The sequence below is a fragment of the Actinomycetes bacterium genome, from assembly GCA_036510875.1.
Lineage (GTDB): Bacteria > Actinomycetota > Actinomycetes > Prado026 > Prado026 > DATCDE01.
Genome location: DATCDE010000007.1, coordinates 1 through 57,011, shown reverse-complemented (window position 1 = coordinate 57,011; position 57,011 = coordinate 1). Strand labels below are relative to the sequence as shown.

The following is a 57,011-nucleotide window of genomic DNA, read 5'->3' as shown; positions in this document are numbered from 1 at the left end:
GGCCCGGCTGCGGCCGCAGTCGATGGCGACGTTCTGGCGGGCCGTCCCGCCGGTGAGCGAGCGGCTGAAGCGGACCCCCGGTCTGCTGCTGGCCACCGGCATCGGCGAGGCCCCGGTCGGCCTGCAAGGCACCTTCAGCCTGTGGGACTCGCCCGACGCTCTCACCGCCTTCGCGCACCGCACGCCCGAGCACCAGGCCGTGGTCGCCCGCACGCCAGAGGTCGGCTGGTACGCCGAGGAGCTGTTCGCCCGGCTCGCCGTCGTGGAGGCCGGCGGGACGTTCGGTGGGGTCTCGATACGCGTGCCCCGCTGATCGTCGCCTAGGCTGCCCCCTCGTGACCGGATGGCAACCAGGCCGGGCAGGTGACCGGTGAGCGTCCGGTCATACTCGGGCCCGCACGCAGACCACCGCCACCACGGCCGCTCGGGGCTGGTGCGGTGGCTGCCGTGGCTGCTCGCCCTCAGCGTGGTGGGGCTAGAGATCGCGTTCCCGCTGGTGCACGGTGACGCCCGCCGCGACGTCACCGTGGCGACCGTCGTCACGTTCTTCCTGGCCTCCGCGTTCCACGCGCTGATCTGGCGGGGCCCCTGGTGGTCCGCCTGGTACCTGCTGGTCACCGTGGGGGGCGGGCTGGCGGTCGAGGCCGTGGGGGTGCGCACCGGGCTGCCGTTCGGCCACTACGAGTACGGCACCGCGCTGGGGGCGACCGTGCTCGGGGTGCCCTGGCTGATCCCGCTGGCCTGGGCGATGATGGCCTACCCCGCGCTGATCGCGGCCCGGAGGCTGTCCCGCTCCGCCGTGGTCACCCCGCTGCTCGGCGCCCTGGCGCTGTCCTCCTGGGACCTCTTCCTCGACCCGATGATGACCGGCGAGCGCTACTGGACCTTCACCAACCCCGGGCTGGTGCTGCGGAACGTGCCGGGGGTGCCGGCCAGCAACTTCCTGGGCTGGTTCGTCACCGCGCTGGTCATGATGCTGCTGCTCGACCGGCTGCCTCGGCGCAGCGCGCCGGACGGCCAGCCGGCCTTCCTGTTCCTGTGGACCTACGTGTCCTCGGTGGTGGCCAACGCGTTCTTCTTCGACCGCCCGGCGGTGGCCCTCTACGGCGGCATCGCCATGGGCGTCGTCGCCGTCCCCTACGCCTGGGTGCTGTGGTCCGGCCGGGACTGACCTGCGCGGCGGTCACCACCGGATCGGCGGCCGCCCTGGCCGGAACCCTGCACACGGCGGTGAACCTGCGGCGGCTGCGGGTGCCACCCGTCGACCCCGCCCCGGTGACCGAGCGGGTGTCCGTGCTGCTGCCGCTGCGCGACGAGGCCCGCCGGGTGGCTCCGTGCCTGCGGTCGCTGCTCGCCCAGGTGCGGGTCCCGGACCTGCAGATCCTGGTGCTGGACGACGGCTCCGCTGACGGCACCGCCGACGTCGTCCGGTCGGTCGTGGCCGGCGACCCCCGGGTGACCCTGCTGGACGGCGGCCAGGACACGCCGCCCGACGGCTGGCTGGGCAAGCCGTGGGCCTGCCACCGGCTGGCGCAGCGGGCCACCGGGGACGTGCTCGTCCTCGTGGACGCCGACGTGGTGCTGGCCCCCACCGCGGTGGCCGCCACCGTGACGTTGCTGCGCTCGGCCGGGCTGGACCTGGTCTCGCCGTACCCGCGGCAGCTGACCGGGTCGGTGGCCGAGCGGCTCGTGCAGCCGCTGCTGCAGTGGTCCTGGCTGACCACGCTGCCGATGGGTGCCGCCGAGCGGTCGCCGCGGGAGTCGCTCGCCGCCGCGAACGGGCAGCTGATCGCGGTCGACGCGGGCGCCTACCGGGCCGCCGGCGGGCACGCCGCCGTCCGCGGCGAGGTGCTCGACGACGTGGCGCTGATGCGCGCGGTGAAGCGCTCGGGCGGGCGCGGGACGGTGGCCGACGGCACCGCGATCGCCACCTGCCGGATGTACGAGGGGTGGGCCGACCTCGAGGCCGGCTACGCCAAGTCGCTGTGGTCGGCGTTCGGCTCCCCGGCCGGCGCCGCCGCCGTGATGGCCGGTCTCGGGGTGGCCTACGTGCTGCCGGCCGCGGCCGCGCTGCGCGGGTCACCGGTCGGGCTGGCCGGGTACGCCGCGGGCGTCGCCGGGCGGGCCCTGGTGGCCCGGCGCGTGGGCGGGCGGGTCTGGCCGGACGCGCTGGCCCACCCGGTCTCGGTCACCCTGTTCGGGTACCTCGCCGCGCAGTCCTGGCGGCGCAAGCGCCGCGGCGAGCTGCAGTGGAAGGGCCGCCCGGTCTGAGCCTCCCGCGGATGGGAGGATCCCTGGCGTGGCCAGGGTGGTGGTGATCGGCGCCGGCATGGGCGGCCTCGCCGCGGCGGCCCGGCTCGCCGCGGCGAAGCACCAGGTGACCGTGGTGGAGCGGTCCACCGCGCCCGGGGGCAAGCTGGCCAGCTACCAGCGCGACGGCTTCGTCTTCGACACCGGCCCGTCGCTGCTCACGCTGCCCGCCGTCTACCGGGACCTGTTCCTCAAGACCGCCGTCCGCCGGGCCGGAGCGGCGCTGGAGGACAACGTCGAGCTGGTGCCGGTCGACCCGGCGTTCGGCTACCGGTTCGCCGACGGCACCTCGGTTGAGCTGCCCAACGCCTCCCGGGACGGCGCGGCCGACGCCCTGGACGCCGCACTCGGCGCCGGAACCGGACAGCAGTGGACGGGGCTCGTCGACCGCGGAGCGGCCATCTGGCAGGTGACCCGTCGTCCGTTCCTCACCAGCCCGCTGACCGGGCCCTGGCAGCTGGTCCGGCAGTCGATCCGGCTGCGCGACCTGCGCACGGTGGCCCCATTCACCTCGCTGCGCGGGCTCGGTCGGCAGTACCTGCACGACCCGCGGCTGCGGCAGCTGCTCGAGCGGTACGCGACCTACGCCGGCTCCGACCCGCGCCGGGCCCCCGCAGCGCTGGCCACCATCCCCTACGTGGAGCAGACCTTCGGCGCCTGGCACGTGGGCGGCGGCCTGGCCCGGCTGGCGACGGCCACCTACGACCGCTGCCTGGACCGGGGGGTCGGCTTCCGGTTCGGCGCGGATGCCGTCGAGGTGACCCTGGACGGTGGCCGCGCGTCCGGCGTCCGGCTGGCCGACGACGAGACGTTGCCCGCGGACGTGGTGGTGGCCAACGCCGATGCGAGCCACCTGTACCGGGACCTGCTCCCCCGCCCGGTCGCGGCCCCCGTGCTGGACCGGCTGGCCAGGACCACCCCTTCGCTGTCCGGTTTCGTGCTGCTGCTGGCCGTCCGGGGCCGCACGCCGGGACTGCGGCACCACACGGTGGTGTTCAGCGCCGACTACGACGCGGAGTTCGACGCGATCTTCGGGCCGCAGCCGCACCCGGTCGAGCACCCCACCGTGTACGTGTGCGCGCCGGACGACCCGGCGATGCGCCCGGACGCCGAGCACGAGTCCTGGTTCGTGCTCGTCAACGCGCCCCGACACGACCCTGAGCACGGTGTCGACTGGGACGCCCCCGGTCTGGCCCAGGCGTACGCCGACCGGGTGCTCGCCGTGCTGGCGGCGCGCGGGCTGGACGTCCGGGACCGGCTGCTGTGGCACGAGGTCCGTACCCCCGCGGACCTCGAGCGGGCCACCAGGGCGCCGGGCGGCTCGATCTACGGCACGTCGTCCAACGGGCCGAGGGCGGCGTTCTTGCGCCCGGCCAACGCCAGCCCGGTGCCGAGGCTGTTCCTCGTGGGCGGCTCGGCCCACCCCGGCGGCGGGCTGCCGCTCGTGGGCCTGTCCGCCGAGATCGTCGCCGAGCTCATCGGCCCGGCCTGACCACCCCTCCGCGCCACCGCCCTGATCACCGTGAGCGGGCGGCTCAGCCGGAGTCGCCCTCCTCGCCCAGCCAGCGGGCCAGCGAACCACGGCGGCTGACCGCCCGCAGCCGCCGCTCCGCCGCCGACCGGCTGGTCGAGGTGGCCACCACCACCAACCGGTCACCGACCCGCAGCCGCGTCGTCGGGTCGGGCACCCGGCTGTCCCCGTCCCTGACCACCAGCGTCACGGCGGCGCCGCGGGGCAGCCGCAGGTCGTCCACGTACGCCCCGGCCAGCCGGGAGCCCTCGACCACCCGGACGTCGAGCAGCGAGGCGTCCAGCTCGTCCAGCGGGGCGGTCTCCACCTCGAGCTCGCCGGTCTCCTCGGGGGCCACCACCTTCAGCCGCCGGGCCACCCAGGGCAGCGTCGGCGCCTGGACGACGGTGAAGACGAGCACCAGCACGAACACCGTGTCGAACATCTCGACTGCGTACGGCGTGCCCTCGGACAGCGGGATCGTGGCCAGCACGATGGGCACCGCGCCCCGCAGCCCGGCCCAGGCGACGAACGCCTGCGCCCGCCATGGCACCCGGAACGGCGCCGCGCTCACCAGCACCGACAGTGGCCGGGCCAGGACCAGCAGGGTCAGGCCGGTCACCAGGGCGGGACCCACGGCGTGCGGAAGCCGGCTGGGCACGGACAGCAGGCCGAGCAGCACGAACAGCCCGATCTGGGCCAGCCAGGCGAGACCCTCGGCGAAGCCCAGCACCGCGCGCCGGTGCGGCAGCCCCGGCATCCCGAGCAGCAGCGCGCACACGTACACGGCCAGGAAGCCGCTGGCGTGCAGCACCACCGTGCCGGAGTAGGCAGCCGCGGTGATGGCCATCGCCGCGAGCGGGTACAGGCCGGACGCCGGCAGCGCGATCCGGGCCAGCAGCAGGCGCCCGGCCGAGCCGACCAGCAGGCCGGCCGCGGCACCGGCCGCGAGCTCGTAGACCATGAGCGGGGCCAGCTGCCAGGCCGGCCCGGTGCCCCAGCTCGGTGCCGAGACCGCCGCGACGAGCACGACGACGGGCGCGTCGTTGAACCCCGACTCCGCCTCCAGCAGGCCGCGCAGCCGGGCCGGCAGCCGGACCTGGCGCAGCACCGAGAACACCGCGGCCGCGTCGGTCGAGGACACCACGGCGCCGAGCAGCACCGCCGTCCGCCAGTCCATGGAGAGCAGGTAGCGGCCGGCGACCGCGACGACGAGGACCGAGACGGCCACCCCCACCGTGGCGAGGACCGCCGCGCGGCCGAGCACCGGCCGCACCTGGGCCAGCCGGGTGGTGAGACCGCCCTCCGCCAGGATGACCGCGAGCGCGATCAGCCCGAGGTCGCGGGTCAGGACGGCGTCGTCGAACCGGATGCCGAGGCCGGACTGCCCCAGCGCCATGCCCAGCCCCAGGTACAGCAGCAGGCCGGGCAGGCCCAGCCGGTAGGCCAGCCGCACGGCCAGCACGCCGACCAGCACGATGACCGCGCCGGCCAGCAGCGCCAGGGCCAGCTGGGTGTCCACGCCCCCATCCTGCCGAAGTCAGCGCAGCCGACGTCCCAGCACGACCAGCAGCTGGACCAGGCCGACGACCCCGAGGACCAGCCACACCACCGCGCCCCCTTGCGCCCAGGGTCCGGCACCCCCGTCAGCTGCCGCCGCCGCCGCGAGCGCCAGGGCCAGCGCGGTGACGATCACCCGGGTCGGCCGCTCGGCCACCGTGATCATGCCCACGTCGGGCAGCCCACCGGCGGCGGCCCGGGCCCGGGCGTACTCGTGCAGCAGGGTGACCACCCCAGCGGCCACGCAGACCCATGCGGGAGCGCCGGCGAGGTACAAAGCCAACAGGTACAGAAGGTCAGAGCAACGGTCCACCAGCGAGTCGAGCACGAAGCCGAAGGCGGTGGTCCGGTCGGTCAGCACGGCCACCGCGCCGTCCACGCCGTCTAGGACACCGGACAGCACGACCACCAGCGCGGCCAGCAGCAGCCAGCCGGCGCCGGCCCAGGCGAGCGCGGCCACCGCCCCGGCGGCGACCAGCCCGAGCAGCGTGACGGCGTCCGGAGGAACCCCGGCCACCGCGAACGGACGGGCCACGGCGTACATCAGGCGCAGCCAGCCGCCCACCCAGACCGATGCGCCCGGGTCGTACCCGCCGTGCAGCCCCGACCACCGGGCCAGGTACTCGTCGCGGCCCAGCGGCGCGGGACGGCTCAGGCCAGCCCCCAGCGGACCACGACCGACGCCTCGACCGAGGACAGCCCGGCCTCCACGGGCAGCGCCTCCGCCGAGGCCATCAGCGCCAGCCGGGGGCTGATCGGCCCCGGGCCGCCACGGACCGGCGCCTCGCTGATCTCCAGCACCGGGCCCAGCCCGCGACCGGCCAGCCCGGCGTACTGCTCGGCCCGCCCCCTCGCGTCGGCGAACGCCGCGTCCCGCGCCGCCCGGTGCAGCGCGGCCAGGTCGTCGTGCTCGAGCCGGGTGCCCTGGACCCGGGCGGCGTCCCCACCGGCCGCCACCAGCGACGGCAGCAGCTCGGATGCGGCCGCCAGCTCCCGCACCCGCACGGTCAGCGACAGCACGGCGCGGTAGCCCAGCGGCCGGCCCTTCGGATCGGTCTGCGGCCACAGCTGGGTGCCGGCCGACCTCAGGTCGGCCCGCTCGACCCCGGCCACGAGCGCCGCGTCGCGCATCCGGGTCAGCGCCGCGCCGGCCTCGCCCAGCGCGGTGGCCGCATGCTGGGCGCCGGCCTCGGCGGCCAGGTCGAGCACCACGACGTCGGGCGGCGCGGCGGCCGTCCCGGTGCCCACGACGGTCACGCTGGGCCCTGGGAACACGCTGGCGGGCTCGCTCATGCGCCCAATTGTGTCAGCGGCGGGCCGCGCGGTGGTGCAGTCCAAGCGCCTGGTAGATCTCCCGGGTCGCCGTGGACCGGTTGAGCGTGTAGAAGTGCAGCCCCGGCGCACCGCCGTCGAGCAGCTGCTCGCACAGCTCGACCGCGGCCTCCACGCCGATCGCGCGCACCGCCTCCGGGTCGTCCTGGACGGCGGTCAGCCGCTCGGCCAGCTCGCCCGGCAACGCCGCCCCGGACAACTGCGCGAAGCGCTGGATCTGCCGCACGTTGGTCACCGGCATGATCCCCGGGATGATCGGCACCCGGGCGCCGTGGCGCTCGGCGCGCTCCACCAGCCGGAAGTAGTCCTCGACCCGGAAGAAGAACTGGGTGACGGCAAAGTCCGCCCCGGCGGCCACCTTGGCCGCCAGGTGCCGGGCGTCGGTGTCCAGGTCCGGGGACTCCGGGTGCCCCTCGGGGAAAGCCGCCACCCCGACGCTGAAGTCGCCCAGCCCGCGCACCAGCCGGACCAAGTCGTCGGCGTGCTGCAGCCCGTCGGGGTGCGGCACCCACGGCGTCCCCGGGCCGCCCTGCGGGTCGCCACGCAGCGCGAGCACCGTGCGCACGCCGGCCTCGGCGTAGCCGCCGACCACCCGGCGCAGCTCGGCGACGGAGGAGCCGACGCAGGTGAGGTGGCCCATGGGGGTGAGCGTCGTCTCGCTGCCGATCCGCCCGGTCAGCCGGGTGGTGCGATCGCGCGTCGAGCCCCCGGCGCCGTAGGTGACCGAGACGAACGTCGGCGCCAACGGCTCCAGCTCACGCAGCGCCCGCCACAGCTGGCGCTCCCCGTCGTCGGTCTGCGGCGGGAAGAACTCGAACGAGAACGACCGGTGGCCGTCGGCGAGCAGCTCGGCGACCGTGGCGGAGCCGCCGGGCATCGTGGAGGCGGTCCCGCGGGTCATGCCGCCCAAGGGTACGGAACGGCGGCGGACCTGTCGGAACGAGGCCGCGCACCTAGGCTGCTGGCATGGGCGGGACTGCGACGGAGGCCGAGGACCTCAGAGCCCGGGTGCAGAAGGCCCTGGACGAGTTCCTCGCCGTCCAGGGCCCCCGGCTGCAGGGCATCAGCGAGGACCTGGCCCCGCTGCTGGACTCAGCCGTGACCCTGCTGTCCGGCGGCAAGCGGCTGCGCCCGGCGTTCGCCTACTGGGCGTGGCGCGGCGCCGGCGGTGCGGACAGCGAGCAGATCGTCCGGGCGGCCGCCTCGCTGGAGCTGCTGCAGGCCTGCGCGCTGATCCACGACGATGTGATGGACCGCTCGGACACCCGGCGCGGCCAGCCCGCGGCGCACCGCGGGTTCGCCGCCCTGCACCGGGGGCACGGCTGGCTGGGATCGCCGGAGGACTTCGGCGTCGGCTCGGCGATCCTGCTGGGCGACCTGTGCCTGGCCTGGGCGGACGAGCTGCTGTTCGACTCCGGGCTGCCCGCGGGCGCCCTGCTGCACGCCAAGCCGGTGTTCGACGTCATGCGCAGCGAGCTGATGGCCGGGCAGTACCTGGACCTGCTGGAGCAGGCCCTCGGCGGCGGGTCGGTCGAGCGGGCCATGCGGGTGGTCCGGTACAAGAGCGCCAAGTACACCGTCGAGCGGCCGCTGCACCTCGGAGCGGCCCTCGCCGGTGCGAGCCAGGAGCTGCTCGAGGCCTACTCCGCCTACGGGCTGCCGCTCGGTGAGGCGTTCCAACTGAGGGACGACGTCTTGGGGGTGTTCGGCGACCCGGAGGAGACCGGCAAGCCAGCCGGGGACGACCTGCGCGAGGGCAAGCGCACCGTGCTCGTGACGACCGCGCTGGCCCGGGCCGCCCCGGCCGATGCGGCCCGGCTGCGCTCCGACCTGGGCGACCCGGACCTGGACCAGGACCGGGTCGTCGAGCTGCGCCGGATCATCCAGGACACCGGCGCCCTCGAGCACGTGGAGCGCCTGGTCGCCGAGCTGACCGCCCGCTCGATGGCCGCCCTGCAAGCCAGCCCGGTCAGCGCACCGGCGCGCGACGTCCTCGGTCAGCTCGCGGTGGCGGCGACGACGCGTCGGGGCTGACCGGCCGGTCCCACCCGCTCACGCCCAGCACCAGCTCGAGGACGACGATCGCGGCCGCCCCGACGGCGAGCGCCACGCCGGTGGCCTCGAGGGTGGGCAGCGCGAAGGCGAAGAAGTCCCTGACGAACGGCACCATGAGCACCAGCGCGAACCCGGCGAGCAGGGTGCCCACCAGCAGCAGCCGCAGCGGCGACAGCGGCCGGGCCAGCACGACCACCGCCCACCACACGACGAGGAACAGCACCATGGCGGCCAGCGTGCTGGCCTCGGCCGTGGTGACGTCCTCATCCAGCCGGGCCGAGGCGTAGGCGCCGAAGGTCGCCACCGCGGCCACCACCCCCGCGGGCACCGCGAAGCGCAGCACCCGGGGGATGAACCCGGCCTGGGCCCGCCGCGTGTTGGGGGCCAGCGCCAGGAAGAAGCCCGGGATGCCGATGGTCAGCGCCGTCACCACGGTCAGGTGCCTCGGCAGGAACGGGAACGGCAGCCCCAGCACGCCGCACAGGACCGACAGCAAGGTGGCGTAGACGGTCTTGGTGAGGAACAGGTTGGCCACCCGCTCCACGTTGTTGATCACCCGACGGCCCTCGGCCACCACGGTCGGCAGCTGCTCGAACCGGTTGTCCACGAGCACCAGCTGGGCCACCGCTCGGGTGGCGTCACTGCCGGACGCCATGGCGATCCCGAGGTCGGCGTCCTTGACGGCCAGCACGTCGTTGACGCCGTCCCCCGTCATCGCGACCACGTGGCCCCTGGACTGCAGCGCCGCGACCATCGCCTGCTTCTGCCGGGGGGTCACCCGGCCGAAGGCGACCGCCCCCTCGACCACGTCGGCCAGCGCCTCGGGGTCGGTGGGCAGGGTGCCACCGTCCACCCCGTCGCCGGCGCCGGGCACCCCGAGGGTGCTCACCACGGTGGCCACCGTCCGCGGGTTGTCCCCCGAGATGACCTTGACGGCGACGCCCTGCTCGGCGAAGTAGGCGAGCGTCTGCGCGGCGTCCGGCTTGATCCGCTGCTCGAGTACGAGCAGCGCCGCGGGCCGGGTGGGGCCGAGCTGGTCCGGCCCGGCCAGGTCGGACGCCGCCAGCACGAGCACCCGGCGCCCGGTGGCGGCGACCTGGTCGGCGGTGGCCCGGGCGGGGTCCCCGACCGGCAGCAGCACGTCCGGCGCACCGAGCACCCACGAGCCCAGGCCGTCCAGGGTGGCGCCGCTCCAGCGCCGCGCGGACGAGAACGGCACCACCGCCGTGGCCGTCGGCGCGCCCGCCGCGGGGTAGCGCCGCGCGACCGCGGCCAGGCTGGCGTTCGGCGCCGGCTCGGTGCCGACCAGCCCGGCCAGCACCTGCGGAATCGGTGCGGCGGCGTCCACGACCCGGACGTCGGCCAGGTGCATGCCCGGCTCGGTGAGTGTCCCGGTCTTGTCCAGGCACACGACGTCCACCCGGGCCAGCAGCTCGACCGCCGGCAGCTCCTGCACGAGCACCTGGTGCCGGCCGAGCCGGACCACACCGACGGCGAAGGCCACACTGGTGAGCAGCACCAGCCCCTCGGGAATCATGGTGATCACCCCGGCAACCGCACCGCTGACCGCGGTGCCGAAGTGCTCGTGGCTGCGCAGCTGGCTCCAGGTGAGCAGCACCGCCACCGGGACCATGATCGTGACCATCACCCGGAGGATCGTGTTGATGCTCGCCATCAGCTGCGAGTGCACCAGGGTGAACCGGCGGGCCTCCTCGGCCAGCCCGGCCGCGAAGGCGTGCGAGCCCACGGCGGTGGCCTGGTAGCAGCCGGTCCCGGCCATCGCGAACGAGCCGGACAGCACCGGGTCGCCGACCTGCTTGTGCACCGGGTCGGACTCCCCCGTGAGCAGCGACTCGTCGACCTCGAGGGCCGCCGAGGCGCACACCACGCCGTCCACGACGATCCGGTCGCCGGACGACACCGGGAGCACGTCGTCCAGGACGATCTCGCCCGGCTCGACCTCCCGCTGCTCGCCGTCGCGTAGCACGGTGGGCCTAACCGCCCCGAGCACGGCCAGCCGGTCGAGGGTGGCCTTGGCCCGCAGCTCCTGGACGATGCCGATGCCGGTGTTGGCGACGACGACCAGGCCGAACAGCGCGTCCCGCCAGTTGCCGTAGACCAGGACGACGACGGTGAGCGTCCCGAGGATCGCGTTGAACACGGTGAACGTGTTGCCCCGGACGATCTGGCCCACCGTGCGGCTCGGCGCGCTGGGGACGGCGTTCAGCTGGCCGCGGGCGACACGCTCGGAGACCTCGGCCGAGGTCAGGCCCACCCGCGGGTCCGTCACGCCCGCAGGCTACGACCCCACCGACGAGCGGGTCAGCCGTTGCTCGCCTAGGCTCGCTGAGGTGCGCACGGTGAGCGGCCCCACCGACCACGTCGTCGTGGTGGGTGCCGGCTTGGCCGGGCTCTCGGCGGCGCTGCGGCTGGCCGGCGCGGGCCGCCAGGTGACGGTGCTCGAGCGGGCCGCGGTCCCCGGGGGGCGGGCCGGGCTGCTCGAGGTGGACGGCTACCGGTTCGACACCGGGCCGACCGTGCTCACCATGCCCGACCTGATCGCGGACGCGCTGGACAGCGTCGGCGAGCGGATGGCGGACTGGCTGGACCTGCGGCCGGTGGACCCGCTGTACCGGGCCTACTACCCGGACGGCTCCACCCTCGACGTGCACAGCGACCCCGAGGCGATGGCCGAGGAGGTCGCCCGGTGCTGCGGCCCGGCCGAGGCGGACGGCTACCGGCGCTATGTGGAGTTCGTGTCCCGGCTGTACCGCTACGAGATGCGCGACTTCATCGACCGCAACATCGACTCGCCGCTGGACCTGCTCACCCCGAACCTGGCCCGCCTGGTCGCCGCCGGCGGGCTGCGCCGGCTGGCCCCGAAGGTGGGCCAGTACCTCAAGGACCCGCGCACCCAGCGGGTGTTCTCGTTCCAGGCGATGTACGCGGGGCTGTCGCCGTACGACGCGCTCGCGCTCTACGCGGTGATCGCCTACATGGACTCGGTGTCCGGGGTGTACTTCCCGGTCGGCGGCATGCACGCGGTGCCCAGGGCGCTGGCCGGCGCCGCGCAGAAGCACGGGGTGCGCCTCCGGTACTCCACCGAGGTGCAGCGGGTGGAGGTCGTGGGCTCGCGGGCCGTGGCGGTTCGCACCGCCGACGGCGAGCGGATCCGCTGCGACGCGGTCGTGCTCAACCCGGACCTGCCGGTGGCCTACCGCGACCTGCTCGGCCGGGAGCCCTGGACGGTGCGGCGGCTGACCTACTCGCCGTCCTGCGCGCTGCTGCTGGTCGGCTCCTCGGCGTCCTACTCGAAGATCGCCCACCACAACATCCACTTCGGCCGGTCCTGGCGGGGCGTCTTCTCCGAGCTGATCGACGAGGGCCGGCTGATGTCCGACCCGTCGCTGCTGGTGACCAACCCGACCCGGTCCGACCCGGGGCTGGCGCCGGCGGGTCGGCAGATCTACTACGCGCTGTTCCCCACGCCCAACACCGAGGCGGGGCTGGACTGGGAGCGGCTCGGCCCGCGCTACCGCGACGTCATGGTGCGGACCCTCGAGCAGCGCGGCTACCTCGGCTTCGGCGACGCCATCGAGGTCGAGGACCTGACCACCCCGCTGCAGTGGCTGCAACGAGGCATGGAGCGCGGGGCGCCGTTCTCCGCGGCGCACTCGTTCCGGCAGACCGGGCCGTTCCGCCCCGGCAACCTGTGGGGCGAGAACGTCGTGTTCGCCGGGTCCGGCACCCAGCCGGGCGTGGGCGTGCCCATGGTCCTGATCAGCGGCCGGCTCGCGGCCGAGCGGGTGATCGGCCGTGACCAGGCGTACACGTCCCGCTCCTGGCGGTGACCGTCCGGGACGACGTGCCGTAAGCCACTCGATCCGCGGAGGCTTCCGGCCCTATCCTGGAGTGGCCATGGCCCTTGTCGACCAGGCCGAGCGGGACGCCGCCTCGGCTAGCCCAGTCTTCGCGGAAGAGCCGGCCGAGTCCTCGGCCGGCCTCGTCGCGGCTTTCGCCGTCCCCGGGTTCCTGGGCTCCTCGCTGGCCGCCGCCGGCGCCGTCTCGGTCGGCTGGATCGCCCGCTCCTCCGGCCTGGCCTCCGCCCCGGTCGTCGAGCAGCTGCGCACCATCCCGGCCTTCTCGCTGTTCGGCAAGATGCTCGTCGTCCTGGGCATCGGCCTGCTGCTGCAGGCGTGGCTGCAGCTGGGCCTGCACGTGCGCCAGCACCGGGTCGACCACCCGGCCGGGCTCGGCAAGCTGGTCTGGTGGTGGTCCGCGCCGCTCGTGGTGGCGCCCGTGCTGTTCAGCCGTGACGTGTTCAGCTACGTCGCGCTGAGCCGGCTGCTGCCCAACGGCATCGACCCGTACCTGTACGGCACCGGCACCTTCGCCACCTACTACACCGACGGCGCGGACTCGCTGTGGCGCACCTCCCCCGCGCCCTACGGCCCGGTGTGGATGGGGCTGTCCAACGTCGTCTACGGGACGACGCACGCCGAGGCCAACCTGGCGCTGCTGGCCTTCCGGCTGCTGGCGCTCGCGGGGATCGCCCTGCTTGTCGTCTTCGTGCCCCGGCTGGCGGAGGCCTGCGGGGTGGACGCCGCGAAGGCCGTGTGGCTCGGTGTCCTCAACCCGCTGGTCCTCATGCACTTCGTCTCGGCGGCCCACAACGACGCCCTCATGGTCGGCCTGCTCGTGGCCGGGGTCGCGCTGGCGCTGGAGCGACGGTTCCTGCTCGGGCTGCTGATGGTGACGCTGGCCGGCGCGGTGAAGGCTCCGGCGCTGCTGGCCCTGCCGTTCGTGGCGCTGGCCTGGGCCGGCGTGGGCGCCTCCTGGGCCCGCCGGATCGGGGGCTGGGTCGTCGCCGGGGCGGTGGCGCTCAGCACGTTCGGCGTGCTCAATGTGCTGCTCGGCCTCAACTTCGGCTGGGTGTCGGCGCTGCAGACTCCCGCGGCCGTGCGGACCCCGCTCTCCCCCATGACCGCACTGGGCATGCTCACCGGCAAGCTGGGCCAGTACCTCGGCCTGGGCTACCACGTCGACGGGACCGTAGCCGTCTTCCGGTTGGTCGGCGAGGTGCTCACCGTGGCCGTGATCGGCTGGCTGGTGCTCACCTCCGACCGGCGTCCGATCGCCCGTGGGCTCGGCCTGGCGCTGCTCGCCGTCGTCGTGCTGGGCCCGGTGCTGCAGCCGTGGTACCTGCTGTGGGGCTTCACCATCCTGGCCGCGGCGGGGCTGTCCGGCGGCAAGACCCGTGCGGCGGTGCTGCTGACGATCGGGTTCGTCATCTACAGCCTGGTCAACACCGGGGCCACCGTGGACAGCTACGGCGACCTGTCGGACGGCCTGGCCGCCCTGCTGTCGCTGGCGGTCGTGCTCGCGACGCTCGCGTCGTCCAAGCGCGTGCGGACGCTGCTGCTGGCCGACCGGCGCGGCGCCGAGCCGGAGCTCATCCAGCTCTAGGACGTCAGGACGCGCGCCGGTGGGCGTGCACGCACAGCCGGAACGCCCCGATCCGCAGCTCGTCCCCGTCTGCGAGGGCGCAGCAGTCCGTGCGCCGGCCGTTCACGTAGGTGCCGTTGACGCTGCCCAGGTCGCGGACCTCCAGCCCGCCGTCCTCGGTGCGCCGGATCTGCGCATGGTGCGGTGAGACGGTCACGTCGTCGAGCAGCACGTCACTGTCCCCGGCCCGGCCCAGGATCCGCGCCGCAGCGTCGAGCAGAACCGGCTCGGCCGCGAAACCGCCGCGGACGATGGTGAGCTCGGGGACCTGTGCCATGCCGCCAGGATGGCGCGCGGTGATGACGCTTCACTGAGAGCAGCCTTCAAGGTTGATGAGAGCCGCCCGACCTCACAACGTGGGCAGGTCCGTCTCCGGCCCGGTTCCGCGCAGCAGCACCGCGCCGGGCACGTCGTCGTCGGTCCACGCCACGCAGGCGTCCTGGAACACCTCGATAGCGACCTCGAAGCAGTCCGGGTCGCTGTCGGCGAGGGTGCCCCAGCCGTCCCACACGACGAGCACGCCGTCCGGCTCCTCCAGGTCCAGGCCGCGCAGGCACTCGTCGAGGGAGTCCCAGTTGCGGGCGAACCACGACGGCAGGTCGAAGGCCTCCGAGCAGGCGTCCATGAACCCGTCACGGTCGGTCACCTGGCCGGTGTCCAGCAGCACGTAGCGCCAGCCGTGCTCCTCGGCGCGGCGCTCAGCGTCGGCTCGGCCGTTGTAGCGGAACACGCCGTGGCGCTGTCCGCCGATCACCTGCGCGAGGCTCATGAGTGGACCTCCGGGGCGAGCGGCCTACTCCTCACGACAGGCATCCTGGCACGGTCGCCGGTAGCGTGAGACGCGTGGGTCGAAAAGAGCTTGATGCGGCGGGGATCCACGGCCCCGAACTCCGGGCGTCGTACGAGCGCTGCCGCCGGCTGAACGCCGGGCACGGGAAGACGTACTACCTGGCCACCCGGCTGCTGCCGGCCGCCAGGCGGCCGCACGTGCACGCGCTGTACGGCTTCGCCCGCTACGCCGACGAGATCGTCGACGACCTCGGCTGCACGCTGTCCCCGCCGGAACGGGCCGACCGGCTGCAGACCTGGGGGGACCGGTTCCTGGCCGACGTCCGCCGGGGTTCCAGCACCGACCCGATCGGCCGGGCCGTGGTCGACACGGCGCGCCGCTTCGACCTCCCGGTGGAGCACTTCGAGGCGTTCCTGGGCTCGATGGCCATGGACCTCACCGTCACCGAGTACGCCACCTACAAGGACCTCGTCGAGTACGTCTACGGGTCGGCCTCGGTCATCGGGCTGCTGATGCTGCCGGTCCTGGGCAGCACCTCCCCAGCGGCGCGGCGGCCGGCCGAGGACCTGGGGACCGCGTTCCAGCTGGCCAACTTCATCCGCGATGTCGGCGAGGACCTCGACCGCGGCCGGGTCTACCTGCCGCTGGAGGACCTCGAGCGGTTCGGGCTGACCCGGGCCGACCTCGAGCGCCGGGTGGTCGACGACCGGGTGCGCGACCTGCTGCGGTTCGAGATCGCCCGGGTGCGCCGGCTGGAGGCAGCCGCCCGGCCCGGCATCGCCCTGCTGGACCCCAGTGCACAGCCGTGTATCGAGGCGGCCCGCGTGCTGTACTGCGGCATCGTGGACGCGGTGGAGGACATCGACTTCCAGGTGTTCAGCCGGCGGGCGCGGGTGCCGCTCACCCGCCGCGTCGCCGTCGCCGTCCCCGCCCTGGTCGCCAGCCGTCTCCCCCGTTGCGCATAGACGGTCACCCGGGTGAGGCGGGGGGTCGGAGGCGGCGGCCCCAGAAGACCCACCAGGACAGGGTCTGGAGGACGAGGGCGAAGCCGAACAGCAGGTCCTCCACCGGGGCGAAGGCGATCCTGCCGGCTCCGAGAAACGGCACCGCCGAGGACCCGACGATCGTGGCCGGGTCGTAGCGGACCACCTTCAGCCCGGTGAGCACCCCGTTGGTCACCAGCTGGAAGAACACGATGATCGCGTACGACGTCCAGAACGCCTTGCGGGTGACCAGTCGGGTCCCCAGCACCCACAGGTCCAGGACGACGGAGACGAGCACCCCGGCCACGGCCTGCTGGGTGTAGGTCACCGCTGGTCGTCCGGCTCGTCGCCGACCGGCCAGCCGCGCACCACCCGCACCGCCTCGAGGGTGAGCACCGAGCACACCGGGATCACCACGAAGAACAGCAGCTCCTCCACCGGCAGCCGCCCCAGCAGCACCCCTGTCGTCCGCCGCGGGTCGAAGGTCCACTGCCCGTGCCCGATCGCGTACAGGTCCCACACCACGAACACCGCCACCACGGGTGCCAGCGTCAACAGCAGCCGCCGCCAGCGGCGGAACACCCCGGTGTGCAGCACCACCTCGAGCCAGCTGGCGCCCAGGAGGGCGGCCAGCAGGACGCCCAGGTAGGTGCACCGGGTCACGCCCCGGCCCCACTGGTTGGCAGCTTGCGGTGGTCCCAGGACACCAGCCGGTCCACCCCCAGCCGCAGCCCCACCTGCTTGCCGACCTGCTCCAGGGCGGCGGCCCGGAACCCGGCGGCGTGCTGCGGCTCCAGGCCCTCGTACTTCAGGGCCAGGCCGGTCAGCGTGTCCGCGACCACCTCACGGTCCTCCACCAGCTCGACCGTGCCGGTCAGCTGCACGCCGCGCAGCTCCACGTACCGCTCACCGGCCTCGACCAGCGCCGAGTAGCGCGGGTCGCGGCGCAGGTTCACCACCTTCTGCGACTTGGCGAAGGTTCGCATGACGACCCGGCCCTCGTCGTCCACGACATACCACATGGGCACCGGGTCGGGCAGCCCGTCCGGGCCGAGCGTGACGAGCACGCAGATCCGACCGGACCGCAGGAAGTCGTCGGCCTCGGCCGCCGTCATGGCGATCGCGGCCCGCTGGCTGGCCACCGGACGACGGCCGGCTAGAAGCCCAGCGCCTGGGCGCGGCGCTTGACCTCGGTCCCGCGGTTCTCCACCAGCGCCTGCACCGGGGTGCCCGGCAGCGTGTCCTCAGCCGTGAACAGCCAGCGCAGCGCCTCCTCGTCGGAGTAGCCGGCGTCCGCGAGCAGGGTGAGCACCCCTGGCAGCCCCTTGACGACCCGCCCGTCCTGGACGAAGGCCGCCGGCACCCGTAGCACGCCCTCGCTGCGCACGGCCAGTACCTGGCGGTGCCTGACCAGCTGGCGGGCCCGCAGGATGTCGATGCCGAGCAGCTCGGCGATGTCGGGCAGCGGCAGCCACTCCCCGACCAGCTCGATCGTGTCAGTCACGGGAGCAGCCTGCCATGCCGGCGCTCAGCCGGCCGCGCGGATGTCGTCCAGCGCCTGCGCGACCGACACCGAGTGCTCGAGCGGCACCAGGAAGACCGCCTCGCCGCGCACCGCCGACGCGACCGACTCGACCATGATCCGGTAGGGCTCGGCGGGGGCGAACGCCAGCCGATCCTCCGAGCCGCCTTTGGTGACGACCAGCTCGGTCGCCGTCCCGGTGCTGGACGTGAACGCCTGGCCCGGCACCTCGATGCGGCCCAGCTCGCCGGTCACGGTCAGCCGCTGCGCCGTCGGCCCGGCCATGCCGCAGCGCATCCGGGCCGAGCCCCGCGGCCACTGCAGCACCGCCTCGGTGGTGAGGTCCACCAGCGTCCCCGCGCGGTCCACCACCACGTCCGAGACGGCGTCCGGCGGCGCGTCCTCGCCGAGCAGGGCGATCGCCGCGGAGGCCGTGTAGCAGCCCACGTCGTACAGCGCGCCGCCGCCGCGGGCCGGGTCCAACCGGTAGTTGCCGGTCAGGTCCTTGTCGAAGACGAACTCGGCCTCGACGGACTCCACCCCACCCACCGCGCCCTCGGCCACCATGACCTCCAGCGCGCGCTGCCGCGGGTGCCAGCGGTACCAAAACGCCTCGACGAGCAGCAGCCCGGCCCCCCGCGCCGCGTCGCCCAGGGTGGCCGTCTCCACCGCGGTGAGTCCCAGCGGCTTCTCGCACAGCACGTGCTTGCCGGCGGCCAGCGCGGCCCGGACCCACGGGTAGTGCTGGTCGTTCGGCAGCGCGATGTAGACGACGTCGACGTCCGGGTCCTCGAGCACCCCGCGGTAGTCGTCGTAGCTGCGGCCCCGGGGCTCCAGCGCCGCGGCCCGCTGGGGGTCGCGCGCAGCGACGGCCTGCAGCACCGCCCCGTCGGCCGCGTGCACCGCCGGGCCGAGCTGGGTCGAGGCGATCTCGCCCGCCCCGAGGAAACCGAACCGCACCCCATCGTTGGCCATACCCGAACCCTACGGTCCGGCCGAGACGGTCCAGCCCGGTCTTCCGGGCGAATCGGACGCCGGACCGTACACTCCTGGGGTGGACACCACGGTCACCGACGCGCTGGTGGGGCGGCTGCTGGACGGCCGCTACCGGGTTGTGCGCCGGATCGCCCGCGGCGGCATGGCGGTGGTGTACGAAGCGCTGGACACCCGGCTGGACCGCCCGGTCGCGCTGAAGGTCATGCACCCGTGGCTGGCCGAGGACGCCACCTTCGTGTCCAAGTTCATCCACGAGGCACGCTCCGCCGCCCGGTTGTCCCACCCCAACATCGTGGCCGTCTACGACCAGGGCGCGGACGACGGCACCGTGTTCCTGGCCATGGAGTACGTCCAGGGCCGCACCCTGCGGGACCTCCTGCGCGAGCGCACCCGGCTCAGCCCCCGGGAGGCCCTCGACCTGCTCGAGCCGGTGCTGTCCGCGCTGGCGGTCGCCCACCGGGCCGGCCTGGTGCACCGCGACATCAAGCCGGAGAACGTGCTGCTCGCCGACGACGGCCGGGTGAAGGTGGCCGACTTCGGTCTGGCCCGTGCTGCCACGGCCCAGACCGGGCAGACCACCCACGGGCTGCTCATGGGCACGGTGGCCTACCTGGCGCCGGAGCAGGCCAGCGGCCTGGCCGACGAGCGCAGCGACGTCTACTCGGCCGGGATCATGCTGTTCGAGATGCTCACCGGCGTGCCGCCGTTCACGGCCGAGGACGTCATGGGCGTGGTCTACCGGCACGTGCACGAGGACGTCCCACCCCCGTCGTCCGTCGTCCCGGCGCTGGCCGGCCCGCTCGATGAGCTGGTCCTCGTGGCCACCCACCGGGACCCGTCCAGCCGGCCGGCCGACGCCGCGGCCCTGCTCGAGCGGGTTGAGCTGACCCGGCATCAGCTGTCGCCCGCGCAGCTCGGGGGCAGCGGGCACCCGATCGACCTCACCCAGACCCTCATCGTGCCGATCCCGGGCACGCCCGCGGTGGTCGCCGCCGTCCCGGCCCCGGTCGGCCCGCCCGGTCAGGTCCCCAAGGCCGCGCTCGGGGCCAAGCGGCGCCGGCCGGTCGTCGTGGGCCTGCTGCTCCTGCTGCTGGTCACCACCGTCGTCGGCTACGGCGCCTGGTGGCTGGGCAGCGGCCGGTACACGGCCATGCCGTCGGTGCTCGGGCTGACCGGCGCCGCGGCCACCAGCAAGCTGCAGGCGGACGGGCTGTCCACCAAGCTCGGCGACCCGGTGTTCAGCGAGACGGTCAAGGCCGGGCTGGTCGTCGACACCCGACCGGCGCCGACCGAGCAGGTCCGCAAAGGCAGCACCGTCACGCTGGTCCTGTCCAGCGGACCCGAGCGGTACGCCGTGCCGAGCCTGGCCGGCATGACCCCCGACCAGGCCGCCGCGGCGCTGGCCGCGGTCAACCTGGTCGTGGGCACCTCGTCGAACGGCTACTCCCAGACCATCCCGGCCGGGCAGGTCATGGCGCAGGACCCGGGCGTGGGCGCGCAGGTCAAGCGGGACACCGCCGTGCGGATCACGGTCAGCCAGGGGCTGCCGCCGGTGAGCGTGCCCAAGATCACCGGCCTCGCCCTCGACCAGGCGACGACCACGCTGAAGAGCGCCAAGCTGACCATCAAGCGAGGCACCGACGCGTACAGCCAGACCGTCCCTGCCGGCTCCGTGGTCAGCCAGACGCCGGCCGCCGGGGCCTCGGTCGCCCAGGGCAGCACGGTGACCGTCGTCGTCTCCAAGGGCCCGCCGCTGGTGACCGTGCCGAGCGTCGTCGGCATGAGCACCAAGGACGCCACCAAGGCGCTGACCAAGGCCGGGTTCACCGTGAACATCAACAAGGTGCTCGGCGGGTTCTTCGACACGGTGCGGCTGCAGAACCCCTCCGGGGGTTCGCAGGCCCCGATGGGCAGTGCCATCACCCTCACCATCGTCTGAGATCCTGGCGGGCATGCCCCGCCGCCGTGTCCCGCCGCCGGTGGGCAGCCACCTACGGACCGCGGGTGGGCTGGTCAAGGGCGCCCTCGCCGATGCCGACCGGGTCGGCGCACAGGCGGCCCAAGTCTTCGTGGGCAACCCTCGCGGCTGGTCGACGAGCACCGGTGACCCCGCCGAGGACGCGGCCTTCCGGGCCGGCTGCGAGCAGCGCGGGCTGCGCATCTTCGTGCACTCGCCGTACCTGGTGAACCTGGCCAGCCCGACCCCGGGGACCGCCGAGCGCTCCACCCACCTGGTGGCGCACAGCCTGCTGCGGGCCGCCCAGGTGGGCGCCGAGGGGGTCGTCGTGCACACCGGGTCGACCGTCACCTCGACCGGCCAGGACGGCGTGGTGGCCGCGCTGGCCCAGGTGCGCGCCCTGCTGCTGCCGCTGCTCGAACGGCTGCCGGACGACGGCCCGGCCCTGCTGCTGGAGCCGACCGCGGGGCAGGGACGCTCGCTGTGCGCGACGGTCGAGGACCTCGAGCGGTACCTGGCCGCACTCGACCGGCACCCCAAGGTCGGCGTCTGCCTGGACACCTGCCACGCCTACGCCGCCGGGCACGACCTGGCCGCGCCCGGCGGCATGCGGCGGACCTTGGACGCCCTCGTCCGGGTGGTCGGCCCGGGTCGGCTGCAACTGGTGCACGCCAACGACTCCGGGGACCCCTGCGGGTCCCACCGTGACCGGCACGAGCGGATCGGCAAGGGGCGCATCGGGGAGGCTTCCTTCGCCGAGCTGCTGGCCGACCCGGCGTTGTCCGGCGTCCCAGTGGTCATTGAGACCCCCGGTGACGTCGACGACCACGCCCACGACGTGGCCCTGCTGCAGCGGCTGCGGGACCGATGAGCGTGCTGTCGCAGCGCCGGGTCTCCCCCGCGCACGGCGCCTCCATCGCCCTGGTGGCGGCCACTGCGGTGTGGGGCTCCACGTTCATCGTCGTCAAGGACGTGATCGGCCGGATGGCGGTGACCGACTTCCTGTTCTGGCGGTTCGCGGTGGCCACCGCGCTGCTGGTCGTCATCCGCCCGAGGGCGGTGCTGCGGATGTCACCGGGCGCCCGCCGGCGCGGCGTGCTGCTCGGCGGCTTCCTCGGCGCCGGCTTCCTGGCCCAGACGGCGGGGCTGCGCACGACGTCGGCGACCGTGTCCGGCTTCGTCACCGGCATGATGGTGGTCTTCACCCCGCTGGTCGCCTGGCTGGTGCTGCGGCAGCGGGTCGAGCGCAGCGCCTGGCTGGGCGTGGCCATGGCCACGGTCGGCCTCGGGCTGCTCACCGTGCGTGGCGTGTCGGTCGGCTTCGGCGAGGCGCTCACCCTGCTGGGCGCGGCGTTCTACGCGTTCCACATCGTCGGGCTGGGCGAGTGGTCCCGTCCGGACGACGCCTACGGGCTCACGCTGGTCCAGGCCGCCACGGTGGCCGGCCTGTGCCTGCTGCTCACCGCCGCGGACGGCCATGTCGCGCTGCCGCCGGACCGGTCCGCCTGGTGGGCGGTCGGCTTCATGGCGGTGGCTGCGACCGCCATCGGGTTCATGGTGCAGACCTGGGCCCAGGCGCACCTGCCGGCGACCCGGGCGGCGGTCATCTTGACCATGGAGCCGGTGTTCGCGGGGGTCTTCGCGGTCGTGTTCGCCGGCGAGCCGCTCACTTGGGCGATCCTCGTGGGTGGCCTGCTCGTCGTCACGGCGATGCTCGGCGTCGAGCTCGGCCCGCGGCGCGGCCGGGACGCCACGGTGCCTCGCCTCGAGGCGTTGTAGGCCTTCGCTGCCGTTGCGGCAATCGGGCCACGGCGAATCTTAGGTCGCCCTTTGGACTGCGTTAACACTCATTCGGGTGGTTCCGGGTTTCGACGGCGACCGACCGGGCAGACCTCCTGCTGCCCGTAGTTTCCCAACGTGAGGATCCCTCGACCCATGAACAAGACACTGCTCCGCAAGACCGTCGTCGGCGGTGTGGCGCTGCTGTCCCTCGGCGTGGCCTCCCCGGCCTTCGCCACCGGTGGCACCACCACCCCCACGTCAACGGCGGGGGCCGTGACGACCGTCCAGTCCGACAGCACCCTGACCGTGGACCAGCTCAAGGCCAAGGTGACCGCGAAGATCACCGCCCGGCAGGCGGCACTGACGGCCAAGCTCGCCGCACTCCCCACCGTGCCGACGGCGCAGATGACGGCGGACGAGATCAAGGCCAAGCAGGACCTGATCTCGATCCTGCAGACGAAGCTCACCGACTTGCAGGCCGCGGTCAACGCCGCGAGCACCGTGGCCGACGTCCAGACGGCCCTCGCGAACTACTGGGCGCCGAGCCTGACCGAGCTCCAGGCGCGGATCAACGTCATGATCACCCACCAGCTGGCCGAGCTCGACGAGAAGATCGCGAAGCTGCCGACCTCGAAGCTGGACGCCACCCAGCAGGCCGCAGCGACCGCGGCCCTGACTGCCCAGAAGGACAAGCTGACGCAGCTGCAGACTGACGTGAAGAACGCGCAGTCCGTCGCGCAGGTCCAGACTCTCCTCAAGGCCGCTGGCATCGGCGACGGCCGGCACAAGAAGCAGCACGACGGTGAGCACAGCTGGCCCATGGACACCAAGCACGGCAAGAAGGACCAGGGTCGCCACGGCGGCGGCCTCGGCCTCGGTCTTGGCCAGGGCCTCGGCAACCTGGGCGGCTTCGGCGGCCACGACTCCGGTCAGGCCGGCCACGGCCACTGACGCCTAGCCACCCACGACGCGGTGGCGCCCGGTATCCCGGGCGCTACCGCGTTGTCGTCTCAGCCTCCTGGTAGGAGTACCGCTGCTCGGTCCACGGGTCGGCCAGGTTGTGGTAGCCGCGCTCCTCCCAGAAGCCGCGACGGTCGGCCAGCAGGTACTCGATGCCACGCACCCACTTCGGGCCCTTCCAGGCGTAGCGGTGCGGCACGACCAGCCGCAGCGGGAAGCCGTGCTCGGGGGTCAGCGGCTGCCCGTTGTGGTGCGTGGCCAGGATCGTCGTCGGCAAGGTGAGGTCCTCGATCGGCAGGTTCGTGCTGTAGCCGTACTCGGCCCAGACCAGCACGTGGGTCACGTCGGGGTGCGGCGGCGCCGTGGCCAGAACGGACCGCGTGAGGACGCCGCTCCACACGTTGCGCAGCACCGAGAACTTCGTGACGCAGTGCAGGTCGGCGACCACCTCGTCGACGGGGAGCTGGTCGAGGTCCTGGTAGCCGCAGCTCAGGTTCTCCCCGCTCGCGGTGGCCCCGAAGATGCGCAGGTCCCACCGGTCAGGACGAAACTTCGGCACTGGGCCGTAGTGCCGCGCCGGCCAGCCGCGCGCCACAGTCTGCCCCGGTGGCAACCTGGTCTCCGAGCTGGCCGCGCGCACCTTCGCAGTCTCGCAGAGCCGCGTCGGCGGTCGGACGGGCACACCCATCGGATGAGACGGCCGTCCACATTGTGGACAGCGACGACAGCGGTCGGCCCACCGCCTATGCTGGCCACGTGCAGACGCGCTGGTTCGCCTATGGCTTTCCCACCGGGGCTCCCCGGTGGGCGGCGGGCGGCTTGCGGTAGCCGCACACGAACCCCCCACTCGAGCCCCGGACCCGTCCGGGGCTCTTTGCATGTCAGGAGAAGGTCATGGTCGTGGTGATGTCGCCCGAGGCGACCGACGCGGACGTCGACGCCGTGGTGGCACGGGTGGAGGGTGCGGGTGGCACCGCCTTCGTCAGCCGCGGGGTCACCCGCACCATCATCGGGCTGGTCGGCGACATCGAGCAGTTCCAGGCGCTCGAGCTGCGTGGCCTGGCGGGGGTGAGCGACGTCGTGCGGATCTCGGTGCCCTACAAGCTGGTCTCCCGCCAGCACCACCCGGACATGACGACCGTGTGGGTGGGCCCCGCCGGGCAGCGGGTACCGATCGGGCCGGACACGTTCACGCTGATCGCGGGACCCTGCGCCGTGGAGACGCCGCAGCAGACCCTCGAGGCCGCCGAGATGGCCAAGGCCGCCGGGGCCACCCTGCTGCGCGGCGGCGCGTTCAAGCCGCGCAGCTCGCCGTACGCGTTCCAGGGCCTCGGCGAGGAAGGCCTGCGGATCCTGGCCGACGTTCGGGAGGCGACCGGCCTGCCGATCGTCACCGAGGTGGTCGACCCCGGTGACGTCGAGCGGGTGGCCGAGTACGCGGACATGCTCCAGGTGGGCACCCGCAACATGGCCAACTTCACCCTGCTGCAGGCCGTCGGCTCGGTGGGCAAGCCGGTCATGCTCAAGCGCGGCATGCAGGCGACCATCGAGGAGTGGCTGATGGCGGCCGAGTACATCGCCCAGCGCGGCAACCTGGACATCGTGCTGTGCGAGCGCGGCATCCGCACCTTCGAGACCGCCACCCGGAACACGCTGGACATCTCGGCGGTGCCGGTCGCACACGGGCTGTCGCACCTGCCCGTCGTCGTCGACCCGTCGCACTCCGGTGGGCGCCGCGACCTCGTCGTCCCGCTGTCCAGAGCCGCGATCGCGGTCGGCGCGGACGGGATCATCGTCGACGTCCACCCCGACCCGGAGCATGCACTCGTCGACGGCCCGCAGGCCCTGGTGAATGGGGACCTGCGGGCCCTCGCGGCCGCCGTCCGGCCGGCGACACCGACCGCCGCTGACCCCGGCCGGTCAGGCGGCGCGCTCGTGGGCGAGCAGCCACTGCTTGACCGGCAGTCCGTAGTAGTAGCCGCCGAGCGTGCCGTCGCTGCGGACGACCCGGTGGCACGGGACGAACGGGGCCACCAGGTTGCGGGCGCAGCCGCTCCCGGCGGCCCGGACCGCGGTGGGGCGGCCGGCCTTGGCGGCCAGCTCGGCGTACGTCCAGGTCTGCCCGGCCGGGATCTGCCGCATGACCCGCCAGATCTCCTGCAGGAACGGCCCACCGGGCTGGCTGACCTGGACGGCGTCCAGGGCGGACAGGTCGCCGTCCAGGTAGGCCCGGGCGGCCGCGGTGACCGGCCCGAGGTCGCGACGCCCCCGCAGCCCGGCTGCCCGCAGCTCGGGCGCGAGCCGCTGCGACAGGTCCGCCGCGGAGGCGAACCCCGAGGCCACCACCACGCCGTCCAGGACCACGATCCCCCACGAGCCGACCGGCGTGCTGAGCGTGGTGCTGTCCAGCGGCTGACTCGGCGCGTTCATCGGATCTCCTGGCGGCTCGGGGGGACGGGGACGGGGTCGGCGACGGCGGCCCACAGGTGGAGCGCGACGTAGGAGCGCCAGGGGCGCAGCCGGTCGGGCTGGAGACCGTGCCGCTGCACCTCGCGGCGCAGCACGAGGTCGGTGGCCGGCCACGCGTCGGAGTCAGCCAGCGCGCGCATCGCGACGTACTCGACGGTCCACGGCCCGATGCCGGGGATGTCGAGCAGCCGGGCCCGGGTCTCGGCCCGGTCGGCACCGGGGTCCAGCTGCAGCTCCCCCGCGGCCACGGCCGCGCTCAGCTCCCGCAGCGCCCGCTGTCGCGCACCGGTGAGGCCCACCCGGCCCAGGTCGGCGTCGGCCAGCGCCTCGGCCACGGGGAACGCGGCCGTCAGCCCGTCCTCGGGCTCAGGCAGCGGCTCACCGAACGCCGCGACCAGCCGGCCCGCGAGCGTCCGGGCGCCGGCCACCGAGACCTGCTGGCCCAGCACGGCCCGCACCGCGAGCTCGAAGCCGTCCACGGCGCCCGGCACCCGCAGCCCGGGCCGGGCCGCCACGAGGCTGCCGAGCGCCGGCTCGGCGCCCAGCACGGCGTCCACGGCGTCCGGCTCGGCGTCCAGGTCGAGCAGCTGGCGCAGGCCGGCCACGACCCCGGCCAGGTCGCTCAGCCGGGGCAGCCGGACCCCGGCCAGCACGTGTCCCGCACCCGGCACCGGCTGCACCGACACGACGGCACCGCCGCCTGGCGTGGCCACGACCCGGCGCAGTCCCCCGGCGTCACCCATCTCCACACCGGGGATAGCGCGCGCCGCCAGGAAGCCGAGCAGCGGTCCGGCCGCGAGCGGCTCCCGGTGCACCAGGCGCAGTACCAGTCCGCCGCCGGGCGCGCGGGCCGCGGCCTCCGGGTCGGGGCGCCGGCGCAGCTGGGACGGCGGGCAGCCGAACTCGGCCCGCATCACGTCGTTGAACTGCCGCAGGCTGGCGAAGCCGGCCGCGAACGCGACGTCGACCATCGGCAGCAGGGTCTGGTCGATGAGCAGCCGGGCGGTCTGCGCCCGCCGGGTCCTGGCCAGCGACAGCGGTCCGGCGCCCACCTCAGTGACCAGCGTGCGGTGCAGGTGCCGCTCGCTCACCGCGAGCCGGCGAGCCAGGCCGGCCACCCCCTGCTCGTCCACGGCCCCGGCCGCGATCAACCGCAGCGCCCGCCCGGCGAGGTCGCCACGGTGGTCCCACTCCCGCGACCCGGGCAGCGCGTCCGGGCGGCACAGCCGGCAGGCCCGGAACCCGGCCGCCACCGCGGCGCCCGGCGTCCGGTAGAAGCGGCGGTTCTCCCGCTTCGGCCGCCGGGCCGGGCAAGACGGCCGGCAGTAGATGCCCGTGGACGTGACGCCCAGGAACACCCGACCGTCGAAGCGCGGGTCACGGCTGTCCACCGCCCGATGCCAGGCCTCGACCTCCCACTCGCTCGTCGTCACGCGTCCCAGTGTGCGGCCCGCGAGCGGGCTGGACTAGCGGGAATCGGACCACCGGACGCTCAGTGCGCGAGCATCTCCGCGACGAGGAACGCCAGCTCGATCGACTGCTCCCGGTTCAGTCGCGGGTCGCACGCGGTCTCGTAGCGCGGCTCGAGGTGGTGCTCCTCGGTCCCCAGCGCACCGCCGAGGCACTCCGTGACGTCGTCGCCCGTGAGCTCCACGTGGATGCCGCCGGGGACGGTGCCCAGCGATCGGTGCACCTCGAAGAAGCCGCGGACCTCCTCCACGACGTCCTCGAACAGCCGCGTCTTCACCCCGGACGCCGTCTCGCGGGTGTTGCCGTGCATCGGGTCGCAGATCCACACGACCTCGGCGCCGGACGCGTTGACCTTCTCCACGATCGGCGGCAGCAGCTCGCGCACCCGCCCGGCGCCCATGCGGGCGATCAGCGTGAGCCGGCCCGGCTCGCGGTCCGGGTCGAGCCGGCTGACGAGCGCGAGCACCTCCTCCGGGGAGGCGGACGGCCCGATCTTCAGCCCGATCGGGTTGCGGATGCGGGCCGCGAAGTCGACGTGCGCGCCGTCGAGCGAGCGGGTGCGGTCCCCGATCCAGACGAAATGCCCGGCCACGTCGTAGGGCAGGCCGGTCCGCGAGTCGATGCGGGTGAGGGCCTTCTCGTAGTCGAGTACGAGCGCCTCGTGCCCGGCGTACAGGTCGACCCGCTGGAACTCCTCGGGGTCGGCGCCGCACGCGTGCATGAACGCCATGGCCCGGTCGATCTCGCCGGCCAGCCGCTCGTAGCGCTGCCCGGCCGGGCTGTCCCTGACGAAGTCCTGGTTCCACGCGTGCACCTGCTGCAGGGCCGCATAGCCGCCCTGCGTGAACGCGCGCACCAGGTTCAGCGTCGCGGCCGAGTGGTGGTAGGCGGCCACCATCCGGGCCGGGTCGGGCCGGCGCAGCTCCGGGGTGAAGCCGAGCCCGTTGACCATGTCGCCGCGGTACACCGGCAGGGCCAGCCCGTCCCTGGCCTCCAGCCGGCTGGAACGGGGCTTGCCGTACTGGCCAGCGATCCGGCCGACCTTGACCACCGGGAGCGCGGCGCCGTAGGTCAGCACGATCGCCATCTGCAGCACGGTGCGCAGCTTGGCCCGGATCGCGTCCGCGCCGACGCCGTCGAACGTCTCGGCGCAGTCGCCGCCCTGCAGCACGAACGCCTTCCCCCGCGCCGCGAGCGCCAGCCGCTCGCGCAGCTGGTCGCACTCCCCCGCGAAGACGAGCGGCGGCAGGCCGCGCAGTGTCGCGACGGCCTCGTCCCGCTCGGCCGGGTCGGGCCACTCGGGCTGCTGGTCGGCCGGCAGGTCGGGCCAGGTCAGGTCGGGCACCCCACGAGGGTACGACCCGCGGGGCCTGGTCCCCTGTCCCGGCTGGTCCCGCGGCTCAGCCGAAGAACACCTTGAACTCGTCGTACAGCACCCGCGGCACGGTCTTCAGCTCGGCCGTGGCCGCGGCCAGCGGTACCCGGACGATGTCGGTGGCCTGCAGGGCGACCATCTTCCCCCAGTCGCCCTCGTGCGCGGCGTCGATCGCCGCCAGCCCGAAGCGGGTCGCGAGCCAGCGGTCGCGCGCGGTGGGCGTGCCGCCGCGCTGCACGTGGCCGAGCACCGTGGTGCGGGCCTCCTTGCCGGTGCGCTTCTCGATCTCCGTGGCCAGCCACTCACCGATCCCCGACAGCCGCACGTGCCCGAACGCGTCGAGCGGGGCGTCCTTGGCGATCAGGTCGCCGTCGCTGGGCAGCGCGCCCTCGGCCACGCAGATGATCGGCGCGTAGTTGGTCTGGAACCGGTGCTCGACCCAGCCGCAGACCTCGTCGATGTCGAACGGCTCCTCCGGGATGAGGATGATGTTCGCGCCGCCCGCGACGCCGGAGTGCAGCGCGATCCACCCCGCGTGGCGACCCATCACCTCGACGACGAGCGCCCGGTGGTGCGACTCGGCCGTGGTGTGCAGCCGGTCGATGGCCTCGGTGGCGATGCCCACGGCGGTGTCGAAGCCGAACGTGTAGTCGGTCGCGTTGAGGTCGTTGTCGATGGTCTTGGGGACACCGACGACGTGCACGCCCAGGGCGTCCAGCTGGGTGGCCACGCCGAGGGTGTCCTCGCCGCCGATGGCGATCAGCGCGTCCACGCCCTGGGCGGCCAGGTTCTGCTCGATCCGGTCGACGCCCCCCTCGATCTTGATCGGGTTGGTCCGCGACGAGCCGAGGATGGTGCCGCCCCTGGGCAGGATCCCGCGCACGGCCGCGATGTCCAGCGACATCGTCAGCCCCTCGAGCGGGCCCTTCCAGCCGTCCCGGTAGCCCACGAACTCGTGGCCGTACTCCTCGGTGCCCTTGCGGACCACGCTGCGGATGACCGCGTTGAGCCCTGGACAGTCCCCGCCGCCGGTGAGTACCCCGATCCGCATGGCTCGCTCCTTCGCACCGCACCGATTTGTTGGCGCTCCCATCCAACCACCGCACCCCCTCCGCATGAAGGGTGGCTTTGTGCGGCAGTGCGCACTGAAAGTGCCCTTCATGCGGGAGGGGGTTCTAGGCTCCGGGCATGACGTTCTCGATCGTGGCGCGCAGCGGCGACGGTGCCCAGTTCGGCGTCGCCGTCGCCTCGAAGTTCCTCGCCGTCGGGGCGGCCGTGCCGGCGGCGAGCGTCGGCGTCGGCGCCATCGCCACCCAGTCGATCGTGAACCTGACCTACCGACCGGTCGGCCTGCAGCTGCTGGCCGACGGCGCGAGCGCGGCGGACACCCTGGCCGCGCTGACCGTCGGGGACCGGCTGCGCGAGCGGCGGCAGGCCGGCGTCGTCGGCGGGTCGGGCGACGGTTCGACGTTCACCGGGGCCTTGTGCTTCCCCTGGGCTGGCGGGGCCACGGGGGACGGCTACGCGATCCAGGGCAACATCCTCACCGGCCCGGAGGTCGTGGCCAACATGGAGCAGGCGTTCCTCGCGACCGGCGGCGGAGAGCCGCTGGCCAACCGGCTGCTCGCCGCGCTGACCGCCGGGGACCGGGCCGGCGGCGACCGACGCGGCCGGCAGAGCGCCGCCCTGCTGGTCGTCTCGCCCGGCGGCGGGTATGGCGGGGGCAGCGACGTGCTGGTCGACCTGCGGGTCGACGACCACCCGGACCCGGTGACGGAGCTGGCCCGGCTGCTCGACCTGCACCGGCTGTACTTCGATCGCCCGGACCCGGCCGACTGCCTGCCCCTGGACGGCGCGCTGGCCGACGAGGTCCGCACCCGGCTGGTGGCGGTCGGCTACGGGCGGCCGGAGCTGGACGCCGCGCTCGCCGCCTGGGCCGGCGTGGAGAACCTCGAGGAGCGGCTGGTGCCCGGCCGGATCGACCCGCTCGTGCTGGAGCAGCTGCGGGCCCAGCCGTGACCGTGCTGGCGGTCGACGCCGGGACGACCGGGGTCACCGCACTGCTGGTGACCCACGACGGCCGGGTCGCCGCGCGCGGCTACCAGGAGTTCGCCCAGCACTTCCCGGCCGACGGCTGGGTGGAGCACGCGCCCGAGGAGATCTGGTCGGCGGCCCTCGAGGCGGTGCGCTCGGCCCTCGCGGCCGGCGCCGCGTCGGGGGTGGCGCCCCCGACCGCCGTGGGCATCACCAACCAGCGCGAGACCGTGGTGCTGTGGGATCGCGAGACCCTCGGCGCGGCCCGGCGCGCGATCGTGTGGCAGGACCGTCGCACCGCGAGCATCTGCGAGGAGCTGCGCGCCGCCGGCCACGAGCCGCGGGTGGCCGAGCTCACCGGCCTGCGGCTGGACCCGTACTTCTCGGCCACCAAGCTGACCTGGCTGGCCCGCCACGAGCCACACACCTGGGCGGGGGTCGTGTCCGGCCGGACGGCGGTCGGCACGCTGGACTCCTACCTGGCGGCCCGGATGACCCGCGGCCTGCACCACGTCACCGACGCGTCCAACGCCTCGCGCACCCTGCTGTTCGACCTGACCACCGGCGCCTGGTCGGCGGAGCTGTGCAAGCTGTTCGGCGTCCCGGTCTCGGCACTGCCCGAGGTCGTGCCGTCGTACGGAGTCGTCGGCCGCACCGACCCCGCGGCCTTCCTGGGCCTGGACCTGCCGATCGCCGGCATCGCCGGTGATCAGCAGGCCGCGATGTTCGGGCAGACCTGCTACGCACCCGGTGCTAGCAAGTGCACCTACGGCACCGGCTCGTTCATCCTGGTCAGCACCGGCAGCGAGCGGGTGCTCTCGCAGCGGGGGCTGCTCACGACGGTCGCGTGGGGCCACCCGGACGGTCGGCTCGAGTACGCCCTCGAGGGGTCGATCTTCGTCACCGGCGCCGCGGTGCAGTGGCTGCGGGACGGCCTGCAGCTGGTCGGCAGCGCGGCGGAGACCGAGCCGCTCGCGCGCACCGTCCCCGACTCCGGTGGCGTGGTGTTCGTCCCGGCGCTGACCGGTCTGGGCGCGCCGGACTGGGACCCCACGGCCCGCGGCCTGATCATCGGGATCACCCGCGGAACCACCCGAGCGCACCTCGTGCGGGCCACCCTGGAGGCCATCACGTTCGAGGTCCGTGACGTGGTCGACCTGATGACCGACGAGGCGCGAGTGCACCTGCCGGTGCTGGCGGTGGACGGCGGCGCCGCGGCGAACGACCTGCTGTGCCAGCTGCAGGCCGACCAGCTCGGCGTGCCCGTCGTCCGTCCTGAGGTGCTCGAGACGACCGGGCTGGGGGCCGCGTTCCTCGCCGGGCTGGGTACCGGGGTGTGGTCGTCCACGGACGAGCTGGCCGCCACCTGGCGGGAGGACCGCCGCTTCGAGCCGGGGGTCGGGGACGACGCGGCGCACCGGCGGTGGCGGGCGGCCGTGGAGCGGGCGAAGGGCTGGGCGGCGTCCGAGGGGTGACGCCCGAGGAGTGATCAGGCGGCCGGCTGGACCGGCTCTTGGGCAGGCTCGACCGGGTGATGGCCCGGGACCCGGCCCGCGGCAATCTCGGCCTTGGCCTTCGTCGCGTACATGTCGACGTACTCCTGGCCGGACAGCGTCATGAGCTCGTACATGATCTCGTCGGTGATCGACCGCAGCACGAACCGGTCGGACTCCATGCCCTCGTAGCGGGAGAAGTCCAGCGGCGCACCGATCCGGATGCCGACCCGCATGATCTTGGGGAACACCTTGCCGGGCGGCTGGATCTTCTCGGTGTCGATCATGGCCACGGGCAGCACCGGGACGTGCACCTCGAGCGCCATCCGCGCGACGCCGGTCTTGCCGCGGTACAGCCGGCCGTCGGCCGAGCGGGTGCCCTCGGGGTAGATGCCGAGCAGCTCGCCCTTGGCCAGCAGCGCCAGCCCGGTGCGCATGGCCGCCTCGCTGGCCTTGCCGCCGGAGCGGTCCACCGGCACCTGGCCGACGCCCTTGAAGAAGACGGCCTTGGCCCGGCCCTTGGGACCCTTGCCGGTGAAGTAGTCGGCCTTCGCCAGGAAGGTGATCCGGCGGGGCACGACGAGCGGCAGGAAGATCGAGTCGGAGAACGACAGGTGGTTGCTGGCGAGGATCGCGCCACCCTCTGCCGGCACGTTCTCCAGGCCCTCGACCCAAGGCCGGAAGAACAGCCGCAGGATGGGACCGAGGATCACCCGCTTGAGCAGCCAGTAGAACACGGTCACCTCCTCACCGGTCGACGTGCGACGATGCGACGCAGGTCACACGTACGGGACGACCCTAGCCGCTTTAGCGTTCCTGGAGGCACCGTGCCACTCATCCCCGGCGCCGAGCCGTACAGCCACGACGGTGGCGAGGTCGGCGTCCTCGTCCTGCACGGCTTCACCGGCTCGCCGAAGTCGATGCGGCCGTGGGCCGAGCACCTGGCCGCCGAGGGGTTCACCGTCCGGCTGCCGCGGCTGCCCGGCCACGGCACCACCTGGCAGGAGATGAGCCTGACCCGGTGGGACGACTGGTACGCCGAGGTCAGCCGCGCGTTCGACGACCTCGCCGGTCGGTGCTCGACCGTGTTCGTCGCGGGCCTGTCGATGGGCGGCAGCCTGGCGCTGCGGCTGGCCGAGACCAGGGGCGACGCCGTGGCCGGCCTCGTCCTGGTCAACCCGGCGGTGCACAGCGAGAACAAGGCGTTCGTCGCGCTGCCGGTGCTCAAGCACGTCGTGAAGACGCTCAACGGCATCGGCAACGACATCGCCAGGCCCGGTCAGGACGAGGGCTGCTACGACAAGGTCCCGCTGAAGGCACTCGCCTCGATGTCCGACGCCTGGCGAACGGTCAAGGCCGACCTGGGCCGCATCAGCGCGCCGCTGCTGCTGTTCCACAGCCGCCAGGACCACGTGGTGGAGCCGTCCAACACCGCGTACATCCTCGGCCACATCGGGTCGTCGGACGTCGAGGACCGCGAGCTGCTGCGCAGCTACCACGTGGCGACCTTGGACTACGACGCCCCCGACATCTTCGCGGGTAGCGTCGAGTTCATCCGCAAGCACGCGCCCGCTCCGGCGGGCTGACCGGGAGGAGGCCGCGGTGCGTGGCAACGGGCTGACCGCGGCGTCGTACGTCGCGATCACCGACCTCGACGCGGACGCCGCCGACGCCGCACTGGCGGCGCTGCGGGACGCCGGCATCGCCGCCTACGTGACGCCGCTCCCCCGTACCGCTCCCGGGACGCCGCTGGACCGGCTGCACGTGGACGCCGGCGCCGAGGGGCGGGCCCGTGCGCTCGTCGGCGCGGACCGCCCGTCGCCGCTCTCCTCCCCCCGGGAGCCCGACATCGAGGCGCTGTTCGCCAGCATCGTGGCCGACTACGACGCCCCGGCCATCGACCCGGTGCCGTCCTGGCCGGTGAGTGAGGACCTCTGGGACGCCGGGGCGGCGCACCGTGAGCCGCCGTCGTCCGGCGACGACGGCTGGCCGGAGGTCCCGACCGCCGAGCCGGCCGGGGTCCGCGCCGAGGAGGAGCGGTACGTCCCGCCGCCGCCCCCGCCGCTGCCGGAGACCACGCCGGCCACTCGGTTCGCCTGGGCCGGGGCGCTCGGCGGTCCGGCCGCGTTCGTGCTGGCGACGCTGCTGGGCTGGCAGCTCGACGGCTGGGTGCTGCTGGTCGCCGCCGTCGCGTTCCTGGCCGGCTTCGGCTACCTCGTCTCCCGGCTCAAGGACCGCGACACCGACGACCCGGACGACGGTGCGGTGGTCTGAGCCGCGCCCGGTCTGGCAGGCTGAACGGTCGTGACGGTCAGCGAGGTCATCGAGGTCCAGGGCCACATCATCGACGCGGGGACGCTCACCCGGCTGCTGGACGACGTCCTCGAGCTGGGCACCGACTACACGATCGAGCGGTTCGACCTCGGCAAGCACCCGGACGACTCGTCGTACGCGCGGATCCGGGTGGTCGCAGCGACCGACGACCTGCTGCAGCAGCTGCTGTCGCGGCTGCAGAGCTACGGCGCCAACCTGGTCGACGTCGGCGAGGCGCTGCTGCGCGAGGCCGAGACCGACGGGGTGTTCCCCGACGACTTCTACTCCACGACCAACCTGGTCACCCAGATCCGGCTGGGCGGTCGCTGGCTGACCGTGCCGCAGCCGGAGATGGACTGCGGCCTGGTCGTGACGGTGGACGAGGCGTCGGTGCGCACGGTGCCGGTGAGCGACGTGCGGCGCGGCGACCGCGTCGTGTGCGGCTCGCACGGGGTGAAGGTCGTCATGAACCCCAAGCCGACGGCCGACGAGAGCGTCTTCGAGTTCATGAACTCGGTGGTGTCCAGCGAGAAGCCGCAGGTCCTGCAGGTCCGCCAGATCGCCCAGCAGATGCGTGACGTCAAGGCCGCCGGGCAGCGGATCCTGTGGGTCGGCGGTCCGGCCGTGGTGCACACCGGCGCGGCGCCAGCCATGTCCGCCCTGATCACGGCCGGCTACGTGGACGTGCTGTTCGCCGGCAACGCGCTGGCCACCCACGACATCGAGTCGTCGCTGTACGGCACCTCGCTCGGGGTGGACCTGTCCAAGGGCTCCGGTGTCAAGCACGGGCACGAGCACCACATCCGGGCGATCAACCGGATCCGCAAGTCCGGCTCGATCGCGGCGGCCGTCGAGCAGGGCGTGCTCACCTGCGGCGTCATGCACGACCTGGTGACGGCCGGCAGGCCGTTCGTGCTGGTCGGGTCGGTACGGGACGACGGCCCGCTGCCGGACGTCCACACCGACGTGATCGAGGGCCAGCGCGCGATGCGCGCCCAGCTGCCCGGCGTCGGCTACGCGATCATGGTGGCGACCATGCTGCACGCGATCGCCACGGGCAACATCCTGCCGGCGTCCGTCCCGCTGGTCTGCGTCGACATCAACCCGGCGACGGTCACCAAACTGTCCGACCGCGGCAGCGCACAGGCCACCGGCGTCGTCACCGACATCGGGCTGTTCCTCGAGCAGCTGGCCCAGGAGCTGACCGGCTACCGAGCGTCGTGACACCCTGGATGTGAGCGACCTCACCGGCCGATCGGGATCACGCGGTCGGTCACGCAGCGTTACGACCGGCTGGGACAATCGGAGTGCGGGGAGTCGCCCCGCACCGTCGATCACGTAAGGAATGTGGTTTCTGTGTCGCGCCAGTACAGGCCGGCCAGCCTTCTCGCCGCCGGACTTCTGGAATCGTCCCTCGAGCTCCCGCACCGCCGCAGCCGCGGCACCCTGCGACAGCGCCTGTTCCACCGCAGCTGAGCCCACTCACCTCGCCCTGGGTGACCGGCCAGTCACGCCGTGCAGTTGAGTCATCCGGGTGGTGCCCGAGCAGACGAACGTCCGATCCGGGCCCTCATCAGACGGCGTAGCCTGATCACCGTCGTCGGGGGTGCGCACCACGGTGCGGGTCCGGACTAGGCAGGTGGGGGGCTATGGGACGAGGGTCGGCCAGCCTGCGGGCTCTCGGCGCGGACGGCGCGGCTGCTGTGGAGTTCGTGCTGATTTTGCCAATCCTCCTGCTCCTGCTCTTCGGGATCATCAGTTTCGGCTGGGTATTCAGCGCCCAGCTGACGGTGAACAACGCGGTACGCGAGGGTGCCCGAGCCGCGGTGGTCGCCGGCGGGGGCATCGACCGGCAGTGCAACACCGTGGTGGCCAACGTCCGCGCCGCTGCAGCCGGAACCCTCGGAGTGGTCAACCGGCAGAACCTGATCAACGTCACGGTGACCCGGTCCGACGGCAGCAACGCGTGCGGCACCGGCGCCAACCCGAGGAGTACCTCGGTGCCGTGCACCAACAGTCTCGACTCGTCCAACGGCGAGAATGCGAGCCTGATCGTCAAGGCCACCTACCCGGCAGAGTTCATTCTGCCGCTGGGTCTCGGACCCACGATCACGCTGTCCTCCAAGGCGGTGTATCGATGCGAGTTCAGCTGAGTCGACGGGTGCCATCTCGGCGCGACGAGGGTGCGGTGGCGGCCCTGGTAGCGATCCTGTTGCCGTTGCTGATGCTGATGGCAGCAGCCGCGGTCGACGTCAGCGCCGCCTGGGCCACCAAACGCAACCTCTCGGTCGCGGCCGACGGTGCCGCGCTGGCGGCTGCTGGACGGATCGGTGAAGTCGCGCCGATCAACCCCGGGAACTGCGAGGAGGTGCTGACGTCTACGGCCATCTCTGCGGCCATCAGCGCGGCTCAGGCTTCGGAACAGGGGACAGCGCCAGGCTCGAGCATCGTCGTCGGCCAACCCCGCTGCGTGGACAACGGAACTGCTATCGAGGTTCAGGTCAGCAACTCCAAGGAGGTCCAGTCGTTCTTCCTGTCGGCACTGAAGCTGTTCGGTGGAAACCCCCAGCCGTTGACGCCGAAGCAGCAGGCAACCGCGCGGATCGGGCCGGCCACCACGGTGACCGGCCTGCGTCCCTTCGCCATCTGTCTAGCCACGGCGCAGAACGCCATGGCGCGCCCGAACCAGACTTTCGTAGCCGACCTGAACAACAAGATCGGGATCTGCGGAACGACCGAGCCCGGGAACTGGGGGACGGTCGACTTCAACGGGGGCGCGTATGGCGCCAACGACCTCGCGGACTGGACCCGAAATGGCTACCCCGGAGCGATCACAATCGACCGGCAACTCCCCGCTGGACGAATGCCGCGCCCCGGCGAGATAGACGGACCGCTGACCTCGCTGCTCGATCAAGTCGTGCTACTGCCCGTCGTCACCCGGTACAACCACACGCGCGGCGTCAACAACCCATCGTTCGACACCGTGGCGTTCGTGGGCGCGAAGATCTGCGGATACTCCCTGAACAACAAGATCGGCAGGGGATCCTGCTGGGATGCCAGCAAGGCGGCCAAATACATCGACAACAAGGTCGACTTCTTGGAATTCCAGTATGTCAACTACTCGACGAGCAGCTACCCAGGAGCTGGCGGGTCATGCGCTTTCGGCTCCAGCTGCGACATGGGTGTGACCGGAGTCTCGCTCTACAAGTGACGCCGGTCGGCTAGACCCGGGCCAGGTCGGCGGCTCCGACGAGTCCGGCCTCGTTGCCGAGCTCGGCCGCGACGATCTCGGGGAACGGGCGGATGCCCGCCCCTACGAGATAGGTGCGGTGGGCGTCGCGGGCCGGGCCGAGCAGCAGCTCACCGGCCTCGGACACGCCACCACCGATCACGAAGCAGCCGGGGTCGAGCACGGCGGCCAGCTCGGCCATACCTCGTCCGAGCCACTGGCCGATCTCCGAGAACGCGGCCAGCGCCACCGGGTCACCGCCTTCGGCGGCCAGGCTGATGTGCTTGCCCGAGACACCTTCCGGAGTCCCGTCTCCGAGGGACAGCAGCAGCTGCGCACCGGCCCGGTCCTCGGCTGCCCGGGTGCGGGCCTCCCGCAGCAGTGCGTTGCCGCTGGCGTACTGCTCCCAGCAGCCGCGCCGGCCGCACGCGCACAACCGGCCCCCAGACTCGAGGACCAGGTGGCCGATCTCGCCGGCCAGGCCGAACCGGCCGCGCCGCAGCGTCCCTCCCAGGACCAGCCCGCCACCGATCCCGGTGCCAACCGTGACGACCACGACCTCCTCCCGGCCGCGGGCCGCGCCGAACCGGTACTCGGCCCAAGCCGCCGCGTTGGCGTCGTTCTCGACCACGACCGGCAGCCCTGTCAGCTCGCCCAGCTGGGCACCCAGGGGCAGGTCGTGCCAGGCCAGGTTCGGCGCGAACCGGACCACCGAGCGGGTCTCGTCGACCAGCCCGGGGGCCCCCACGCCCACCGCGACCACCGGGTGGGCCTCGGCCAGCTCGGACACCAGCTCGGCGATCACCTGCTCGGTCGCACCGGTCTGCTGGGCCGCGCTGGACCGACGGCGCCGGACCAGCACCACGCCGTCCTCGTCCACGACGCCGGCGGCGACCTTGGTCCCGCCGACGTCCACTCCCACGGTGAGGCTCATCCGATGTCGATCCGTTCGACCGGGGCCGCCCGGCGCGCCGACCACTCACGCTCGTGGGCGACGACGGCGGCCCGGACGGCGGCCAGCAGCGACGCGGCCGCCTCCGCGAGGTGCTCGGCGACCTCGGGCCGGGTGGCCCGCACCAGTCCAATGAGCTGGCAGACCGGGCACAGCTGGCACTCCGCCGACCCGGTCGCGATGCGCTCCCCGACCGAGGACGCGCCGCTCCCAGCGCTGCGCTTGGCCCAGTCCTGCACGGCCTCGAACAGCCGCGCGGCCTCCTCGGCGGCACTGCCAAGACCCGGGCCGGGCGCGGCACCGCCGCTCGGAGTGGTCACAGCCCCATCCACAGCGCCGGGTCCGGCTCGAATCGGATCCTAAGCCGGCCATCCCGCAGCGCGGCCCCCACGACCGTGCAGCGGCGCAACGCGCTCGGCAGCGCGAGCACCCGGCGCGAGGAGCCCACCGTGACGACCAGCTCGTCGCCCTTGCGGACCAGCGCGGTGTCCGCCTTGTCGGCGAAGGGCAGCGCCAGCGAGAGCACGAACTCCTCCCCCGACCGCTCGACAGTGAGCAGCTCGTGGCCGGGCGACTCCGCGAACGCGTCGACGTCCTCGCCATACGCCGCCTCCGCGAACTCGACCAGCGCGCGCAACCCCACCGGCTCGCTGGCCTGGTAGGGCGAGCGATAGACCGGCAGCGGGGCGAACGACGCATCGATGTCGGCCAGCTGCTCGCCCTGCGCCCGCACCCACTGCTGCCGCCACGGGTCCGCGCCGTCGGCCGGGAAGACCCGGTTGGCGACCACAGCGTCCACCGTGTAGCCGTGCAGGGACAGCGAGGTCAGGGTGCGCCGGGCCTCGGCCACGACCACCGACTCGGGGGTGAGGACCAGCCGGACCGAGGTGGCCGGGTCGGTGAGCACCTCGCGCACCTCGGCCAGCTCGGCGTGCAGCCGCTCGACGGCGTCGAAGACCTTGTCCCGAGGCATCGGGACGCCAGCGACCCGCCCGAGCACCGGCCGAAGCGACCGGACCACCCGCCGCTCGACCGGGAACACCCGGTTCATGTACCAGCCGAGCGCCTCCGGCAAGGCCAGCAGCCGCAGCGTCTCAGCCGTGGGCGCGCAGTCGACGACCACGAGGTCCCAGCGGCCCGAGCGCACCTGGTCGCGCACCTCGAGCAGCGCGAGGACCTCCTCGGCGCCTGGGAGCACGGTCAACTCCTCGGCCTCGATCGGGTCGACCCCGGCAGTGTCGAGGACGGCGAGCAGGTACTCCTGGATCTCCCGCCAGCTGCTCTCGAAGCGGCGCTGCACGTCGACCTGCTGGCCGAACAGCCCATCGGCCAGCTCGGTGGGCTCGCCGCCGATCGGTGCGCCGAGCGCGTCAGCCAGCGAGTGGGCCGCGTCGGTGGACAGCACGAGGGTCTTCAATCCGCGCGAGGCGGCCAGCGCGGCCGTGCCGGCAGCGGCGGTGGTCTTCCCGACCCCGCCCTTGCCGGTGAACAGCAGGACACGCATGGGCCACCACGCTACCGGTCGCCGAGGCCGGTAAGGGTCAGCCCTCGACGCGCTGCTTGAGCCCCTTGAGCGCCCGGTCGATGATCACTTTCTCCGCCTTGCGCTTGATCATGCCGATCATCGGGATCTTGACGTCCACCGACAGCCGGTAGGACACCTCGGTCCCGCCGTCGACGGCGCCGAGCAGGTACACGCCGTCCATGGTCTTGAGGATCTCGCCGCGCACCAGGCTCCAGCGCAGCTCGGTGTCGCTGACCCAGTCGTACTCCAGGACGTAGTCGTCCTTGATCGCGCCGGCGTCCAGGATGAAGCGGACCTCCGCTGGCAGGTCGGTGTCCTCGAAGATGCTGAGCACCTCGACGAGCTTCACCTCGTCGTTCCACTCGGGATAGGACTCGAAGTCGGTGATCACGCCCATGACGTCGCCCGTCGAGGCGGCGATGACGATGCTCGACTCGGTCTGGTCCGCCATGCTCCTGCGCCCTCCCGCTGATCGGTGGCCCGCAGCCTAGCCTCCCTCGCCCCTCCCGGATGAGGGGCAGATCAGCCGAAGAGGGTGCCGAGGATCACCATCGAGATCAGTCCGATGGCCGTGATCAGCACCATCCCGCCGGCGATCACCACCGTCTTGGACGACTTGGTGCTCAGCCGCCCCGGGAGCTCGTTGAGGAGCGGGTCGGTGTGCTCGGCCGCCAGGAGGGCGAACATCGCGTCGATGTCGACGTCCTCGAGGGACTGCACCGGCGGCGCCGGCTCGGCGAGATCAGCCACCTCGACCTGCTCGACCTGCTCAGCGGTCTCGGCCGACTCCAGGGTCTGCAGGGACGCGCCACGGGCCTGCCGGGCGTGCCGGCGCTGTCCGGGGGCCGGCTCGACCGGCACCGGGGCCGGCTGTGCTACCGGCCGCTCCTCCGGGGGACGCAGGTCGGCGTGGCACAGCGTGCACCAGGACGAGCCGGCCCGCACCAGGGCGCTGCACTGCGGGCAGCGTGGATCAGTCACCCTCACGGGTTAATGGTTCGGCAGCCTCGGGCGTTGGCTTGACCCCGGTCCGCGGGGTTCCCGGGGGCCGGCCGGCCTCCAGCTCGTCCTTGAGTGCGTTCACCGAGCGCTTCCACGCCAGCGCGTGGCGCCGGCGGATCCGGTCGGCCAGTCGCGCCAGCGCGGCGGGAGCGCCCTCGACCACCTGCGTGCGGCTGCCGGGCCGGGTCGGGTCGGCCCGCAGGTAGTGGTGGACGACGACGCCGTCACCAAACGGCTCCAGCCAGATCTCGGCCGACCCGACGAGGTCGCCGGTCACCGACCAGCGCACCCCCTGCTCCCCGCGGTCCATGAACACGGCGAGCTGCAGGCCCGGCCACCAGCTGCGCCACCGCTGCGGGTCGTGGACCACCGCGGCCAGCTCACCGGGTGCGGCGACGATGAAGGTCTCGTCGATGAGGTCGACCCAGGGCACGGCAAGAGCATGCCATCGCGGCCCCGAGGCCCTAGTTTGGTCCGACCACGACCCCAACCGGGAGGCCGCGACCGTGCACGAGTTCAGCGTCCCCGCCGCCGCAGAGGTGCCCACCGAGCGCAACCTCTCCGATCTGGTCTACGACAACGCCGTCCGGACCCCCCACCGGGTGCAGTTCCGACGCAAGGTCGGTGATCGGTGGCAGGACGTCACCTCCCGGCAGTTCCTGGCCGAGGTGACCGACTTGGCGAAGGGGCTGATGGCCTCCGGGGTCGGCCCCGGCGACCGGGTGGGCATCATGTCCCGCACCCGTTACGAGTGGACCCTCGCCGACTTCGCGCTGTGGGCCGCCGGCGCGGTTCCGGTGCCGATCTACGAGACCTCCTCGGCCGAGCAGGTGGAGTGGATCCTGACCGACTCGGGCGCGGTCGCCTGCTTCGTCGAGCACGAGGAGCACGAGCGGACGGTCACCGAGGTGCTGGCCGCCGTCCCCAACGTCGGCAACGTGTGGCGGATCGACTCGGGCGCGATCGACGCGCTCGTGGAGGCGGGGGCCGAGGTGCCCGACGCCGACGTCGAGGAGCGTCGACGCACGCTGACAGCAGACAGCCTGGGCACTTTGATCTACACCTCCGGGACCACGGGGCGCCCCAAGGGCTGCGAGCTGACCCACCACAACATGCTGGCCGACGTGACCAACGTGGTGGCCGGGCTCGGCGAGGTCTTCGGGCCCGGCAAGTCGACGCTGCTGTTCATCCCGCTGGCGCACGTGTTCGGCCGGCTCATCCAGATCGGGTGCGTCCACGCCGGGGTCGTGCTCGGGCACACCGCGGACCCGGCCGCGCTGCTGGACGACCTGGCCGGCTTCCGGCCGACTTTCATCCTTTCCGTGCCCCGCGTGTTCGAAAAGGTCTTCAACGGCGCCCAGGCCAAGGCCACCGCCGAGGGCAAGGGCAAGATCTTCGAGCGCGCCGCCGCCACAGCCGTCGCCTACAGCGAGGGGCTGGACGCCGGCGGCCCGGGCCTGGGGGTCCGGCTGCAGCACGCGCTGTTCGACCGGCTCGTCTACAGCAAGCTGCGGGAGCGCATGGGCGGGCGGATCGAGTACGCCGTGTCGGGCGGCGCACCGCTGGGTGCGCGCCTGGGCCACTTCTTCCGCGGCGCCGGGATCACCATCTTGGAGGGCTACGGCCTCACCGAGACCTCCGCGGGCGCCACCATCAACCGGCCGGACGCGATCCGGGTCGGGTCGGTGGGCCAGCCGATCCCCGGCGGGTCGGTCCGGATCGCCGAGGACGGCGAGGTCCTGCTCAAGGGCGACCACGTGTTCGTCGGCTACTGGCGCAACGAGACGGCGACCAAGGAGGCCCTGGAACCGGACGGCTGGTTCCACACCGGCGACATCGGCCGGCTGGACGACGACGGCTACCTGTTCATCACCGGGCGAAAGAAGGAGCTCATCGTCACCGCCGGGGGCAAGAACGTGGCCCCGGCGGTGCTCGAGGACCGGCTGCGCGCGCATCAGCTGATCAGCCACTGCATGGTCGTGGGTGACCGCCAACCGTTCATCGCGGCCCTGGTGACCCTCGACGCCGAGTCCCTGCCCGGCTGGCTGACCGCCCACGGCAAACCGGCCGACCTGCCGCCGGCCGCCGTCGTCGAGGACCCGGAGGTGCTGGCCGCCGTCCAGGCCGCCGTGGACGACGCCAACAAAGCGGTCTCCCACGCCGAGGCGATCAAGAAGTTCAGCCTTCTCACCGAGGACTTCACCGAGTCGAGCGGCCAGCTCACCCCGACGATGAAACTCAGGCGGGGGGTCGTGATGGAGCGATTCGCCGCCGAGATCGACGCCATCTACCGCTGAGCCCAGCCAGAAAGCCGCACACCGGGCGCGCCGTCGGCCGTTCGGCCCGAATCCGCGTCATCCCTTCAGGTCGAACCCGCTGTCCCACGGTCTGAACTGCTCACGCTCGGTAGTGTTGCTCATCCAAAAGAGGCAGACAGGCGGGACACACAAAACGCAAGATAGGTGACGGTGGTCCGCTGTCGGCAGGGGGGCGCGTGGCACGGGGTGTAGTCGAGCAGGGACGCTGCGTGAACGCGTACGCTGCGCCCATCCTGAGCCGGGGTTTCCACGTTCCCGAGGACCGCTGAGAGGAAACCCATGGGACGCAGAACGATCCTGCTCGTGGCCGCGCTACTTGTCGCGGCACTGGGAACCGGCCTGGTGTTCCTCTACGCCCGAGGAGCCGACCAGCGCGCAGCAGCCGGGCAACAGCTGGTCAAGGTACTCTTCGCCAAGTCCCAGATCTCCGCCGGTACGACGGGCTCCTCGGCTGCCGAAAGCGGGGCACTTGAACCGCGCGAGGTGGCCCAGAACTCGGTCGCAAAAGGAGCCCTGAGTGACATCACCGCGGTGGCAGCCCTGGTGGCCCTGTCTCCGATCTTCCCTGGCGAGCAGATCCTCCAGCAGCAGTTCGGTCCTGCCGGCTCGCAGAGCACGCTGCCGATCCCAGCCGGGAAGATCGCGGTGAGCGTCCAGCTGGGCGACCCGGAGCGGGTAGCCGGGTTCGTGAGCAACGGGTCCGAGGTCTCGGTTTTCGCAACCATCTCGTCCGGAACCGCCGCGGCCCAAACCAGCGTCACCCAGATCCTGCTCCCCCGGGTGACCGTCGTCGGGGTCGGCAACACGACCACGGTGACCAAGACCACGACCGACTCCAGCGGGCAGCAGAACTCAGAGCAGATCCCGCGGACGATCCTCACCCTGGCCCTCACCCAGCAGGAGGCCACCAAGATCATCTACGCCACCCAACAGGGTCAGCTGTACTTCGCCCTGCTCACCCCGGACTCCAAGGTCAGCCCCGGTGGAGCCGTCACCTCAACAAACGTGTTTGGCTGATCCGGCGAACCATCGAACTGACGCCAGTACCGAGGAGACGCCCGCATGGCCATCGTGGTCGACCTGGACCCTTCGATCGCTGACATCCTGCGGACGGCGCTGGGCTCGGACACCGAGGTCCTGCCGTCCGTCGACGCCCTGCGACACCACCTGGTCCCAGGGCTGACCGAGGACACGGTGGTGTTCGGTCCGACCGTCGACCTGCCGACTGCGCTGAGTGTCGCGTCGGAGGTGCGCGTGCTGCACCCAAGCATCGGGGTCATCCTGGTCCGCCGCCGGGTAGACGCCTCAGTGCTGGCCGAGGCTCTCCGAGCCGGCGTCCGGGACGTCGTCGAGGAGCGTGACCTGTCCGGTCTAGCCGAGGCAGCCCGGCGCTCGCGGGTCCTGTCCCGACGGCTGCGCAGTGCAGACACTCGCGGGGGCGAGCATGCCAGCCCGGGGCACCGTGGTCATATCGTTACCGTCTTCTCGGCGAAGGGCGGGTGCGGAAAGACCACCCTGGCCACCAACCTCGCCGCGATCCTCGCTGACCACGGCCGGCGGGAGGTCTGCATTCTCGACCTCGACCTGGCCTTCGGGGATGTGGCGATCGTCCTCCAGTTGTTCCCCGCGCACACACTCGCCGATGCGGTTGCGCTGGGTGACAGCCTGGACGCCGATGGCCTGAAATCCCTGATCACCCGGCACTCCCCTGGGCTGTCGGCTCTCGTGGCGCCCGTCGAGCCAGGCACGGCAGGCCACATCCCGGCCGAGCTGATCGGCCGGATGCTCGAGATACTGCGCGACCAGTTCGACTACGTCGTCGTCGACACCCCGCCCGCGTTCGACGACCAGGTGCTGGCCGCCTTCGACCGCAGCGACATCATCGCGAACATCGCCACCTTGGACATCCCTGCGATCAAGAACCTCAAGCTCACCCTCGAGACCCTCGAGCTCCTCAACTACTCCCGCGACCGGTGGGTGGTCGTACTCAACAGGGCGGACTCCAAGGTGGGGCTGACCGCGGCCGACGTCGAGAAGACCCTCAACGCCAAGATCGTCGCGCAGATCCCCTCCTCTCGCGAGGTCCCGTCCACCATCAACCGCGGCGTGCCGATCGCCCTGGACCAGCCGAATCACCCGGTGAGCCAGGCGATCCGCCAGTTCGCCGAGCGGTACGTCGTCGTGGGGCCGTCGGTTGACGACTCCGTTCCCTCTCCATTGCGCCATGACCGGCGCCACCGATTCGGAAGGAAGTCCTCGAGATGAGCCTCTCCGACCGCCTCGCCGAAGCTCGGCGGGCCCGTGGCACCGAGATCACCCCCGACAATGACTCGCTCAGCCGGCAGGGGCCCGGAGCGCGCGTCCCCCGCGGAGCCGACCCGTTCGCGGGCCTCAAGCGCGAGGTCCACCGCTCGCTCCTCGAGACCCTCGGGCCGCACCTCTACGACTCCCGACTGACCCAGCCCGAGCTCGAGCAGCGCGTCCGAGCGACCCTGCAGGAGGTGCTGGCCAAGGAGGAGACGCCGCTGACAGTGGCGGACCGCGCTCGCATCTCACAGGAGATCGCTGACGACATCCTCGGATACGGGCCGCTCGAGCCGTACCTTCGGGACGCGGACGTGACCGAGGTCATGGTCAACGGCTACGACCGCATCTATGTCGAGCGGGGCGGGCGGATCTACCCCGTGGACGCCCAGTTCGCGGACGACGCCCACTTGCGTCGCACCATCGACAAGATCGTCGGACGCGTTGGTCGCCGGGTCGACGAGTCGAGCCCCATGGTCGACGCCCGCCTGCAGGATGGCAGCCGGGTCAACGCGATCATCCCGCCACTCGCGGTGGATGGCAGCGCCCTGACGATCCGCAAGTTCGCCGCAGACCCCTACGAAGTCGACGACCTGGTCGGGTTCGGCACCCTGAGCCGCGCGGTGTCGGAGTTCCTTGAGGCGTGCGTACTCGGCCGGCTGAACATCCTTGTGTCAGGCGGAACTGGCGCCGGCAAGACCACCACCCTGAACGTGCTGTCCGCCTTCATCCCGAACGACGAGCGGATCATCACCATCGAGGACGCCGCGGAGCTCCAGATGCACCAGGAGCACGTGATCAGGCTGGAGGCCCGCCCACCGAACATCGAGGGCAAGGGCGAGATCGCCGTCCGGGACCTCGTGCGCAATGCCCTCCGCATGCGCCCTGACCGCATCGTCATCGGCGAGGTGCGCGACGCCGCCGCGCTGGACATGCTGCAGGCGATGAACACCGGACACGACGGGTCGATCTGCACCGTGCACGCGAACAGCCCCCGGGACACCCTCGCTCGCATCGAGACGATGGTGCTCTTTGCCGGCTACGACCTGCCGCTGCGCGCGATCCGCGAACAGGTGTCCAGCGCCATCGACCTGATCGTCCACCAGGCCCGCTTCAAGGACGGCACGCGCCACATCACGCACGTGTCTGAGGTTGTCGGGATGGAGGGCGACATCATCACTCTTCAGGACCTGTTCGTCTTCGACCACCACATGGGCTTCGACGAGCACGGCCGCTCGCTGGGCCAGCTGAAGTCCACCGGGCTGCGCCCGCGGTTCCTGGAGAAGCTGTCGGACGCAGGCGTTGATGTCGACCCGCGGATCTTCGCGTTCGAGAGGTACGGGCGATCGTAGTGACTGCTTTCCCGTTCCGTCGCCTCTTCACTGTGCTGGGGCTGCTGGTGGCCGTTGGGTTGATGCCCACCGGGGTGGCCTTGGCCGCAACGAACGGACCGGTCGGTCGCATCGTCTCGGCCAAGGTTCAGCCGACGAGCGACGGAGCCCAGGTCACCGCATTCTTCGAAGCCGCCGGGCTCCCGACAGGAACGACGATCAGCACGTCCAGCGTCACTGCCAGCGTGGGTGGCGCGGCCCTTCCCGCGACCGCGACGGTCGTCGGCCAGGGGGACACCGCGGTCCATCGGATCGCCATTCTCGCGATGGACACCTCGGGCAGCATGAACGGAGCTCCGATAGCAGCCGCCAAGGCCGCAGCTTCGCAGTTCCTCGCCTCGGTGCCAGCATCGGTACGCGTCGGGCTGGTCACCTTCGCCGGCCGCCCCCAGCTTGCCCTGTCACCCACGCTCGACCGGATCGCCGTCCGGGCTGCGATCGACCGGCTGTCGGCGCCACCCAACGGTGGTACCGCGCTCTATGACGGAGTCCGGCTGGCTGTAGCCAGCGCTGGCAGTACCGGGATCCGGCAGGTTCTAGTGCTCAGCGACGGCGCGGACGACGGTTCCAGCCAAGCGACGCTGGCCGATGCCACCAACGCGATCGGCAGGTCACAGGTCGTCGTCGATGCCGTCTCCCTGGGCGCGGGCCAGGGCCAGCTGGCGACCCTCAAGACTCTGACGGCGGCTGGCAAGGGCCAGGTGGTGGCCACCGCCCAGGCGAGCAACCTCAGCACGATCTTCGTGCAGAGTGCGAACGCGATCAGCAACCAGCTCCAGGTTCTGGTCGACGTGCCGACTGTCCTGCTGAACAGCCAGCAGCTGACCATCGAGGCCTACGCCGGAACCACCCAGCTGTCGGACACAGTGTTCGTCCCGCTGCTGGGCACCCAGGGTTCCCCCAGCAGCTCGCCATCCACCCCGGCTGCCGCGGGCCCCATCGCTGTCACCGCCCCCTGGTACGCCCATCTGACGCGCCCCGCACTCTGGTCCGCGCTGGGCGTGCTGTTCCTCTCTCTTGCCATCCTGCTCGGAGTGGCGATGCGTGACCTCGGCGGCGACCAGCTCAGCGCCGTCGACCGACGGATCGCGATCTACACTCTGCGCGGAAAGCTGCCAGTCAAGGAGTCGGAGTCCACACCGGCGCTCGGGGACAGCGCGGTCGCCCGATCCGCGGTGGAGTTCGCCGGCCGCGTCACCAAGAACCGAGACGTGGAGGTAGAACTTGCCCAGCGGTTGGACCGAGCGGCTGTCCCGCTCCAACCCGCGGAGTGGGTGATCATCCATGCGGGCATTACGCTCGGCAGCGGCTTGCTCGTCGGACTGCTCACCGGTCGACTGCTTGCCGCGCTCATCGCGGTGGGGCTGGGGGCGCTGCTCCCCTGGACGTATCTGAGCGTGCGGTGGAACCGGCGGCTGAGCGCCTTCAACGACCAGCTGGCGGACACCCTGCAGCTCATGGCTGGCGGTCTGCAGGCGGGCTACTCCCTCCCCCAAGCCGTCGACTCTGTCGTCCGAGAAGGCGCCGACCCCATCGCCGGGGAGTTCAACCATGCGCTCGTGGAAGCTCGGCTCGGCGTCCCGATCGAGGACGCGCTCGCAGGGATCGGCGAGCGAATGGACAGCACGGACTTCCGTTGGACGGTGATGGCGATCCGGATCCAGCGGGAGGTCGGCGGTAACCTGGCGGAGGTGCTGCGCAACGTGGCCAGCACTCTGCGGGAACGGGAACGGCTCCGTCGCCAGGTTCGTGTCCTGTCCGCGGAGGGTCGGCTGTCGGCGTGGATCATCGGCTTGCTGCCGTTCATCTTTGCGGTCTTTCTCGCGCTGGTGCGGCCGGGATACCTGTCACTGCTGTTCACGACGCCGCTCGGGTTGGTCATGCTGACCGTCGGTTTGGTGTTGTTCATCGTCGGCGTCGTGTGGCTCCGTCGAGTGGTGAGGGTGGAGTACTGACGTGAGCGGGATGCTGCTGCTCGCCGGCCTCGGGGCCTTCTTCGTGGGGACGCTGCTCTTTCTCGGCTTCTTCGGGGTCCTGCGCCGAGAACCGACAGGTGTGGGCCGGTCGCTCGAGGCGGTCAGCACGATGCGGGCGACGCCACCGGAGCTACGTGGTGCGATGGACCGACCGTTTGCAGACCGAGTGACGAAGCCGGGTTTCGCCCAGCTCACCGAGATGGGCCGGCGCATCACTCCCGCGGAGCAGGCTGCCCGCATCAGACGGCGGCTGGACCTGGCAGGAAACCCTGCTCACTGGAACGTCGACCGGATCCTGGCCTTCAAGGCACTGGGACTGATCATCGGATTCGCGATCGGGCTAGCACTGCCGCTCGTGCTCGGATGGGGGGTGGTGTGGTTCCTGGCGGCAGTGGTCGGGCTTTCTGTCCTCGGTTACTTCACTCCCGACCTTGTCCTGAACGAGCGAGCGGTGAAGCGCACCGAGCAGCTTCGCCGGGATCTCCCGGACGCCCTCGACATGCTGACCATCTCGGTGGAGGCGGGGCAGTCCTTCGACGGTGCGCTTTCGGAGGTGTCCAGGAACACCGCGGGACCCCTGGCCTCGGAGTTCTTCAGGGTGTTGCAGGAGATGCAACTCGGACGCAGCCGGTCGGAGGCGATTCGCGACCTCGGCGACCGGGCGAACCTGCCGGAGATGAAGAGCTTCGCCAGTGCGATGGTTCAGGCCGACTCGTTCGGCATCCCCATCGCCAACGTGCTGCGGATCCAGTCGCACGAGCTGCGGATCAAGAGGTCGCAGCGGGCGGAGGAAGCCGCCCAGAAGGTCCCCGTGAAGATGCTCTTCCCGTTGATCTTCTGCATCCTTCCGGTCATGATGATCGTCGTTGTCGGGCCGGCCATCATCTCGGTGATCAATTCGCTGACCGGCAAGCTGTAGTGCCTCGACTCCTCGTGGTGTCCCGGACCCCGGCGCTCGCCATGGGGCTGGCCGGCACGCGCTTCACCACGGTCGTGCTGTCCGAGCACGAGGTCATCGAGTCAGCGGAGCCCCCATCGGTCGACGCGATCCTGCTCGACCTTCAGTCCGCCGACGAGACGGTCCGGTTGTTGACGACCTTGCGCCACCGCTTCGCACCGATCCCAGCGCTGGTCCTGGTCAGCCCGGACTGGGACGTCACTCCTGTCCAGCGGCCGCCGCAGACCTCGATCGTCGTCCGGCCGGTCAGCCAGCCGTCGCTCGTCCAGTCGCTGGAGCGGTTGCTCGACGCGACTCAGGTCTCACCAACCGCCCCTGAGGGGGCTGGCCAAGTCGCCCGGCGGGAGCCCAAACCCACCGGGCTTTCGGCCATGACGCCCCTCGACCTGGTGCGGGCACTTCTGCCGAGCGCGGGCCGACTCCCCACCGTCGCGGAGGTCAGCAGGGTCGTCCTCCAGCAGGCACTTGTGGAGAACAAGGCTGACGCGGGTGCCCTGATGCTGCGCGAGGAGAACCACTGGTGGGTTGCCGCGGGATCAGGCTTGCGACCCTTGGAGGCCCGATCCGAGCTCTCGATCGATCACTGGCTGGTCCAGACCGTTGGCGTCGGTGCCCGCGGTGTGCTCGTAACGGACACCGACATCGCCCGGCAGATGCTGGCCGGCGCACCGTTGGCGAGTTGGCGGCATCTCTTGGCCATTCCTGTCCCCCACATCGGCGGCATACTGATCCTCGCTCGCCGCAACAATCCGCCGTTCTCGGAGGACAACATCGAGCAGTCAGCCAGCCTGGGCCGCGACGCGGCGGCCTTTCTCCTCGAGGCACTCGAAGTCCGCCGGCTGGCGCGGGCGCTGATCCGCTACACAGCGCGCAAGGCCGAGGACCGTTAGGGCCGGCTACTCGACAAAGACCCGCTCGTCGACGAGCTGCTCGGAGACTGCGGACCCCTCCGGGTCAAAGCGACCGCGCTCGAACCTCTTGCGAAACTGCAGGTCGATGTGGTCCAGCCCATTTCGGTTCTTCTCGAGGCTCACCACCACGAAGTTGCGGAAGCTCTCGGCATTCGTGATGTCGTAGACCAGGTGGTGTCGGGCCACCACGTTGAACTTGTCGTTCATCACGAGTACGACGTCGGCCTCGTAGGCCAAGGCCGATGCGCCGCGTAGGTGGTGGGTGCGCAGTCGACGACCCGCCCGGATACCCTCCTTGTCCGCTGCCACGACGGCCAGAACCGGCACGTCGGCGGCCAGAGCCAGGTCCTTCAGCCCCTGGACCACATCGGTGATCCGCTCCTCCTCGCTGGGGCCACCGAGCGGCACCGCGACCTTCTGCAGGTAGTCGACGACGACGAGCGGCGGCTGGCCGTGGGTGGCGCGGACCTCCTGGACGACCGCGGCGATGGTCTGCACGCTCGTGGTTGTGCCGTTGGAGCGATGGATCATGAGGCGGTCTCCCCACGCCCGGACTGCGAGAACTGCCTCGGCGCCCCCCTCGGTGGCAGCCAGCCGGTCCTCAAGCCCGCCCAACTGGCCGTCCGCCGCCTCCAGCGCCTCCCGGAACTGGCGGATCGTCGGAGCCTCGATCCCTCCGGCGAGTCCGGCTTCGACTGCCAGCAGCCGCTCCAGGACCAGGACCGCGTCGTGCTCGAAGGAGAAGTAGACGGCGGTGTGACCGGACGCTACGACGTTACGCAGGAGCTGCAGTGCCAAGGTGGTCTTGCCCAGACCCTGAGGCCCGCCCAGCAGCGTCAGCTCGCCCGAGCGCAGACCACCGTTGAGGTAGGCGTCCAACGGGGTGAAGCCGGTCGGCCACACGCTGGCAGCTGCGGAGCGCCCCTGTTCCAACTTGCAGTTGGCTTCATGCAGGACGCTGCTCAGAGTACTCAAACCCTCCACCTGCTCATGATCCCAGACCTGCGCCCCCCAGCGCGGCGGAATGGCCCCGGCCGTAGCAATCTATGAGCCCGTGTGCAACCGTCGGCCCATGCGACTGCGCACCCTGCTGAGGAGTCCGCGTGGCTTTGTGATCGGGCTGCGCCTCGGCCTCTTCACGATGCTGGCCGTCGTCCTGGTGCTGCTCGTTGGCTTCGACGTCGCCTGGCCGCCGCTCGGGTTGCTGCTGGCCATCGTTGCTGGGGCCACCCTCGCAACGGCGCGTTCGATCGCTCGGATCGGGCCGGCGATCGAGATCGGTGCGGCGGCCCTCCTCATCGGGCTCAACGAGCCGAGCGGCGCGACCTTGATGCCGTATCTGATCGCGCCAGCCGTCGCCGCCGGACTTCTGTGGGGCGCCTCCGTCGCATCCGTGTCGGTGGGCTTGGCGCTCGGCGTCCTCGCGCTGACCGCCGTTGTGGTCGAGGCGGACCCCCGCTCGTTCTCGGCCTACGCCGGCCAGTGGCTGGTGCTCTCGCTCATTGCGGGGCTGCTCGCGGCGTGGGCACGCCGACTGCGGGTGGAGTCCCAGAGCGACCCGAGTCAGGCCTCCTACCAGGCCGCGTACCGGTTGCTGTCCCAGCTGCGCACGGTTTCCCGGCAGCTCGCCGGCGGCTTGGACGCCTATTCCCTCGCCCAGGCGACCCTGGAGAACCTGCAGCGCTCAGTGGCCTACTCCCGAGCTGCGTTGTTCGCCCGGTCGGAGGGGGGACTGCTCGTGCCGCTCGCTTTCGGCAGCGCGATGCCGGTCGACTGGCATCCATCCATCGATGCCGACTCCCTCTGGGCTGAGGCCTGGACCAGCGGAAGTCCCAGCCGTGGCCAGGGGCTGTTCTCCGGCGGTGAGGACGGCTATGCCGCCGCCCTGCCACTGCGCGTTGGGGTCCGCGTGATCGGCATCCTCGGCGTGGAGCGGCTCGACGAACCGTTCACGTCCGAGGAGCTTGCTGCCGCCGAGACCCTGCTCGCGGATGCCTCCCTGCGGATCGAGACGGCTCTGCTGTTCTCCGAGGTGCGCCAGATCGCGACCGCCGAGGAGCGCCGCCGGTTGGCCCGAGAGATCCACGACGGCATAGCGCAGGAGCTGGCTTCGCTGGGGTACGTCATGGACGACATGGCATACCGGGCGGCTACCGAGGAGCAGCGCCAGGCGCTGCAGAGTCTGCGTTCCGATCTGACCCGGATCATCTCCGAGCTGCGGCTGTCCATCTTCGACCTGCGCAGCGAGGTGCACACCTCCACCGGCCTGGGGGCGGCTCTGTCGGACTACGTGCGGACCATCGGCGCCACCTCGGACCTCACCGTCCACCTGATCCTGGACGAGTCCCCCCACCGGCTGCGCGCCGAGACTGAGGCGGAGCTGCTTCGCATTGCCCAGGAGTCCATCACCAACGTCCGCAAGCACGCCAGATCGGCCAACCTGTGGGTGACCTGCCAGACGAACCCGCCTAACGCCTTTCTGCGAATCGAGGACGACGGACTCGGGTTGGGGCCCTCGCGTACCGACAGTTACGGTATGGAGATCATGAGGGAGCGTGCGAGACGACTCGGAGCCGACCTCACGGTAAGACCACGCGACGGCGGAGGTACCGTCGTTGAGGTCGTCGTGGGTGAGCTCGCACCGGACTCTCCCAACGGTTTAGGCCACGCAGGGGGTGACCATGTCCACGACCGTGCTGCTCGTTGACGACCACGAGCTGATCCGGCAGGGGCTACGTCGCGCGTTCGAGCGCAACGAGGACTTCGAGGTCATCGGCGAGGCCGGATCCGTCGCCGAGGCGGCACGGCAGCTGGCGGTGCTGCACCCGGATGTCGTCGTCGTCGACGTCCGGCTCCCCGACGGCAGCGGCCTCGACATCGTCAAGGCCGCACGGCGGCAGCGCCCGGACCTCGGCATCGTCGTGCTGACCATGTACGCCGGCGACGAGCAGCTGTTCGGCGCGCTCGACTCTGGCGCCTCTGCGTTCGTGCCTAAGGACGCCCCGACCGACGACGTCCTGGCCGCGGCAAGGCACGCTGCGGCCTCGCCCCAGGCGTTCACGGCCCGCGACCTGTCTGAGGCCATGAAGCGCCGGCTCACGCCCACTGGGCCACAGCTGTCGCCTCGGGAGAAGGAGGTCCTTCAGCTGCTCGCGGACGGTCTTGGGGTGGCACCGATCTCGCGTCGGCTGTACATCAGCGAGTCAACGACCAAGACCCACATCTCCAAGCTGTACGAGAAGCTGGGTGCGGGCAACCGGGCGCAGGCCATCATGGCGGCCCTACGGCTGGGCCTGATCAAGCACGGCGGGGACCAGCCCACCATTTGACACCACGCAGTCACCCGTTCGGCCTAGGGAGACTGACCACCCGATCGATGGTCGGGCAACGGGCCAGAGATGAGAATCGACGCATCGGGCTCACGTGGGGGGCCCACTCAAGATCCACGGAGGGCCCAGAAATGCTCCAGATGATCCGCAAGCACCTCGCGGCCGCGCGTACGCACGACGACGGCGCCACCGCCACCGAGTACGTCCTGCTGCTGGCCGGCATCGCTGCGGTCATCATCGGTGCAGTCTTCCTCTTCGGCAACTTCCTGAGCACCAAGTTCAACGACGTCCAGACCTCGATCAGCAAGGCTAAGTAATCCGGGGGAGGGCCGCGCGGAGACCGCGTTGGCGCGTCTCGCCCTTGCGGTCTTCGACGCGGCATCCTTCTGCTGGGGCACAGGTGACCGCAGATCAAGGAGGCAACTGATGAGGGCGCAACCCCGGTCCGACCATGGGGCGACCGCGACCGAGTATGCCCTCCTCCTCGCTGGCGTCGCCGTGGCCATCGTGGTATCGATCGTCGCGTTCGGCACCTTCCTGAACACCAAGTACACAGACACCTGCAACTCAATATCGACGGGAATGAACGATCCCGCCGCCTGCAAGTAGCCAATCGCGGGTGAGCACCCGAGCGGCCGTCGTCGGCCGTCCTCGGCTCGCCCAGATCGAACCCCTGCACCTGCTCGCCGCGGTCTTCGCGGCGGCGAGCTTGGCAACGGTCGCGTCTTGGCCCTTGGTGGACCCCGACGCTCCGTGGCACGTCCTGCTGGGCTCCCAGGTCTGGGGTGGCGTGGCACCCTGGCAGGCCGGCCGTGGCTGGACGTTCGCACCCGTCGACGACAGCCACTGGGTGACGACCCAGTGGCTGGCCGAACTGCTGACGGCCGGCGTCCACGGAGCGCTGGGCTGGAGCGGTCTGCTGGTCTTCCGCGCCCTGTTGACATTGGGCCTGCTCTTCGTCCTCGCCGTCACCCTGCTGCCCGGACGGCCGGCGCGAGCGTCGGTGCCGGTCTTCCTCATCGCAGCCGGCCCCGCGTTCATGGTTAGCGTCCAGGAACGTCCGCAGTCGCTGTCGTTCATGCTGCTCGTACCCGTCTCGTGGTGGGCGCTGCGAATTGTGCAGCAGGCTCGGCCGCCCTCGGCCTGGGTCGTCGTGCCTCTAACTGTCGGGTGGGCAAACACCCACGGACTGTGGATCCTGCTCCCGGCGACCTTCACGCTCGCCGCGGTCGCGCGCTGGACGGACCACGGGGTCCGTGACCGGGCCTCGGCGCGGACTCTCGCGCTGGTCGCAGCCTCGCTGGCCAGCGCTCTTGTCACCCCGGCCGGCATCGGCACCCTCACTGCGGGCTGGCGGTTCCGAAAAGCCGCCGGGCCGCAGATCACCGAGTGGCTACCCGTCAACCTGATCGGGACCGATGCCATCCCGCTGGTGGCCCTCGGCGTCGTCATGGTGGTCGCCTGGTCGCGAGGAAGGGTGCGACCACCGCGGTCGGAGCTGCTGTACGTCGGTGGCCTCCTGCTGTTCGGCCTCAGCGCCTACCGCAACGTCACGCCCGCCTTGCTGCTGACCGCCCCGTTCGCGCTGTCCCGCATCACCGCCGCCTGGGACCCGCAGCCGTCGCGCACGAGCGAGCGGGAACGACGCCTGCTGGGTGGGACCATCGCCGCCGTCGTGACCGTGGGGCTTATGGTGGCGATCGTCGAGGTGGCTTTGATCAAGCCCTTCCCCAGCGACGCGCCGGTCATGCTGGCCGAGCAGGTCGCCGGCCGGCCCGAAGGAACCCGGGTGCTGCCCGAGTACAACGACTCAGGCCTGGTTCTCGCCCTGATACGCCCGAGCGGAAAGACGGCGATCGACGGGCGTAGCGACCTGTTCGGGGCCGCCTACATCGGTCGCTACGGCACCCTGACCGACGCCGGCTACGGCTGGCAGGCGACCCTGCGCGAGCTCGATCCCACCTCAGCCATCCTCAGGCGCACGACCAATCTGGCCAAGAAGCTCCAGAAGTGCGGCTGGCTGGTTGAGGACAGCACACCGACTCACCTGCTGCTGGTGCCCACCCCGGGTTGGAGCTGCCCCGCCGGCAGCTGATCAGTCAGACGAGCAGCTCCCCCAGTCGATCCGCAACCGAGTCCCATCGCCACGCTTCCTCCACCCACGCCCGGCCCTGCTCGCCCATGCGGGCAGCGAGCTCCGGCTCGGACAGCAGCTCGGACACCCGATCAGCGACGGCGGCCACGTCCCGCCCCGGCACCACGAACCCGGTCTCGCCCTCGAGCACGGCGTCCGGGGCGCCGCCCGAGTCGCCGGCGACCACCGGCTTGCCGGTCGCCGAGGCCTCCAGGTACACGATGCCCAGCCCCTCGACGTCCAGGCCCCCGTTGCGGGTGCGGCAGGGCATCGCAAAGACGTCCCCGGCGTCGTAGTGCGCGGCCAGCTCGGCGAACGGCACCGATCCGGCGAAGACCACGTCGCGCTCGACGCTGACCTCACGCGCCAGCCGCTCGAGGCGCTGGCGCGAGGGGCCACCGCCGACGAGCAACAAGGCCGCTCCCGGAGCGGCCCGACGGACCTGCGGCAGGGCGCGGACCAGCGTGTCCTGGCCCTTCCGGGGCATCAACCGGGAGACGCAGACCACCACGGGTCGCCCGGCCAGTCCGTGCCGCTCGCGGATCGCGCCGCCGCCGGCGCCTGGG

The 57,011-nt window shown here is 72.1% G+C and carries 57 protein-coding genes and 1 pseudogene (1 of these 58 running past the window's edge); 32 read left to right on the top strand and 26 right to left on the bottom strand.

Annotated elements, in window-relative coordinates:
* The 4 genes in view from VIM19_00560 to crtI (VIM19_00545) are tightly spaced (at most 57 nt apart) and all read left to right on the top strand, a layout consistent with a single transcriptional unit that may run on beyond the window.
* On the top strand, positions 1-313 hold the end of the coding sequence (locus tag VIM19_00560) for a monooxygenase (protein ID HEY5183410.1). It extends 398 nt beyond the left edge of the window; 313 of the gene's 711 nt are visible here — the last part of the coding sequence; its start codon lies beyond the left edge, outside the window; the stop codon is at positions 311-313.
* Positions 314-370: 57 nt separating this feature from the next.
* Entirely contained in the window at positions 371-1,171 is an 801-nt protein-coding gene (locus VIM19_00555) for a carotenoid biosynthesis protein (protein ID HEY5183409.1), read from the top strand.
* Positions 1,153-2,271, top strand: coding sequence for a glycosyltransferase family 2 protein (locus VIM19_00550; protein ID HEY5183408.1), 1,119 nt, complete (start codon positions 1,153-1,155; stop codon positions 2,269-2,271). Before VIM19_00555 ends, VIM19_00550 begins: the two co-directional genes overlap by 19 nt.
* A gap of 28 nt (positions 2,272-2,299) precedes the next feature.
* Positions 2,300-3,802: a phytoene desaturase family protein gene (crtI, locus tag VIM19_00545; GenBank protein HEY5183407.1), complete on the top strand. Its 1,503-nt coding sequence runs from the start codon at positions 2,300-2,302 to the stop codon at positions 3,800-3,802.
* A gap of 43 nt (positions 3,803-3,845) precedes the next feature.
* On the opposite strand, the gene VIM19_00540 is transcribed toward crtI (VIM19_00545), so the two are convergent.
* The 4 genes from VIM19_00540 to metF all read right to left on the bottom strand — a co-directional run bounded on the left by VIM19_00540 (position 3,846) and on the right by metF (position 7,613).
* Entirely contained in the window at positions 3,846-5,342 is a 1,497-nt protein-coding gene (locus VIM19_00540) for a potassium/proton antiporter (protein HEY5183406.1), read from the bottom strand.
* A gap of 18 nt (positions 5,343-5,360) precedes the next feature.
* Positions 5,361-5,945, bottom strand: a complete 585-nt coding sequence (locus tag VIM19_00535; GenBank protein ID HEY5183405.1) for a CDP-alcohol phosphatidyltransferase family protein — start codon at positions 5,943-5,945, stop codon at positions 5,361-5,363.
* A gap of 86 nt (positions 5,946-6,031) precedes the next feature.
* Positions 6,032-6,673: an SIMPL domain-containing protein gene (locus tag VIM19_00530; protein HEY5183404.1), complete on the bottom strand. Its 642-nt coding sequence runs from the start codon at positions 6,671-6,673 to the stop codon at positions 6,032-6,034.
* Between the two features lie 13 nt (positions 6,674-6,686).
* Positions 6,687-7,613 (bottom strand): methylenetetrahydrofolate reductase [NAD(P)H], encoded by a 927-nt coding sequence (gene metF, locus VIM19_00525; GenBank protein ID HEY5183403.1) that lies wholly within the window; start codon positions 7,611-7,613, stop codon positions 6,687-6,689.
* 65 nt (positions 7,614-7,678) lie between these two features.
* On the opposite strand from metF, the gene VIM19_00520 reads away from it, so the two are divergent.
* Positions 7,679-8,746, top strand: coding sequence for a polyprenyl synthetase family protein (locus tag VIM19_00520; protein ID HEY5183402.1), 1,068 nt, complete (start codon positions 7,679-7,681; stop codon positions 8,744-8,746).
* On the opposite strand, the gene VIM19_00515 is transcribed toward VIM19_00520, so the two are convergent.
* The gene (locus VIM19_00515) at positions 8,682-11,057 is read right to left on the bottom strand and encodes an HAD-IC family P-type ATPase (protein ID HEY5183401.1); all 2,376 of its coding nucleotides are present in this window, start codon (positions 11,055-11,057) and stop codon (positions 8,682-8,684) included. The two genes, VIM19_00520 and VIM19_00515, sit on opposite strands and share 65 nt — an antisense overlap.
* A 61-nt stretch (positions 11,058-11,118) precedes the next feature.
* Here VIM19_00515 and crtI (VIM19_00510) point away from each other — a divergent pair, with 61 nt between their 5' ends.
* Complete coding sequence (crtI, locus tag VIM19_00510) at positions 11,119-12,618, top strand: phytoene desaturase family protein (protein ID HEY5183400.1); 1,500 nt, start codon at positions 11,119-11,121, stop codon at positions 12,616-12,618.
* A gap of 67 nt (positions 12,619-12,685) precedes the next feature.
* On the top strand, positions 12,686-14,233 hold the full coding sequence (gene mptB, locus VIM19_00505) for a polyprenol phosphomannose-dependent alpha 1,6 mannosyltransferase MptB (GenBank protein HEY5183399.1): 1,548 nt from the start codon (positions 12,686-12,688) through the stop codon (positions 14,231-14,233).
* 4 nt (positions 14,234-14,237) lie between these two features.
* Here mptB and VIM19_00500 read toward each other — a convergent pair whose 3' ends face one another.
* Together VIM19_00500 and VIM19_00495 are read right to left on the bottom strand one after the other, a co-directional pair.
* Positions 14,238-14,549: an FHA domain-containing protein gene (locus tag VIM19_00500; GenBank protein HEY5183398.1), complete on the bottom strand. Its 312-nt coding sequence runs from the start codon at positions 14,547-14,549 to the stop codon at positions 14,238-14,240.
* A 72-nt stretch (positions 14,550-14,621) separates the two neighbouring features.
* On the bottom strand, positions 14,622-15,041 hold the full coding sequence (locus VIM19_00495) for a barstar family protein (protein HEY5183397.1): 420 nt from the start codon (positions 15,039-15,041) through the stop codon (positions 14,622-14,624).
* 74 nt (positions 15,042-15,115) lie between these two features.
* Between VIM19_00495 and VIM19_00490 the strand changes: the two genes are divergently transcribed.
* A complete protein-coding gene (locus tag VIM19_00490; protein HEY5183396.1) occupies positions 15,116-16,027 on the top strand; it encodes a phytoene/squalene synthase family protein in 912 nt (303 codons plus the stop codon).
* Between the two features lie 4 nt (positions 16,028-16,031).
* Here the strand turns inward: VIM19_00490 and VIM19_00485 are convergent, their stop codons facing one another.
* From VIM19_00485 to VIM19_00465, 5 genes are read right to left on the bottom strand one after another with little or no spacing between them, the layout of a single operon-like run.
* Positions 16,032-16,373, bottom strand: coding sequence for a lycopene cyclase domain-containing protein (locus VIM19_00485; protein HEY5183395.1), 342 nt, complete (start codon positions 16,371-16,373; stop codon positions 16,032-16,034).
* Entirely contained in the window at positions 16,370-16,708 is a 339-nt protein-coding gene (locus tag VIM19_00480; protein ID HEY5183394.1) for a lycopene cyclase domain-containing protein, read from the bottom strand. The genes VIM19_00485 and VIM19_00480 overlap by 4 nt, the downstream gene beginning before the upstream one ends.
* Positions 16,705-17,187, bottom strand: coding sequence for a TIGR03618 family F420-dependent PPOX class oxidoreductase (locus VIM19_00475; protein HEY5183393.1), 483 nt, complete (start codon positions 17,185-17,187; stop codon positions 16,705-16,707). The genes VIM19_00480 and VIM19_00475 overlap by 4 nt, the downstream gene beginning before the upstream one ends.
* A 14-nt stretch (positions 17,188-17,201) precedes the next feature.
* Positions 17,202-17,549 (bottom strand): Rv2175c family DNA-binding protein, encoded by a 348-nt coding sequence (locus tag VIM19_00470; protein HEY5183392.1) that lies wholly within the window; start codon positions 17,547-17,549, stop codon positions 17,202-17,204.
* A 24-nt stretch (positions 17,550-17,573) separates the two neighbouring features.
* A complete protein-coding gene (locus VIM19_00465; GenBank protein HEY5183391.1) occupies positions 17,574-18,542 on the bottom strand; it encodes a Gfo/Idh/MocA family oxidoreductase in 969 nt (322 codons plus the stop codon).
* A 79-nt stretch (positions 18,543-18,621) separates the two neighbouring features.
* On the opposite strand from VIM19_00465, the gene pknB reads away from it, so the two are divergent.
* The 4 genes from pknB (at position 18,622) to VIM19_00445 (ending at position 23,253) form a co-directional block, all read left to right on the top strand.
* The gene (gene pknB, locus VIM19_00460; GenBank protein HEY5183390.1) at positions 18,622-20,502 is read left to right on the top strand and encodes a Stk1 family PASTA domain-containing Ser/Thr kinase; all 1,881 of its coding nucleotides are present in this window, start codon (positions 18,622-18,624) and stop codon (positions 20,500-20,502) included.
* Between the two features lie 13 nt (positions 20,503-20,515).
* Positions 20,516-21,391, top strand: coding sequence for a deoxyribonuclease IV (locus VIM19_00455; GenBank protein ID HEY5183389.1), 876 nt, complete (start codon positions 20,516-20,518; stop codon positions 21,389-21,391).
* The gene (locus tag VIM19_00450) at positions 21,388-22,299 is read left to right on the top strand and encodes a DMT family transporter (protein ID HEY5183388.1); all 912 of its coding nucleotides are present in this window, start codon (positions 21,388-21,390) and stop codon (positions 22,297-22,299) included. The genes VIM19_00455 and VIM19_00450 overlap by 4 nt, the downstream gene beginning before the upstream one ends.
* Before the next feature lie 156 nt (positions 22,300-22,455).
* On the top strand, positions 22,456-23,253 hold the full coding sequence (locus VIM19_00445) for a hypothetical protein (protein HEY5183387.1): 798 nt from the start codon (positions 22,456-22,458) through the stop codon (positions 23,251-23,253).
* 43 nt (positions 23,254-23,296) lie between these two features.
* Here VIM19_00445 and VIM19_00440 read toward each other — a convergent pair whose 3' ends face one another.
* On the bottom strand, positions 23,297-23,950 hold the full coding sequence (locus VIM19_00440) for a sulfite oxidase-like oxidoreductase (GenBank protein HEY5183386.1): 654 nt from the start codon (positions 23,948-23,950) through the stop codon (positions 23,297-23,299).
* A gap of 206 nt (positions 23,951-24,156) precedes the next feature.
* Here VIM19_00440 and aroF point away from each other — a divergent pair.
* Positions 24,157-25,149, top strand: a pseudogene (gene aroF, locus VIM19_00435) (3-deoxy-7-phosphoheptulonate synthase).
* 33 nt (positions 25,150-25,182) lie between these two features.
* Here aroF and VIM19_00430 read toward each other — a convergent pair.
* The 4 genes from VIM19_00430 to VIM19_00415 are packed head-to-tail and all read right to left on the bottom strand — an operon-like array spanning position 25,183 to position 29,627.
* On the bottom strand, positions 25,183-25,692 hold the full coding sequence (locus tag VIM19_00430; GenBank protein HEY5183385.1) for a methylated-DNA--[protein]-cysteine S-methyltransferase: 510 nt from the start codon (positions 25,690-25,692) through the stop codon (positions 25,183-25,185).
* Entirely contained in the window at positions 25,689-27,164 is a 1,476-nt protein-coding gene (locus VIM19_00425) for an AlkA N-terminal domain-containing protein (protein ID HEY5183384.1), read from the bottom strand. The genes VIM19_00430 and VIM19_00425 overlap by 4 nt, the downstream gene beginning before the upstream one ends.
* A gap of 59 nt (positions 27,165-27,223) precedes the next feature.
* Positions 27,224-28,546 carry a 3-deoxy-7-phosphoheptulonate synthase class II gene (locus VIM19_00420; protein HEY5183383.1) on the bottom strand — a complete coding sequence of 441 codons (1,323 nt, stop codon included), beginning with the start codon at positions 28,544-28,546 and terminating at the stop codon, positions 27,224-27,226.
* A gap of 55 nt (positions 28,547-28,601) precedes the next feature.
* Complete coding sequence (locus VIM19_00415; protein HEY5183382.1) at positions 28,602-29,627, bottom strand: 6-phosphofructokinase; 1,026 nt, start codon at positions 29,625-29,627, stop codon at positions 28,602-28,604.
* A 137-nt stretch (positions 29,628-29,764) separates the two neighbouring features.
* On the opposite strand from VIM19_00415, the gene VIM19_00410 reads away from it, so the two are divergent.
* Positions 29,765-30,595 carry a DUF1028 domain-containing protein gene (locus VIM19_00410; GenBank protein ID HEY5183381.1) on the top strand — a complete coding sequence of 277 codons (831 nt, stop codon included), beginning with the start codon at positions 29,765-29,767 and terminating at the stop codon, positions 30,593-30,595.
* A complete protein-coding gene (gene glpK / locus VIM19_00405) occupies positions 30,592-32,085 on the top strand; it encodes a glycerol kinase GlpK (GenBank protein ID HEY5183380.1) in 1,494 nt (497 codons plus the stop codon). Before VIM19_00410 ends, glpK begins: the two co-directional genes overlap by 4 nt.
* 14 nt (positions 32,086-32,099) lie before the next feature.
* Here glpK and VIM19_00400 read toward each other — a convergent pair whose 3' ends face one another.
* Positions 32,100-32,840, bottom strand: a complete 741-nt coding sequence (locus tag VIM19_00400) for a lysophospholipid acyltransferase family protein (protein HEY5183379.1) — start codon at positions 32,838-32,840, stop codon at positions 32,100-32,102.
* Positions 32,841-32,930: 90 nt separating this feature from the next.
* Between VIM19_00400 and VIM19_00395 the strand changes: the two genes are divergently transcribed.
* From VIM19_00395 to VIM19_00375, 5 genes are all read left to right on the top strand, one after another.
* Positions 32,931-33,689, top strand: coding sequence for an alpha/beta fold hydrolase (locus VIM19_00395; GenBank protein ID HEY5183378.1), 759 nt, complete (start codon positions 32,931-32,933; stop codon positions 33,687-33,689).
* A 16-nt stretch (positions 33,690-33,705) separates the two neighbouring features.
* A complete protein-coding gene (locus tag VIM19_00390; GenBank protein HEY5183377.1) occupies positions 33,706-34,377 on the top strand; it encodes a hypothetical protein in 672 nt (223 codons plus the stop codon).
* 30 nt (positions 34,378-34,407) lie between these two features.
* Complete coding sequence (locus VIM19_00385) at positions 34,408-35,640, top strand: TIGR00300 family protein (protein ID HEY5183376.1); 1,233 nt, start codon at positions 34,408-34,410, stop codon at positions 35,638-35,640.
* A 425-nt stretch (positions 35,641-36,065) separates the two neighbouring features.
* Positions 36,066-36,569, top strand: a complete 504-nt coding sequence (locus tag VIM19_00380) for a TadE/TadG family type IV pilus assembly protein (GenBank protein HEY5183375.1) — start codon at positions 36,066-36,068, stop codon at positions 36,567-36,569.
* A 35-nt stretch (positions 36,570-36,604) separates the two neighbouring features.
* Positions 36,605-37,627, top strand: a complete 1,023-nt coding sequence (locus VIM19_00375) for a pilus assembly protein TadG-related protein (protein HEY5183374.1) — start codon at positions 36,605-36,607, stop codon at positions 37,625-37,627.
* A 10-nt stretch (positions 37,628-37,637) separates the two neighbouring features.
* Here VIM19_00375 and VIM19_00370 read toward each other — a convergent pair whose 3' ends face one another.
* The 6 genes from VIM19_00370 to VIM19_00345 form a co-directional block, all read right to left on the bottom strand.
* Positions 37,638-38,579, bottom strand: a complete 942-nt coding sequence (locus VIM19_00370) for an ROK family glucokinase (GenBank protein HEY5183373.1) — start codon at positions 38,577-38,579, stop codon at positions 37,638-37,640.
* On the bottom strand, positions 38,576-38,917 hold the full coding sequence (locus tag VIM19_00365; protein HEY5183372.1) for a DUF5304 family protein: 342 nt from the start codon (positions 38,915-38,917) through the stop codon (positions 38,576-38,578). Before VIM19_00365 ends, VIM19_00370 begins: the two co-directional genes overlap by 4 nt.
* Positions 38,914-40,101 carry an ArsA family ATPase gene (locus VIM19_00360; protein HEY5183371.1) on the bottom strand — a complete coding sequence of 396 codons (1,188 nt, stop codon included), beginning with the start codon at positions 40,099-40,101 and terminating at the stop codon, positions 38,914-38,916. Before VIM19_00360 ends, VIM19_00365 begins: the two co-directional genes overlap by 4 nt.
* Positions 40,102-40,138: 37 nt before the next feature.
* Complete coding sequence (locus VIM19_00355; protein ID HEY5183370.1) at positions 40,139-40,573, bottom strand: SRPBCC family protein; 435 nt, start codon at positions 40,571-40,573, stop codon at positions 40,139-40,141.
* Positions 40,574-40,644: 71 nt separating this feature from the next.
* Positions 40,645-41,103 (bottom strand): hypothetical protein, encoded by a 459-nt coding sequence (locus VIM19_00350; GenBank protein ID HEY5183369.1) that lies wholly within the window; start codon positions 41,101-41,103, stop codon positions 40,645-40,647.
* Entirely contained in the window at positions 41,096-41,557 is a 462-nt protein-coding gene (locus tag VIM19_00345; protein ID HEY5183368.1) for a polyketide cyclase / dehydrase and lipid transport, read from the bottom strand. Before VIM19_00345 ends, VIM19_00350 begins: the two co-directional genes overlap by 8 nt.
* Positions 41,558-41,630: 73 nt before the next feature.
* On the opposite strand from VIM19_00345, the gene VIM19_00340 reads away from it, so the two are divergent.
* From VIM19_00340 to VIM19_00310, 7 genes are all read left to right on the top strand, one after another.
* Positions 41,631-43,421 carry an AMP-dependent synthetase/ligase gene (locus VIM19_00340; GenBank protein HEY5183367.1) on the top strand — a complete coding sequence of 597 codons (1,791 nt, stop codon included), beginning with the start codon at positions 41,631-41,633 and terminating at the stop codon, positions 43,419-43,421.
* Positions 43,422-43,721: 300 nt separating this feature from the next.
* Entirely contained in the window at positions 43,722-44,459 is a 738-nt protein-coding gene (gene cpaB / locus VIM19_00335; protein ID HEY5183366.1) for a Flp pilus assembly protein CpaB, read from the top strand.
* A 45-nt stretch (positions 44,460-44,504) separates the two neighbouring features.
* A complete protein-coding gene (locus VIM19_00330; protein ID HEY5183365.1) occupies positions 44,505-45,707 on the top strand; it encodes a P-loop NTPase in 1,203 nt (400 codons plus the stop codon).
* Positions 45,704-47,098 carry a CpaF family protein gene (locus VIM19_00325; protein ID HEY5183364.1) on the top strand — a complete coding sequence of 465 codons (1,395 nt, stop codon included), beginning with the start codon at positions 45,704-45,706 and terminating at the stop codon, positions 47,096-47,098. Before VIM19_00330 ends, VIM19_00325 begins: the two co-directional genes overlap by 4 nt.
* A gap of 32 nt (positions 47,099-47,130) precedes the next feature.
* A complete protein-coding gene (locus tag VIM19_00320; protein ID HEY5183363.1) occupies positions 47,131-49,092 on the top strand; it encodes a type II secretion system F family protein in 1,962 nt (653 codons plus the stop codon).
* A gap of 10 nt (positions 49,093-49,102) precedes the next feature.
* Positions 49,103-50,032, top strand: a complete 930-nt coding sequence (locus VIM19_00315) for a type II secretion system F family protein (protein ID HEY5183362.1) — start codon at positions 49,103-49,105, stop codon at positions 50,030-50,032.
* Between the two features lie 41 nt (positions 50,033-50,073).
* A complete protein-coding gene (locus tag VIM19_00310; GenBank protein ID HEY5183361.1) occupies positions 50,074-50,961 on the top strand; it encodes a GAF domain-containing protein in 888 nt (295 codons plus the stop codon).
* Positions 50,962-50,967: 6 nt separating this feature from the next.
* Here the strand turns inward: VIM19_00310 and VIM19_00305 are convergent, their stop codons facing one another.
* Positions 50,968-51,885, bottom strand: a complete 918-nt coding sequence (locus VIM19_00305; GenBank protein HEY5183360.1) for a DnaB-like helicase C-terminal domain-containing protein — start codon at positions 51,883-51,885, stop codon at positions 50,968-50,970.
* Positions 51,886-52,054: 169 nt separating this feature from the next.
* On the opposite strand from VIM19_00305, the gene VIM19_00300 reads away from it, so the two are divergent.
* From VIM19_00300 to VIM19_00280, 5 genes are all read left to right on the top strand, one after another.
* Positions 52,055-53,689 (top strand): histidine kinase, encoded by a 1,635-nt coding sequence (locus VIM19_00300; GenBank protein HEY5183359.1) that lies wholly within the window; start codon positions 52,055-52,057, stop codon positions 53,687-53,689.
* A complete protein-coding gene (locus VIM19_00295) occupies positions 53,664-54,311 on the top strand; it encodes a response regulator transcription factor (GenBank protein ID HEY5183358.1) in 648 nt (215 codons plus the stop codon). The genes VIM19_00300 and VIM19_00295 overlap by 26 nt, the downstream gene beginning before the upstream one ends.
* A gap of 131 nt (positions 54,312-54,442) precedes the next feature.
* Positions 54,443-54,628 carry a Flp family type IVb pilin gene (locus tag VIM19_00290; GenBank protein ID HEY5183357.1) on the top strand — a complete coding sequence of 62 codons (186 nt, stop codon included), beginning with the start codon at positions 54,443-54,445 and terminating at the stop codon, positions 54,626-54,628.
* 28 nt (positions 54,629-54,656) lie between these two features.
* On the top strand, positions 54,657-54,920 hold the full coding sequence (locus tag VIM19_00285; protein HEY5183356.1) for a Flp family type IVb pilin: 264 nt from the start codon (positions 54,657-54,659) through the stop codon (positions 54,918-54,920).
* Positions 54,921-54,930: 10 nt separating this feature from the next.
* Positions 54,931-56,406, top strand: coding sequence for a hypothetical protein (locus VIM19_00280; protein HEY5183355.1), 1,476 nt, complete (start codon positions 54,931-54,933; stop codon positions 56,404-56,406).
* Between the two features lie 4 nt (positions 56,407-56,410).
* On the opposite strand, the gene VIM19_00275 is transcribed toward VIM19_00280, so the two are convergent.
* Positions 56,411-57,011 (bottom strand): glycosyltransferase family 4 protein (locus VIM19_00275; GenBank protein HEY5183354.1); only part of this gene is annotated, 601 nt, incomplete at its 5' end.

Bases quoted from the DNA above. Each gene is read 5' to 3' on its own strand.
- VIM19_00325 (HEY5183364.1), top strand. From the start codon at position 45,704: ATGAGCCTCTCCGACCGCCTCGCCGAAGCTCGGCGGGCCCGTGGCACC.
- VIM19_00430 (HEY5183385.1), bottom strand. From the start codon at position 25,692: ATGAACGCGCCGAGTCAGCCGCTGGACAGCACCACGCTCAGCACGCCG.
- VIM19_00445 (HEY5183387.1), top strand. From the start codon at position 22,456: ATGAACAAGACACTGCTCCGCAAGACCGTCGTCGGCGGTGTGGCGCTG.
- VIM19_00330 (HEY5183365.1), top strand. From the start codon at position 44,505: ATGGCCATCGTGGTCGACCTGGACCCTTCGATCGCTGACATCCTGCGG.
- VIM19_00450 (HEY5183388.1), top strand. From the start codon at position 21,388: ATGAGCGTGCTGTCGCAGCGCCGGGTCTCCCCCGCGCACGGCGCCTCC.
- VIM19_00290 (HEY5183357.1), top strand. From the start codon at position 54,443: ATGCTCCAGATGATCCGCAAGCACCTCGCGGCCGCGCGTACGCACGAC.
- VIM19_00465 (HEY5183391.1), bottom strand. From the start codon at position 18,542: ATGGCCAACGATGGGGTGCGGTTCGGTTTCCTCGGGGCGGGCGAGATC.
- VIM19_00500 (HEY5183398.1), bottom strand. From the start codon at position 14,549: ATGGCACAGGTCCCCGAGCTCACCATCGTCCGCGGCGGTTTCGCGGCC.
- VIM19_00370 (HEY5183373.1), bottom strand. From the start codon at position 38,579: ATGAGCCTCACCGTGGGAGTGGACGTCGGCGGGACCAAGGTCGCCGCC.
- VIM19_00380 (HEY5183375.1), top strand. From the start codon at position 36,066: ATGGGACGAGGGTCGGCCAGCCTGCGGGCTCTCGGCGCGGACGGCGCG.
- VIM19_00440 (HEY5183386.1), bottom strand. From the start codon at position 23,950: ATGGGTGTGCCCGTCCGACCGCCGACGCGGCTCTGCGAGACTGCGAAG.
- VIM19_00455 (HEY5183389.1), top strand. From the start codon at position 20,516: ATGCCCCGCCGCCGTGTCCCGCCGCCGGTGGGCAGCCACCTACGGACC.
- metF (HEY5183403.1), bottom strand. From the start codon at position 7,613: ATGACCCGCGGGACCGCCTCCACGATGCCCGGCGGCTCCGCCACGGTC.
- VIM19_00415 (HEY5183382.1), bottom strand. From the start codon at position 29,627: ATGCGGATCGGGGTACTCACCGGCGGCGGGGACTGTCCAGGGCTCAAC.
- VIM19_00315 (HEY5183362.1), top strand. From the start codon at position 49,103: ATGCTGCTGCTCGCCGGCCTCGGGGCCTTCTTCGTGGGGACGCTGCTC.
- VIM19_00360 (HEY5183371.1), bottom strand. From the start codon at position 40,101: ATGCGTGTCCTGCTGTTCACCGGCAAGGGCGGGGTCGGGAAGACCACC.
- VIM19_00310 (HEY5183361.1), top strand. From the start codon at position 50,074: ATGGGGCTGGCCGGCACGCGCTTCACCACGGTCGTGCTGTCCGAGCAC.
- VIM19_00495 (HEY5183397.1), bottom strand. From the start codon at position 15,041: ATGAGCCTCGCGCAGGTGATCGGCGGACAGCGCCACGGCGTGTTCCGC.
- cpaB (HEY5183366.1), top strand. From the start codon at position 43,722: ATGGGACGCAGAACGATCCTGCTCGTGGCCGCGCTACTTGTCGCGGCA.
- VIM19_00520 (HEY5183402.1), top strand. From the start codon at position 7,679: ATGGGCGGGACTGCGACGGAGGCCGAGGACCTCAGAGCCCGGGTGCAG.
- mptB (HEY5183399.1), top strand. From the start codon at position 12,686: ATGGCCCTTGTCGACCAGGCCGAGCGGGACGCCGCCTCGGCTAGCCCA.
- VIM19_00295 (HEY5183358.1), top strand. From the start codon at position 53,664: ATGTCCACGACCGTGCTGCTCGTTGACGACCACGAGCTGATCCGGCAG.
- VIM19_00410 (HEY5183381.1), top strand. From the start codon at position 29,765: ATGACGTTCTCGATCGTGGCGCGCAGCGGCGACGGTGCCCAGTTCGGC.
- VIM19_00530 (HEY5183404.1), bottom strand. From the start codon at position 6,673: ATGAGCGAGCCCGCCAGCGTGTTCCCAGGGCCCAGCGTGACCGTCGTG.
- VIM19_00355 (HEY5183370.1), bottom strand. From the start codon at position 40,573: ATGGCGGACCAGACCGAGTCGAGCATCGTCATCGCCGCCTCGACGGGC.
- VIM19_00300 (HEY5183359.1), top strand. From the start codon at position 52,055: ATGCGACTGCGCACCCTGCTGAGGAGTCCGCGTGGCTTTGTGATCGGG.